Consider the following 57,671-nt stretch of genomic DNA (forward strand, 5'->3'; position numbering starts at 1 on the left):
AATTCGGGATAAGTCCTCTTCTAATCCTTTTGGTTGGTCATGGATACCTGAGTAACTCCTTACCCCGGAATTTTGAGGGGATACTCAGGTTGTAAGTAAAAAAATGACACTATCTCATTATTCGCATTTAGAAGTAAAGGGATAAAGTTATCTCTCTTAACGACTTGATAATTTTCGTCAGAATATACAGGATGTTTAAATATAGCTTTATATATAAAATTGTTAGTATATTTCTGAAGAAAATTTCCTATTCCCTCTTTAATCTGAGGTGTAACATTTACTTGTTGACCAGTCTTTTTATTAACTCCCTGTAGAAATGGAAGAAAATCATACAGACTAGAAGTGTGACTGTTTAAATTTTCAGGCCCGTGATATCTTATTGATACAAGATGATATTCAAATTCCTCTGGGGAGGAAGCAAATACAACAATTACTGACTCTTTTTGAAATATATCCTTTAGTTGCTGTACCAGAATATTTGCACAAGGCGGTCTTGGATCAAAAATTGTTGCAGGATAGCTGCTTAAGAAAATTGTTTGTTCGCTTGACTTTGACACCTTTTGATGATGAGACTCGTCATATTTAATTGGTTCTTGTTCTTGTAAATCCACGATTACAATATCGTACTCGTGAAGATTATCTGGAAAATCACAATTTAATAGACAGGGATGCGAAGTATAATAATCTGAATTTGGTACTTCAATCTGAGAACCTAATGTACCAGAAAAACATTGCAACCCTCTCTTCTGTAAAGCTTCAATTATTTCTGGAGCTAAATCAATGGCACAAATTTTTGGTTTTTCCTTTGTTTGAATATCAGGAATTTCCTCAGTCATATTTCACTTGATTAACTGTATTTGTACTCAATGTTAGCGAATTTACCAAAATTCTAGGTGCGGTGAGACACAACAACATTTTATACTGAGAAAATTAATTCATCCTATTGCAAACCAAAATAAATATTGTGTTGCTCATTTAATATGCTAGATTACCCACTATCTAACAACACGGGTAAAGTAAAAGTTTTGGTTTTTATTCAAATTCAAAAAGTACACGAGGAAGACCTGACTGTCTTTTCTGTTTTATTTTTTCTCTTTGATTATTTTAAACAGTAGGGTGCTGTTAGCGACAGCGTAACGCACCACCTGAGATTCAAGGCGCGTGTTAATCTATTCATTGCTAACAATGCATCTTCACCAATTTGATTCTGGGAATCGGAAACAATAAATTAATCAAATAAATTATTCAATATCATTATTTTTGCGGACGGTGTGTTACGGCGCGGTAATAAAGGTAATCTAAAAAATAAATTCTCTTGCGCGCCTAACACACCCTTGTATCAAATCAACCCAAATTGGCTTGCAAATCGGCTTTCGCTTTCTCCAAAGCTTGGGGTAACTTACTTGCATCCCTTCCCCCAGCTTGGGCTAAGTTGGGACGTCCACCACCTCCACCACCGCAGACTTTGGCGATAGCACCGATGAATTTACCTGCTTGCAATCCTTTTTTATTCACTTCAGGGGAAAATGCAGCAACTAAACTGACTTTTCCACCTTCTGGTGTGGAACCGAGTACCACAGCTGCACCTTTACCGATTTTCTGTTGTAAGCGTTCGGCTGCAGTTTTTAAGGATTCGGGGTCTACCCCTTCCATTTTGGCGACGAGGTATTTAAATTCAGCGACGGATTCAACTTTTTCTAGCAAGCTGTCGGATTTTGCGATCGCAAGTTGTCCTTTGAGGTTATCAACTTCTTTTTGGGCGTTTTTGAGTTCGGTTTGCAGAGTTGTAATTCTGTCGGGAATTTCTTCGGGTTTGACTTTAAATCTGTCACTTAAGTCTTTGACTACATTATCCCGCACGTTTAAGTAATCCAAGATTGCAGGTCCGGAGACTGCTTCAATTCTTCTCACACCGGAAGAAATTCCGGCTTCGGAAATAATCTTAAATACGCCGATTTCAGCGGTATTGCTGACATGGGTCCCACCGCATAGTTCCATTGATACGCCAGGAAAGTCAAGAACGCGGACTTCATCGCCGTATTTTTCCCCAAACATTGCAACTGCACCTTTGGCTTTTGCTTGGTCTATGGGCAGAATTTCAATTACAGCAGAATGTGCTTCGGCGATCCAGGTGTTGATAGTTTCTTCCACCTGTTCTAATTCTTCTAGTGTGACAGCACGAGGACAGTTAAAGTCGAAGCGTAAGCGGTCGAAATCTACTAAGGAACCGGCTTGGGATATTCCTTCATCAACAACTTTCTTTAATGCTGCTTGCAGTAGGTGGGTAGCGCTATGGTTTGCTTGAGCGCGACGACGACAACTCCGGTCAATTTGGGCGGTAATCTTATCTTCTACTCGCAGGGTTCCCCGTTCGATTTTACCAAAGTGAACGAAGAAATCCGATTCTTTTTTGACGTCGTTAATTCTAACTAACAAGTCTTCACCGGAAAAATAACCGCGATCGCCAATTTGTCCGCCGGATTCGGCATAAAATGGAGTCTGATCTAAAACGATTTGGACTTCCATCCCTGCTTCTGCTTCTTCTTGGGAAATTCCATTTACCAGCAAAGCTTCAATTTTGGAAGTTGCAGTTGCTTCGGTATAACCCAAAAATTCTGTGGGATGAATGTGTTCTGCAAGTTTATCGAGGGAACCTTGTACGGTTAAATCGATGGTTTCATGGGCGTTCTTAGCGCGATCAACTTGTTTTTGCATTTCCACGCCAAAACCATCAATATCTACGGTCAAACCTTGTTCGGCGGCGATTTCTTCGGTAAGTTCTAAGGGGAAACCAAAGGTATCGTAAAGTTTAAAGGCGTCTTCACCGCTAATAACAGTTGTGTTTGCTTGCTTTAATTTTTCAATCACTTCTGCAAGTAGTTTTTCACCCCGTTCCAATGTATCGAGGAAACGTGACTCTTCCCGTTTTAATTCAGCTTTAATTGCATTTTCTCGATTGCGTAGGTCGGGATAAGCATCTTCAGAAAGGGAAATCGCAGCTTCTGCGACTTGTAGAGTAAATTCCCCTTCAATTCCAATTAGTCTACCATGACGTACCACCCGCCTAATTAAGCGTCGTAATACGTAACCTCTACCGACATTAGAAGCACGGATACCGTCAGTAATCATGTGGACAACAGCACGGATGTGGTCGCCAATAACCTTTAATGAAGTTTTAGTTTTTTCATCGGATCCTGCGTAGTCAATTCCCGCAATTTCCCCTGCTTTTTTAATAATCGGAAAAATCAGATCGGTTTCATAGTTATTGGGAACGCCTTGGAGAATTTGCGCCATTCGTTCCAAACCCATCCCGGTATCAATGTTCTGGTTTGCAAGGGGTGCTAAATTACCATCTGCATCCCGGTTATACTGCATGAACACCAGGTTATAAAATTCAATAAACCGGCTATCATCATCCAAATCGATATTCTCATCGCCCAATTCTGGATGAAAATCGTAAAAAATTTCCGAACAAGGACCGCAAGGACCAGTGGGACCGGAAGCCCAAAAATTATCTTCGTTTAAGCGTAAAATTCTCGCCTCTGGAACGCCAATTTTATCCCGCCAAATCGCGTAGGCTTCATCATCTTCATAGAAAACACTGACAGCGAGGCGTTCTGGAGGTAACCCAAAAACTTCCGTGGATATTTCCCAACCCCAGGCGATCGCTTGTTCTTTAAAGTAATCCCCGAAACTGAAATTACCCAACATTTCAAAAAATGTGTGGTGTCGTTTAGTTACTCCAACATTTTCGATGTCGTTAGTCCGGATGCACTTTTGGGAAGTGGTCGCTCGTTGAAATTCGGCTTTGCGCTGTCCGAGAAATATGGGTTTAAAAGGTAGCATCCCCGCGATCGTCAGCAGTACTGTAGGATCTTCTGGTATCAGGGAAGCACTGGGAAGAAGTTGGTGTTCCCTTTGGGCGTAGAAGCTCAAAAATTTAGAGCGTATTTCGTTACCGCTTAGATGTTGGGGAGTTACAGACATTGGTCGTTACTTATGGTTTATTATCTCAATAATATGAAGAAATTATAATTTTAGTTATCCTTGACAAGGATTAGTGTCTCACAGTTAGCTTTCAGCGTAATTCGAACCTAACAGTTCTTATACTCAATTACTTGTGCAACGTAATACCTAGAGCAGAAGGGCGTCGGCAGATCAGCTGGTAACGGCTCCGGATCCGTAGGTAGAGCAGCTATAGGTAGCGCAGCTATAGTTATAGCGTCTAGCTGTGCTACCTACGATTAAGCCTTACGCTAGAGACAAAGCCTCGTGCTGCGCTAAAGTCGTTAGACGCGTCCAACCCATTACCCTGAGGCGCTTCATTACTCATTACTTATTACTTATTACTTATTACTTATTACTTATTACTCATTACTTACTACTCATTTCCCCTTGGGTAAATTTACTCTTGTGCAGCCACCCTATAGTGGCACAATTACTTAATTTTTATTGTACGGTCAGCCTTACCCTTTTAAAGGGAAAAAACTTTCCGTTCACTCTATCACAAGTCGATCGACAATATTAGTTATGGCATTAAAGTTACAAGTACCGGATATTAACTGTAATGGTTGTGCAAAAGCAATTACTACATCAATCCAAGTTATAGAACCCGATGCCAAAGTAGATGTAGATGTAGAAAATAAAATAGTGATAGTAGAATCAAAGACCTCCTCCGAATTTATCAAACAAGCAATAAATGCAGCCGGCTTTGAGATTATTTCCTAGTTGCAGTAAATCCCAAACACTTTTTGCCGCAGGAATATAGTTACTCACTAGGAAAATTATTGTCCAAACCTATCTCAAAAATTTTCCTAGTGGATAGGTTGGTACCTAATTGCTGTTGATAATAGCGTAGATTGTAATTTATCAGACAAAACATTAAGAAAAAATAAATAATTATCTTTAATAAAAAAATTACTAACAATCAAAACTATTTTTTGTTTTAATATTTTGACGACGACTAAACTATCAGTAAAAGTAAATTTCTGCCTATTTCTGCAGAAAACTTTTATTTGTTCTCGAAACTAAACGGAGATTTTGGCATCAGAAAGATGTAGAGTGCAGATTTAAAAACTGGGTATATATAATTTTTTCAATAAGTAATTAGGACTTACGTACTCATTACTTTAGCACTTAGCGCCTAGCGCAGCGTAACGGGTTGGACGCGTCTAACGACGAATGCACGCGTCTGACGACGTTAGCGCAGCAATGCCGTAAGGCTTAACCGCAAGGTAGCGCAGTTATAGCTATAGGCTAGAGCCTGAGGGGCACCTGCAGTGTTTGTACGCATCACGGAAGCTGCATCTCACGTCACGCCGCAGGCTCTAGCTATAGGTATTACGAGTCCCTTCGGGACTTATTTTCATTAGCGGATCCGTAAGGTAGCGGCTCCGGATCCGTAGGTAGCGCAGCTATAGGTAGCGCAGCTATAGCTATAGCGTGACCGCAAGGTCATTGGTCTGAAATACTGTTTTCTCGCGGAAACACTTTGCTAACCTATCGTCGCAATGACCGTATTTAGTTTATCCATGGTGTAAGTCTTGAAGTAATTTTAAGTAAATAACTTTGCTTATCTACTTGAAGAACAAAAATGTTTTCCAGAATTCACAAATATTTATATTAGTCTTGATAAATTTATTCAAGTACCATTACTGAGCTATGGATGGAACTTTATTTTTTAGCCCTGGTTTTTACTTATTTTCAAGATTCACATCATGAGAAAATGTACTGCTGTAAAGAAGCCAAAAGAACGACTACAGTAGGATTTCAATACAATAGAGCGTAAACACAGCAAATGTTAAAAGAGGTTTTACTTGTAACTGAGAGCAGAGATTTTTTATTTAAATATTTAGTATCAAATCTAACTAAAGTGTGATGACGATATTTTTAACTCAAGATATCTACAAATAATGCAAGCATTCAGATATTACTAAAGTCTAATGACAAAATTATTAAATTGAAATATCAGTCTCATTTGAATAAGTAAGCTAGGAAACACTCATTGCTTAGAAATTCATATAAGATTTTTTTTATGCTCAACGTATATCGGTTTTTACTGATAAGTAAATCTTTTTAAGTGTGCTAAATATGATGAAGAGCAAAACTGATTTTTATTAAATTCAGGGAATGGGAATGTTGTTAAAATCTTGGATTTGCGAAATATTACTCGTTTATATTAAATCATATGCTGATTCATGGCTCCATATGAAATATCAGATTGATGCTATAAAAATCCTTAAATATAAGTATTGAATAGAAAATACATACTATAAATGTTGGTAGCAATTAAACATATTAGTCCCTTGAAAATACTGTTTAGCTGTTTAAATCATATTTAATTTTCAGTATTTTTACTGTTTTAAATAAGTGCTATTTCGACAGAAATTATGTATCAGAAATAAAAATGTCAACAATACTCGTATAGATAAAAATTTTATTAGGAGAAAAATGAAAATACCTGCTGAACCTATAAAGAAAAGAATAAGATATCCGTTAATTCCCTAACCTTAAAAATACGGGCAAACCGAAAAATAACTGTGGATATCAGTGAAATTTACGAATTTTTAAACAGCCTAAGTTGAAGTAATCTGAGAAGCAAAAGTAATAAGATGAACATTTCCATTTTTGTCTTTGGAAATGACAAATTTATAGCTACACTCCCCAAAGAAATTCGTGACACAAACGTTTTCAGTATTGAAATGATTACCAATCTGAACGAGGCGGTGTCGCGGATCCAAAACTTTCCTCCAGACGTCATTCTTGTCCAAGCTAGTCAAGATGGAAGTATGGAATTATGCAACTGGTTAAAAGAACAGACAAAGCTATCGTGGATATATTGTATTTTGCTCGAAGACCGTCCTCGGTTGGTTGATGCTCGTACGGAACAGAGTCGTGAATGGGAGTTGGATGTAACTTGTACAGCCCTCAGACAAGGTGCTGATGCTTATATTTGGTACTCTTTAGAGGAACTCAGGAATTACCCCAACACAAAGAATGTCGAATCTGATATTAGCCATCGTTTATTGCTAGCACAGTTAACTGTAGGTTTCCGTAAAGCACAAAAATATCGAGATTTAATCCGTACCAATGACGTACTTTCCGCAATCGCTTTAGCTGATTCGTTAACGGATTTTAATAATCGTCGTGCTTTGGAATGGGAGTTACCCAAACATATAGACAAAGCACGAACTACTAAAAAACCTCTAAGTCTAATTATTTTAGATGTAGATTATTTTAAGAGAGTTAATGATAATCATGGGCATTTAGTAGGCGATCGATTATTGCAATTATTGTGTACTCGCTTGCGTTACAATCTCCGCTATCAAGATACTCCATTTCGTTATGGAGGTGAGGAGTTTGTCATTCTGTTAAGCGATACTACAAGTCAAGAAGCTTACACCGTTGCTCGTCGTCTAAATCATGTAGTTAGCGACCAACCGTTTGCAATTAATAGCAACTTAAAGATTGACATTACAATTAGTTTGGGAACGGCAAGTTTACGCGCTGAGGATGACCCTGAAGGTATTAATTTATTGGATCGTGCTGACCGATATTTATTACAAGCTAAATCAAATGGGCGTAACTGTGTAATTTCCTGTAATAACAGTAGTACTAGCAGCGTATCCAATTCTCATACTCCACACTTAAGAGTCGTATCGTCTTGACAATCTGCCGTCTCATGAGGGAGATTCTTATACCGATTTTGATGTTGCTACACTTAAAACGCGTCAAGCGAGCGTTTGTAAAAGGGAACGGGGAACATATTCAAAGAATTGATGTGTAGCGGTGTTTTTTGAAATTAGTTGGTATTATTTGGATGCTTTTAAACATTCGCTAACTGATTTTCTCTGATGCATTGCATCAACAAGGTTTTGATAGTTAGACAAATTGTCTTGAATTAAGGTTTTTGCTTGCAAGGTGTAAAAACGTAATTTTTGCTTGTTGTTGTTTGGGGAAAATCCTAAGGAATTGAGAATCGCATTTAGCTTACTTTTATCGTCCGCACCACCCTCGACTTCATCATAAACTAGTTTCTCAGCAGCAATCCCAGCCATTAGTACGGTACAGTAGCGATCCAACATTTGGGCGCTAATATGACCTGCTTCCACTTGCTGTGCTAGTTCTTCATCGTCAAAACTTACCCCACCTTGTCCTAACTGATTTTGTTGTAAAGCCTCCCAAGCACTTAGAGTATAACCTGTAACGGCAACTCCTAATAAAGAAGCAACAAGGAAATGTCCTGCTTCGTGGTGGACAATACGTTCTCTATACTTGGGAGAAAAGCGAGCTATTGAGTCTAATACTAAGTTTCCTCCTTTTCCTTCCCAGGCAAAGTTATCTATACTTGCAATTCCTAATACAGCAAAAGTTACGATCGCAGGAATTGTCTGTGAAATATTCAACAATGGTCCCAACAAGGTGGACATAGTCATTGCAAACACGGAGATAGCGATTAAGTTAATAGCTACTTGGCCCATTTTCAGATTTTATTAATTCAACTTAATATTTCTTAATTATGTAACAAGGTGAGCTTTTCAGAACATATCTTCAGAAATATTTTCCTTGCCATATGCACAAAATTCCCTTCATAGGCAAAATATGCTTTTAAATATCATTACTTTCAATACAGTTAGATAAAGCGTATTGCAGATTTGCTCGGAATTTATTTTTATCTTCCTATCGTAAAACTTCCCGAGCAATAGCATCACCTCACGTAGGATATTAGAAGAACACACAGTAAACTTAGCTAAAATCCACAAAATCAAACTCACACGTATCGCTACATAACCATGCTACTGCCATTCGTTTCCAAGGATATTTGTCAGAGTAATTATTAGAAATATTATTAGAAATTTATCTAAATGCTTTGCTTGTAAACCCAAATACATTTAAGTTACCACAACTACATTTGTTATCCCCGTAAATTAGGCAATATAGCTTATCTAATACTGAGTGACAATAAGTGCTATAATCTACAAGATATGCACAGTAAACTAATCAATTATTGTCTCATTTTGCGAACTTTTTGTAAGTAATATTACAGGAGACAAAACTATTTTTAATAGTTAAGAAACTATAAGTTTTTAGGAAAATGTAGTTTTAGTGTTGATTCCAGTATTAACGAAAAGCCAGTTTATAAACTATAGATGAAGATACGTGTAACTCAATTTCATTTAAATAAATATTATGATTTTCATTGCAAAATGTATCAGATGAATACAGAATTTTCAGTGTTTACGCAGTAATATTTTTATTATTTATTTGATAGAGTAATAAGAAATGAATTAACTGTAAGAAATTTTTGTAAAATAAAAAAATGTATTTAAAATTTAGAGAATTTTCTTTTAAAAGCCAAACTAAGTAAATAATTTGCTCCCATAAGTAGGTGATATTTCTCAATTATAAGTAACGATATATTTAACTTACCATCAAATTAGGAAAAAACATATTATCGATACTGCATAAAAAGCATAAATAAGAACTTTATTTTGATTCAATAGTACAGTTATGATACATTCAATCTTGACTTATATTGGCATATTAGTTTATTTGTTAATGGCTATTTGTTTTTTTAGAGAATGGCTAGATTTTTATCTTGCAGATAAAGACATGAATTCAAATGAGAGGTTTTTCTCTGGTATTGTCCTAGTATTAGGAAGTTTTTTATGGATTGTATTTGTTCCTTTGGCATATTTGGAACTTCTTAAATTCCATAAGAAAAATAAGAAAATCATCGAATTTATGATGGATAACAATAGTATTTACGAAAAGTGAAATTTGGAAGTGAAATTTGGATATAATTTTCAATTTTTATTTAAAATCAGGTGTTGCACCAAAAGTGAATGAAAATTTATTTATGTGGAGATTTTAGAGGCGTAACATTGTTGCGTCTCTATATTATGTGAATTTATAATAACCGTTAATTAACTCTTTTGGCCCTCTTGCTTCAGTATTGTACTGCGATGAACTAAAGTGCTTGTGATTTCAAAAAAGAATCATGCTTTAATTCCTAAATAAACAATCCCGATTTACGATGGATGAAATTAGAGTAATAATAAATCGCCTGAATAAAGGGCTTTCTGATGTAGTAGTGGGACAATCCACCCTGATACATCAGTTTTTGATTGGCTTGTTAGCAAATGGGCATATAATTTTGGAAGGAGTACCAGGAACGGGTAAAACTCTGCTAGTAAAGGTATTTGCGCAACTCATACAAGCTGATTTTCGACGCATTCAGTTAACCCCAGATGTTTTACCTGCGGATATCACCGGTACTAATATTTTTGATTTGAATAGTCGTAGTTTTACTTTAAAAAAGGGTCCAGTTTTTACAGAGGTATTACTCGCAGACGAAATTAACCGCACACCACCTAAAACCCAAGCAGCATTGCTCGAAGCAATGGAGGAAATGCAAGTCACGTTAGATGGGGAAAGTCTTCCATTACCTGAATTGTTTTCTGTGGTGGCGACACAAAATCCATTAGAATTTGAAGGAACTTATCCTTTACCAGAAGCACAATTAGATCGATTTTTATTTAAATTAACAGTAGAGTATCCGGATAAAGCAGCAGAAAAGCAGATGTTACTCAATCGTCAAGCAGGGTTTGCTGCACGACGTCTTGATATTTCCCAAATCCAGCCCATAGCTACAGTAGAAAAAATATTACAAGCAAGGCAAAAAGTTAAAGAAGTAAAAGTATCTGAAGCGATTATAGATTATTTGTTAGCTTTAGTTGAATTATCCCGTAAATATCCTGATTTAGCTTTGGGTGCATCGCCTCGCTGTGCTGCTGCATGGTTAGTAACATCTCAAGCTGCTGCATGGTTAGCAAATCGAGACTTTGTGACTCCGGATGATGTTAAAGCTGTGGGGATACCTTTGTTACGACATCGTCTTATTTTGAAACCAGAAGCAATGTTGGATGGTTTACATATCGATGAAGTAATTACGTCTATTCTCAATCAAGTACCAGTACCGAGGTAAGTATAGCGCAAGTCAGGAGTCACGAGTCACGAGTCACGAGTCAGAAGTCAGGAGTCAGGAGTCAGAAGTCACGAGTCAGGACAGACCGCGCTTACAGCGAGCAGGAGTCAGGAGTCAGAAGTCAGGAGTCAGGAGTCAGAAGTCAGGAGTCAGGAGTCAGAAGTCAGGAGTCAGAAGTCAGGACAGACCGCGCTTACAGCGAGCAGGAGTCAGGAGTCAGAAGTCAGGAGTCAGAAGTCAGGAGTCAGGGATTAAGAGTAATAAATTACTTATTACTTATTACTTATTACTTGTTACTTGTTACTTGTTACTCATTACCCCCCCATTAATTGTTATGTTACCTTCCAAAAAAGTTTATCTCTTACTATTACTGGCTGTTTTTATTGCGATCCCATTAGCTATCTTGTTTGGAGTTGGGGTGAGTATTAGCTTGATACTATTATTTGATGGAATTGTATTGGGTTTAATGGCGATCGATGGGTTAATGACACGACGCAATCGAGTTGATGTAACGAGAAAGTTAGAACCGCGACTGTCAATTGGTAGGGATAATCCAGTATTACTTAGTGTAAAATCTTCAAGTGCTAATGCCATCATTCAAGTTTGCGATCGCTACCCCAGTAACTTTAATGTTTCTAAACCAGTCTTACGTGCTGTTGTTCCAGCTAATAGTACGAAGGAATTAACTTATACAGTCCACCCTAAGGAGCGAGGAGAATTCAATTGGGGAGATATTCAAGTCAGACAACTTGGTGCTTGGGGATTTGCATGGGACGATTGGAAAATTCCTCAAACCTTGAAAACTAAAGTTTATCCCGATTTAGTTGGATTGCGATCGCTTTCGGTTCGTTTAACTTTGCAGTCTTCTGGAACGATACGTCAATTAAGACAAAAAGGTATAGGTACTGAGTTTGCAGAATTACGCAACTATCGAACGGGTGACGACCTAAGGTTAGTTGATTGGAAAGCTACTGCTCGTCGTTTGGGTGCAAATGGAAATGCAACTCCTTTGGTGCGGGTATTGGAACCAGAACACGAACAAACTTTACTAATATTGTTGGACCGAGGTCGACTAATGACTTCCCAAGTTTCTGGTTTACAACGCTTTGACTGGGGTTTAAATGCAACTTTGTCCTTAGCACTTGCAGGTTTAAATCGTGGCGATCGCGTGGGGGTGGGTGTATTTGACCGACAAATACATACATGGATTCCTCCGGAACGAGGACAACAACATTTAAATCGTTTAATTGACCGTCTGACACCAATTCAACCTGTTTTATTAGAGTCGGATTATTTAAGTGCTGTTACTAAGGTGGTACAACAGCAAACTCGACGTTGTTTAGTGGTGATTATTACGGATATTGTCGATGTGACTGCTTCAGGGGAGTTATTAACTGCTCTTTCCCGACTCGCACCGCGCTATCTTCCATTTTGTGTGACATTGCGCGATCGTAAAGTTGATGACCTAGCAAATACTTTTACAAAAAATATTACCGGAAGTTACGAGCGTGCTGTAGCTTTAGATTTATTAGCACAACGAAAAGTTGCATTTGCTCAACTCAAACAAAAAGGTGTATTGGTTCTTGATGCACCCGCAGATGGAATCACTGAACAGTTAGTAGATAGATATTTGTTGATTAAAGCACGCAATCAATTGTGAGATTATTTTTATTTCTAAGGATTTACAATATTAATTCCTAGAAGTATTTTCGTTATTAATTTTAGTTATTTCAGCCAGCCAAGTAAATAAAATAATCCCAAAAAAATCAGCGGCTAAATCGACTAAATCAAAACTGCGGTTTGGTGAAAATATTTGTAAACACTCTTCAATTAAAATAAAAATACTAATAATTATTGGTGTCAGAGGAAGAGAAAATTTTAGGGTGTTGAGACTTATTTTGACTTTGCGTTTGTTAAAAGCTAAGTGTCCCAAAAAAGCTGAGAATCCCATCAATAGAAAATGCAGAATAGTATCGTAGTAGGGGAAATGCTTAATTTCATTAGGGATAATTTTTAAATATGCTGAAATAGATATTGCTAAAATTATTCCAATGTAAATATAAAACGCAATCTTCCAAAAACGATGGGATTTCATCATTAAGTTATATTTAAGTATATTTATGTCAAGTCTGTTGTAACATTTTTTAGGTAATTGGTAATTGGTAATTGGTCATTGGTAATTGGTAATTGGTAATTGGTAATTGGTAATTGGTAATTGGTAATTGGTAATGAGTAAATTTTTGCTCCTGACTCCTGATTTCTGACTTCTGACTTCTGATTTCTGACTTCTGACTTCTAAATTAAGTTTCCAAATTAGCTTGTTCCAATAACCAAGGATCTACAGGTTGTCCATCCTTGCGTTTTAAGTCAATTTCAATTGCAATTATTTTCCCCGAACCCGGAGGTGCAGGTTTTTTATGGAAAGTAATTTCATAATCATGGGGATTTTGACCTTTTTCTTTTAACCAATCTTGCACTTTTGTTGTTGCAAAGAAAGATTGTCCTTGGTCAAACATTTGGGTAATTTGCATTTGCAATGAGTAAGGATTTAAACGACCCATCTTTCACCTTCTTTGTAAAGTAGTTTATAGTTAATTGGCTTTCTGACTCTAATTTACTATAATTATTTTTGTACGGCAGGGAGTGCCGGAATTAACGCTTGAGGAGCTAGTTGAGAGACTAGGATAACACAGATCCCGGATATGTTCTGTGTGCCCAAGAAACTTAAACTTTTGTTTAATGTACTCCACAATTTTATATGTGAAAAAAGGCAGACAAAATGTCTGCCTTCACAAATTTTTGTACAAAAGAATAGATAATAGGTTTGGATAAAGAGTGCATATTAGTGCATACCAACAAATTGTAAATTTTGGTATGAATTATTTTTTGGGAAGCTTCTAAACCTCTTAGCTGATATTTTGTCACATTCTTACCCTTGATAAGTAAGTATTCTGAGTCTCGAAAAATTGGTTACAGGCGATCGCAAGCCTTAATGTCTTCCTGAAAATTGAATTTGCATAAGTCCCAGGAAACCTCACTTAGTACTAAGAATAACGATCGGTAAGCATCAGGGTAATGCTCAAATCTTCATGAGTCTATTTATCATTTTTTATTTTTTGATAGATAAATAAGACCGCACGGAGAATTTTTCGTAAAACTGTTAACAAAAACTGAATCACTGGTATTGAGGCAAACCAAGTGTTTTTCTCACCTGAAGTTAAAAATAGTACTCTATTTACTTTATCTCTCACTTTCAATGTTCATAAAAATACAAAAATTAGCCGTGACAGTAGTCCAACGGCTTAATAAACAGATCGAGCGGAGAATATTCAAAACATCTCGCAGCTTAAAAAAGACGACTGCGATTACCGCTTTAGTAATGGTAATGATATTAGCTGGAAATTCTGTTTCAGCACAAATTTCCTCTATCAAACCCCTAGGTGAGATAGGGATTCCCAAACCAGATAATATTAATCGATTCATTAAAGATAAAACAGCTGCAATTGCTCTAGGGAAAACCCTATTTTGGGATATGCAACTTGGTAGTGATGGGGTTCAATCCTGTGCTAGTTGTCACTTCCATGCTGGGGCTGATAATAGGTCGAAAAACCAAATTAATCCAGGTCCGGGGAATAAATTTGATATTGCATCTGCACCAAATTATCAGTTAAAACCATCAGATTTCCCGTTTCATAAATTAGAGAATCCAAATGATGCTTCCTCTAAAGTGATATCTGATGTCAATGATGTTGCTGGTTCTCAAGGAGTGTCTCGAGCGAGATTCATTGATGTTCAACCCGGTAGTGACAAGGATAAAACTACTCCTGTTCGAGACGAAGTTTTCAATGTTGGTGGTGTTAACGTGCGTAGGGTAACAGATCGCGATACACCAACTGTCATCAATTCAGTCTTCAATTTTCGTAATTTTTGGGACGGACGAGCGCAAAATATTTTCAATGGAGTAAATCCTTCTGGTTTAAGAGACAGTAATGCTTTTGTTTTGGAAGCTCAAAACAGAAGACGACTTAGAGATGTTCGAGTCAGAATTAACAATTCATCTTTAGCTTCCCAAGCTGTGGGACCACCAGCAAGTTCTTTTGAACTGAGTGCAGAAGTGGAACCTATTATTTCGCCATCTACTGTGGAATTATCTGATTCAGAGGATCGAATTGAAGTACGAGATAGTCAAGGTCGAACTATTAATCGTGGTTCTGCAACAGAGGGAGTAGAAGCAGCACCAGATGTTGACGAACAGAGACGTTCTCGAAGACCTAGAAGACAAAGACCTCCCCGAAGACCCAGACGAAAATTTAGAAGCGTGGGGAGAAAACTAGGTAAGAAAATGCTTGCTGTTAATCCTCTTAATAAACAGGTCGTTGCTAGTGACGACAGCGTATTAGGCAGCTTCAGCAAATTTCCCCAGTCCGGGATTAACAAGTCCTACGAGGAAATGATTCAACAAGCTTTTCAACGACAATGGTGGGACTCGAATATTGTTGTCCGGGTCGATCCAAAAACTGGAAGGCGAAGATTTAGACGCAATCCGAGAAATAGACCGCTCTCAACTAATGAGTTTACCCTTGCAGAATATAATTTTGCTTTGTTTTTTGGGTTAGCGGTGCAAGAATATGAATCTACTCTAGTTTCTGACCAAACACCCTTCGATCAATTTCTCAGTGGGGATAAAAATGCTTTAACTCCAGAGCAGCAAAGAGGATGGGATATTTTTCAAAATAAGGGGTTATGTATCAGTTGTCATGTCGGTTCAGAATTGACTGCTGCTTCTGTTAGTAATGTAGCTCGTCAGCAACGGATTCTACGTCCACCCGCTCCTGCTCCTAATCCTGTGGTGGGAGATACTGGTTTTATTAATATTGGTGTTCGACCTGTTGCAGAAGACCTTGGAGTTGGAGGTAAAGACGAATTTGATAATCCTCTTTCAGAAGCAAGACTTGCTTTACAAGGTACATTTGAACGACTTTTGGGTGAAAAACCACCAATTATTCCCAAAAATGAACAAGATATCGCTGCAGATGGGGCTTTTAAAACCTCTGGACTTCGCAATGTGGAACTGACTGCTCCTTATTTCCATAATGGTGGTCAGTTGACCTTGGAACAGGTGATTGAATTCTATAACCGGGGTGGAGACTTTGGAAGAAATCTTCCTCCGCTTAATCTTTCTGCAGATGAGAAGAAATCACTGGTTGCTTTTATGAAGGGTTTGACTGATGAGCGAGTTAGATTGCAAAAAGCACCTTTCGACCATCCACAGCTATTTGTTCCTAATGGACATCCAAACGACGAACAAAATGTGATTCCAGATCCGGATATTCAGGGAGAGGATGGAACTAAACAAGCGAAAGATGACCTTCTGGAAATACCTGCTGTTGGTCGTGGTGGTGGTAAACCTTTACCAAACTTTTTAGGAGGTTAATTTTTTATTGGTAATTGGTAATTGATAATTGGTAATTGTTAACTGTAGCCCGTAAGGACGTGGCGTTAGCCATAAACTGTTAGCGCCTAGCGGTTAGCGTACCGGATCCGCAAGGTAGCGCAGCTATAGGTATTGCGTGCGCGACCTAGCGCAAGCGTACTGTAAGTATTGCGCATTAACTGTTAACTGTTAACTGATAACTGATTTTCCCATTAGCTATTACCCATTACCAATTGTCAAAATTATTTTTCTCCCCAGTCAGATGCAACTTCCAAAGCTGCTGCTACTACCCGATAATTCTCATCTTGTTGCAGTTTGGCAATTAAACCCCTAGCTTGCAAGTCCTGGGAATTTTGCAGTGCATAAGCCACTTTCCAGCGCGATCGCCAGTTTTCATCCCCTGCAAGTTGCGCCAATAAATCTAAGGCTCGATCTTTTACAGACGATTTTAGCAGTTGACCTAAAGCAGAAATACCTGTTTGTTTAACTGTTTCTGTTTCATCCTGGAGTGCAAGTGTTGCGACTGATAATAATATCTCATAGCAATCGGTTTCCACAAGCAGAGAAATAACCGTTTGACGAACTAACCAGTTGTTAGAAACTTCAAATAATTTTTGTAAGATTGGAATTGCGCGATCGCCAAACTCAAACAAAGAATTAGCAGCTTCCGCCAAAACATTGGGGTCTTTTTCTTGTTCTATAATCTGTTTGAGTGTTTGAAACGAAGCTTCGGTGGTATAGTTACCAAAACCCATTACAGCCAGACGGCGCAAGCCAAAATCTCTTTCTGAAACTAACCTTTGTAAAACTGGAACAGCAATCTCTGCAGGAAACTCTGCTAATTCATCCAAAGCTTCTTTGCGTTGGTTAAGTGTTTCTGCACGCAGGTTAATCTCAATTTGCTCAATGGGATCTTGGTTCATTTTGCTAGCTAAATTCGGAGTATAATAAGAGCGATTTAATGGTCGTCTAATTACCCAATATAGAGCTGCCTCTATCAAACTTTATCCCTTATGAAATGGGAATTATCAGAGACAAGGTAAGTGAGAACGAAAGAGAATTATGGGTAAATTAGAGAACACACCTTCGATCTCAAGCTCTAAAAATTAACATAGCAGAGATTGGCCATTGGGGATTAGGGATTGGGGATTAGGTAATGAGTAATGTTAGCGCCTAGCGGTAGCGTACCGGATCCGTAGGTAGCGCAGCTATAGGTATTGCGGGGCGCGACAGCGCACAGTAATGAGTAATGGGTAATGAGTATGGGTGATGGGTTATTTGTAACTTTTTACTGTTACTCCTGAATCCTGTACAGACGTAGCATGCTACGTCTTTACCACTTTTGAATTTTGACTTTTGACTTTTGACTTCTACCCAAACCCTCCTCCCCCTGGAGTTTCAATAATAAAAATATCTCCTGCTTCCATTTCGACTGTAGCTGTGGGGTCTAAGTCTTCTTGTTTTCCATTTTGACGCTGGATGCTGTTGTGTCCTATGAGTCCCGGTTCTCCACCGTTTAAGCCAAAGGGAGGGGTGTTTCTATGTCCGGAAAGAATGTTTGCTGTCATGGGTTCGAGGAACTTAATACGGCGAATAACGCCATTACCACCGGAATGCTTTCCTTTCCCACCGCTATTTGGACGCAAACTAAAGTTTTCTAGGAGTACGGGATATCTAGTTTCTAAAACTTCTGGGTCGGTTAAGCGTGAATTCGTCATGTGGGTTTGGACTGCGTCTGTACCGTCAAAGTCTGCACCTGCACCGGAACCACCACAGATTGTTTCATAGTACTGATATTTTTCATTCCCAAAGGTAAAGTTATTCATGGTTCCTTGGGATGCAGCCATAATTCCCAAAGCGCCGTATAAAGCATCGACAATTGCTTGTGAGGTTTCGACGTTACCTGCAACTACTGCTGCTGGGTAGGCTGGATTAAGCATGCAACCTTGGGGAATGATAATTTCTAAAGGTTTCAAACATCCAGCATTGAGGGGAATATTATCATTTACTAGGGTGCGAAAGACGTATAATACTGCTGCTTGGGTTACTGCTTTGGGGGTATTAAAGTTACTATTTAGTTGATTTGATGTATCTGTGAAATCAATTTTGGCGCTACGATTTTCTTTATTGATTATGACTTTAACTTGAATTTTGGCTCCGTTGTCCATTTCATAGCAAAATAAGCCATCTTTTAAAACATCAATTGCTTTTCTTACTGCTAATTCGGCATTATCTTGCACAAATTGCATGTAAGCTTGGACTGTTTCAAGTCCGTATTGTGCGACCATTTTATGGAGTTCTTGAACTCCCCTTTCATTGGCGGCGATTTGGGCTTTGAAGTCGGCGATATTTTGGTTGGGGTTACGAGCGGGATATTGATGATTTAAGAGTTTTTCCCTAACTAAAGTTTCTTGGAAATTCCCTTCTTCAACTAGGAGAAAATTATCAAATAAAATTCCTTCTTCTTCTACTGTGGTACTGTGGGGAGGCATAGAACCGGGAGTGATTCCGCCAATGTCTGCTTGGTGTCCGCGAGAAGCGAGGTAGAAGATGGGGGGATGGGAGATGGGGGAAGAAAATACTGGGGTAGTTACTGTGACGTCAGGAAGATGTGTTCCTCCGTTGTAGGGATTGTTGGATAAATATACGTTTCCTGGTTTGATGCTGTCGCCTTTGTCTTGAATTAAACTACGGACGCTTTCGCTCATTGACCCTAAGTGTACGGGTATATGGGGGGCGTTTGCTACTAGTAAACCGGAAGTGTCGAAGATTGCGCAGGAGAAATCTAGGCGTTCTTTTATGTTTACTGATGCTGCTGTGTTTTGCAGCACGATTCCCATTTGTTCGGCGATGAATTGATAGAGGTTTTTGAATATTTCTAGGCGAACGGGGTCGGGTTTTGATGTTATTTTCATTTTTTGTTTATAAATTAAAATAGTTTAGTCAATAGCTATTGTTGCCAAAATAGTACTCCAGAGACGTAGCATGCTACGTCTCTACAAATTTTGTGGATTTACCATTTAATTGAAATTGGTAGTTCTACGTTGACCTTCTGTGAATCCAAAATTTTTGAGAACTGCAGCTTCTGGTGCTAATGGTTCAACGCAAACAAAAATATGATCTAATTCAAGTTGCATATTCTCATCATCCCTCCAGATAATCAATTATCCGATTTATTGTAGGGTGCTGTTAGGCGCAAGCCGTAACGCACCGTTATCTATCCCCACATGGATCGCAAGCCGTAACGCTGTTGTCAAAGAAACCGTAGAACTTGAAGAAGGGCTGTCGCCCTCATATGATGAAAATTCCACGGGATAATTTATTATTTGAAGTCCCTTATGTTCCCCGACGAGAGCGAAGACCATCGGGTATATGATGGCGATCGCCTAATGTTTCTAACAAGGGACCATTGACGTCAAACTTAACCATACTTACTGACGCGACCAAAATATTTACCCGGTAGCGATAGCGTCCCAAATCGATTCCTAGTAAACTGCAAAGCATAATCCGAATCGTGGCTTTATGGGAAACTACTAAAACGTTACCTTGGGGATGTTTTTCTTGAATTTCAGCAATTACAGGCATAGAGCGGTTAGCAATATCTACCGCAGTTTCTCCACCTAGCGGTGCATTCCAAGCCGGTTCTGTCAACCATTTTACATAGCTTTGTGGGTAATTCTCTTGGGCAAAGGATTTACTGTGGGTTTCCCATTCGCCGTAACTACCTTCTCTAAGTCCGTCACGTAACTGCATATCCATACCAATAGCATCACAAAATGGCTTGGCAGTTGCAATTGTGCGCTTCATCGGGCTAACATAGACTGCTTCCCACTTCAATTTTTGGTAGACATTGGCAAAACTAGATGCCATCTGCATTCCTTCAGAGGTCAACTCCGCATCAGTTTCACCGCAGAAATTACCACTCTGACTAAAAGTCGTTTCTCCATGTCTGAGTAGATATAAATTGAGTGTCATAGCTTGTATGGCGATTAGGATAAAGGAGATTGTGCAAAAATAAAATATCATCAATCGCGTTCTCGAGTGTGTACCTTTGGTACAGACTGAGGTTGAACTTTTTAGGGAATGGCTAGTGACATTTTACCCGTGGTTGTATCAGTAGGATAGGACTTTTCTAACTCAATGTGTGTATTAACAGAAGCTGAGTTTCGGGGTGAAGCGGGACATTCATAAACAAATGGTATTAAGCAATACGCTCTAATATCAAATGATTGCGTTCGGTTAACTTTGCTTCCCATTCCGGCTCAACTACAATGGTGCTAATTTTTTCTACAATAATTGCAGAACCTTTAATAGCATCCCCCGGTTGCAAGTCTTCCCGTCGATAAACCGGAGTATCGTACCATCGATCCACACTAAACATCTTTACTATTTCAACTGGTGTAGGAATTTCATCTACTCCACGGGTACGACTAATTAAAGGTTCTGCGGGAGTATCCATTTTCTGAATCACTTCGACTGAGCCTGATTCTACTATTAATGCTTTTTCCGATTGCACGAAACCGTACCTTAATTTATGCTCTTTCTCAAAATCAAGACGCATCGTTTCCACATTTTCAACAAAATCAACGCTTAAAGTTGAACTTGTCCCCTCATACTTCAGATTAAGCTTTCTAATTATTTCCCGTTCGTATATCTCTGCGCTAACTTCCCCGTTACTCAATTCCTCCTTCCCTCGTTTCTCCAAAATTTTCATTAACTGCTGTAGCTCAGGAGCTAATTCTTTATCTAAAACCTTTTCTACTCCTGCTTCTCTCATCGCCCTGATATCTGCTAGACCCATTCCATAAGCAGAGAGAACCCCAGCATAAGGATGCAAAAATATCTTGGTCATTCCTAAAGTATCAGCTATTAAGCAAGTTACCTGCGCTCCAGCACCACCAAAACAGCAAAGGACGTATTGAGTGACATCATAACCCCGTTGCAAACTGATTTTTTTGATTGCATTTGCCATATTTTCGACTGCGATCGCAATAAATCCAGCTGCTACTTGTTCGGGTGTAGAAGTGTTTCCGGTTGTTGCTGCAATATCTTGAGCTAGTTGAGCAAATTTCTCAGTGACGATATCTTTATCTAAAGGTAAATTACCATCAACTCCAAAAACAGCTGGAAAATATTGGGGATGAATTTTTCCTAACATCACATTAGCATCGGTTACTGTTAATGGTCCCCCACGTCGGTAAGAAGCAGGTCCGGGATTTGAACCTGCAGATTCTGGTCCCACGCGATAACTAGAACCATCGAAAAATAAAATTGAACCGCCACCTGCTGCAATGGTATTAATTGCTAAGACGGGAACTCGCATCCGCGCTCCGGCGATTTCCGATTCTAGTTGACGTTCGTATTCTCCTTTGAAGTGGGCGACATCTGTACTGGTTCCACCCATATCAAAAGTGATTATCTTCTCAAAACCCGCCCTTTTACTAGTTTGTACTGCGCCGACAATCCCCCCAGCTGGACCGCTTAAAATACTATCTTTTCCTTGGAATTGTTCCGCTGCAACTAAACCCCCGTCAGACTTCATAAACATGAGTTTGACTCCGGGTAATTTACTAGCGACTTGGTTAACATAGCGACGCAGTATTGGAGTTAAGTATGCATCGACAACTGTTGTATCTCCCCTGCTAACCAATTTCATCAGAGGACTGACTTGATGGGACACAGATATCTGCGTAAATCCGATTTCTTGGGCGATTTGGGCTACCTGTTGTTCGTGGGAAGGATAGCGATCGCTATGCATGAAAACTATAGCACAACTACGAATTCCCCCATCGTAAACCGCTTGTAAGTTTTTCCTTACTCGTTCAACATTGAGTGGAATTAATTCATTACCTCGAGCATCATACCTTTGTTCGACCTCGATTACCTCCTCGTAAAGCATTGTAGGTAAAATTATTTGACGAGCAAAGATATCAGGACGATTTTGGTAACCAATTCGCAAAGCATCTTTGAAACCTTTGGTAATTAAAAGCGCAACCCGGTCTCCTTTTCTTTCTAAGAGTGCATTGGTTGCGACTGTAGTTCCCATTTTTACTACTTCAATTGCTGCGGTGGGAATGGCTTCGTTCCTTGAAAGTCCGAGAATATCGTGAATACCTTGAATCGCAGCATCTTGATATTGTTCGGGATTTTCTGAAAGTAATTTATAAACGATTACCCATTGTTGGTTAGGAAGAGGAACAATTAAAAAACGTTGGGGATGGGTTACAAGTCGATCGATAATCCCTTGGTCATTAGTAGCAGCAACAATATCTGTGAATGTTCCACCCCTATCAGCAAATACTTTTAACATTGTTTGATTAGTCATCATCTGACAGTAGACTAACAAGAGATTTGGGGTGTTGAGAACAGGGCAAACGTATCTAAAATTAACAAAAATAAATGGACAAAAACTTTGATTTATGCAATTGACGTAAAAATAAGATTTTTCGTTAGTCTCATTGTTTTAACCGTGTATGGAAGGTAAAAAATTTCAGACCATAGATTCTCAATTAATAGGATTTAATGCGGAAAAATACGGTTTTATTGAGAAAATGGCATTTTTATTGACAAGATGCGTTCGCCCTGGTGTTGAGAACTAATATTCAAGGCAAGCTAAAATTCAAGCATATAATCTTATTAAGTACGTTAGTAAGAAAAATCATAACTTGTTTGTAATAGCGCTTTAGCGCTAAAGCGCTACTACTAGAAAAATACAGATATTTTATATTTATTTACATAGTTTACTTTTTTCTCGCCTACTTACTTAAGATCGGATTAAATTATTTTTTAGTACTTGATCTTAAGCACAAATGCAATGGATCAAATAACTCATTACCGCACTTTAATCTGAAGTTCCTCTCAAGGAAAAAGCATTCAACTGAAGTAGATTGTTATACTAATTTTAGAGTTGCTTAAATTTGATTTAGTTATGCAGCTTAGGAGAAGTTCAAATGAGTATGGATGATAAAGCCTATGAGCTAGACATCCTGAAACAAGTAATCAGTACTTATCTAAATGATACTGTACCATTTACAGAGGAGGGGTTGAACTCTCTTACTTCCAAACGTGATGAGATTGTTTATAAGATTGCGACAAAAATTTATCACGAGAGTGGGCACAAGCTTGAATTCTCTTTTGCATGCGATACTATTAACTCTCACATCGAAGTATTGAAAACGCGTATCGCAAAGGAGAAAGCCATTGCTTACAAGCGTTTACAGTCTCAAAAAGCTGAGGAAGCTCTACAAAGCGTACAAGAAAATCAAAAAAGAGCACAAGCAGAAAAGCAAAAGCAAAATCGCTTGATTGAGTTGGCTAGAAAACTTAACGAGTCTAAAAGAGATACAAGCATGTCCGATCTCTTTTTTAAAGTCCAAAATATAATCAGCGAGCAGTTATCCGTAGATTTAGATGTAATTAAGTTAAATGCTCATATCTCAAATGATTTGGGAGCTGATGAACTTGATACTTTTGAGCTTGCGATGGCGTTGGAAGAAGAATTTGACATTGAAATACCAGATAATATATTGGGGTCGGTTAAGAGATATCCCCCGTCGTTTAGCAATAGTTTCGGTGATTCAGATCCTGTGGCTTGTACTGTTGGAGAACTCTTGGATTTCATTCACAATTCAATAAAGTAGCTTTGGTTAAGTAAAATTACTTGGGTTAATCAGCAACAACACGCTGCATTTAATTAGGGCTTGCTGAAGAAGTAATGGAAAAACAATATGAAGATTGGTTAGTTATTCGAACAAGAATTAAATATAAGTTTTTGTTGTCTTAGATGAGCTAAATCATAATTTTGAATAATTGTTTCATTGTCCATCCGCAATAAATTTTGGGCTGTAAGTTTCCGTAGCATCACGACAATAATCTAGAAGTGCGTTTAATTCTGCCATAACTTTCTTTGGATTTCGACCTTTAAGGAGAGCAAAAGATACCGCTTCATAGGGATCTCTTCCAGTTTTTCTCACAGTTTCAATTGCAGTTTTATTAGAAAATCCCCGTTGCGCGACTAACCATGCGGCTAAAACATGTCCCGTGCGTCCGATTCCCCCAGAGCAGTGAACTACTACTTTTTCATTTTGGCGATAATCGCAGTTCGGCAAAAACGGTAATATTTCTTGGGTTAACGTTTGGCGATCAGCGAGTTGAAAATCCTCAATCGGTGACCAGCAAACCCGGTCCGTTCCAAATTTCTGTCGGTAAATTCCAAGCAAATCTGAATAGCGATCGAGTTGAGTCTGGGAAAGTAAACAGCAAACATGTTTAATATTTTGACCTTGCATAAACTTAATCCACTCATTCACCCGGTCACTACTGTATCCAGGTCTTGCAGAACCAAACACAATAGTTTCCTTTGGGGAAGCTGCAGCAAATTTGTACATACTATTGAGTTATTGTGTGAAAAATATTAGCTGAAATTGGGGTTTTGATACCTATACAAAATATGTGGGATGTCAGCGTGCATAATATTTTTCTCAAATACAAACCCAATTTTTTGCATTACTCTTTCAGATTTTTTGTTCGTAACTAAGGTATAAGCAACCACGCTTGGATAAAAAAATTCATCAAATGCAATTGATAAGGCTTTTTCCCCTATTTCTACCGCCAAACCTTTTCCCCAAAATTCTGGCATCAGTGCGTAACCAAGTTCAACTTCTTTCCGATTATTTACGACGACCCTCCTGATACCACCACGTCCGACAAAGACTTCAGTTTCCTTATCACAGAATATCCATTGACCATGTCCATAATTTTCCCATTGTTCGCAATTATATTTCATTTTTGCTTTTACTTTTTCTTTGCTCAAAGTTCCTCCCAATGTCGCCATCACTTCTAAATTAGAAGTCATTTCAAGCAATAATTTCCAATGCTCATTGCATATTCTTTCACCTTTTAATCTATCGGTTTCAATTCGCTCAAATTGCATATTCTCAAACTTATTTGTGACTAAGACTATTATTCTTCCGGTCAAGTAGTCTTCTCATTATCTCCCTAGAAAATAATCAATATTATTCTAAAGATTTTTAACCAACCGCATAAGGGGAAAATTGGCGCTTAAAAGAGGAATGAAAACCCAAAACTATATCTGAATTCGGCACACCCATATTTACCAATCTTTTAGCTATAGATTCTTCTGTACCATTATATTGAATCCAAATTTTACCATCTTGAATATCAAAGTGCATTACAGGACCAAATACTCGTTTATCTCCTTGCCAACCAACATAGGCTAGTTGATAATGGTCATGTTCGGAATCAAATATTAACTCCGCTTTTACGGAATCAGTAGTAGTTGAAATTTGGGCGTGTTCTGTCAAGATTTCCTTGATAAATTGTCGATATTGTTCTATCTTATCCATTTCTTTATTTCCTCCAATTTAGGATCGTAAATCATTAATTTGACTTGGTAACGTTTCAGAGAACGTTGGATAAAAGAAAGCTGAAAAAAATCCTGATAAGTTTCAATGGGAATAGCTAAATAAACAATTCGCTCTGGTTCTTGCTCTTCTAGTGCTTGAAAATAATTAAGATATTGACCCAAAGCTGTATGAAATGCACTAATATCTGAATCTCCTATAAAGCTTTTTATTTCTACAGCAATTTTTTCGGAGTCTCGTTCTGCTGCGATCGCACTTTCTGCTGCTAAGTCAATTTGTAATTTGACTGCTTCACTTATGCGGATCGTAAGGGGATCGTGGGTTATCTTCCATCCATCTTTGATTAACGCACTTTTAACTTGTTGATGGAAAACGTCTTTTGCCATTTTGGATGCTCTTCATCCTGATTATGCTTTACTTTATTATTTAATATCAACTTCAAAAAACACTGCTATGTATCAATTTTTTGAATATGTTCGCTGTTACACTCAATTTAGTTTTTTTGGTAATGTAGTGATTGCACGAATCGGTTGCGGCTACTTCTTGGGCTGCGTCGAAATGACGTCAAACTTGCCTTTCATGCGCACGTACATGATGCACTCCTCTCCCCTTTCGCACGAGACCTGATGCACTGACTCTCCTTTGGAACTGAAATAACTTCCCGGCTCCATGGTCTTGACATCGATCTTGCCCGGAACCCGGTGCTTGGGTCGACCCTGGATCGCCACAGCACGAAATGTCGAGCCGTGGCTGCGTATTTTTCCAGTAAATTCAGCTGGTAGTTTGACAAGGGTCCCATTCAACTGATTGTCCTGCGGGTTACCCCAAAGAAAAGCTACCTTTGGTCCATCGGCTGAGGCTTGCATTCCGGGCTGATCGATCCAAACGATGTTCGATGCGTCCACGTTAATCGGCTTGTCTTTACTATAAAATGCCTCCTCAGGGGGAAGAACTCCAAATGCATCCTCAACTTCTATGTATGCTATGGTGTTACTACCTTTTGCTGCAGTAATGTGCACACCTCCGGCTGGCTGCGTCCAGAAAGAACCCGTCGGCATATACATTTCCTCGGCATTAGGATCGTCATTGTGGATGGTGCCACTAATGACCACTCCGCGGTAAATAGTATTGTGAATATGAGGTGGCGACTTGAAGCCGTCCACTGGCTTAAGGAGAAATCCTGATGGTCCAGGACCGGTGCGATCGCCCCAGAGAGTGCCAGCCATCGGGCTTTTGTCACCGCGGGCGGGGTTGAGCGGCTCCCAATTGACTTCGGACGTCAAGACAACCTTGAAGTTTGGCTCGGCTGCTGGTTTCGGAGCGCTACTACTGAATGCGACCTGCAAGCTAATGCAGGCAGATACGCCGAGTGCAAGTGCGAGTGATAGAAACGTTCTTATATTCATTCTTCACAAATGTAGTACGATATACTCGGTGATGGAGTGTTAATAACTGCAAATAATTATTTCAAATATCAGCGACGGATTTGAGAACATCAATATCAGCAGCGACGATTTTCTCTAAATTCTGGGAAATTTTCTCTATATTCCAGTCCCACCAAGCAATTTCTAGTAATGTTTTGATAACGTCGTCATTAAACCGTTTTCTGATTGCTTTGGCTGGATTTCCCCCAACAACAGTGTAGGGTGGAACATCACTTACAACTACTGATTTAGCAGCAACAATTGCTCCATCGCCAATTTTTATACCGGGCATAATTACCGACTCATAACCGATCCAAACATCGTTACCAACTACGGTATCACCTTTAAAAGGATATTCATGGGGTTGAGGGGTTACTTTTTCCCAACCATTACCAAAAATTTGAAAGGGATAGGTAGAGAATCCAGATATTTTATGATTAGCACCGTTCATGATAAATTTTACGCCTCTAGCTAAAGCGCAAAATTTGCCGATGATTAATTTGTCTTCGCTGAAGGGATAATGATAAAGAACGTTGCGCTCAAAGTTTTCTGAATCTTCGGGGTCGTCGTAATAAGTGTAATCACCAATAATAATCTTAGGATTAGATACAGTATTTTTGATGAAGCAGATTTGGGGAAATCCCTTCATTGGATGTTTGTCTGTGGGGTCTGCTCCGTACATAATTACAAGTCAAAAGTTAAAAGTTAAAAGTTAAACATGTCCTAACCTTATTACCTGTGCTACACCATTCGATAGTACCTTAGAGGCTCAAATGGTTATCGGTTATGGGTGAAATATAATCGTACGTCTAACACACCTTACAATAATTTTTTATTTATTTTTTGTTTACTTCATTCCTTATCAATCTCATCCGTTACTGGCAAATTTCTCGATCTTCGGGGGTAATATTCGGATTATTCTCGAGGTAATTTTTTATCGTCAAACATCCCTTTTCTAGAAGTTTATCCCGTTGCTCTGCAGAATTTTCGATAATTGATGCTAAATTCCACAATTTGATAGTGCGATCGCTACTTCCGGAAATCAAAATTTTACTGTTGGGACTAAAGTTAATTCCCCGGACGTTTCCGCTATGTCCGGTAATGGTTTTGAGTAAGTGACCTGTGGGATAATCCCAAATTTTGATCGTATCATCGTCACTTGCTGAAGCAAGCATTTTACCATCTGGGGAAAAATCGATGGTATTTATTAAACCTTGGTGTCCTTTGAGAGTTTTAATAATTTTACCGTTGCGATCCCAGAAAATAATGTTTTGGTCTTGTCCTGCGGAGGCGATAATATCGGTTTGGGGATGGAAAATTAATGACCAAACACTACTTTTATGACCTTTTAAGGTTTTCAGTAATTTTCCTTCTTTACTCCACAATTTAATAATTTTATCGGCTCCAGCCGAAGCAATCATATCTCCTTGGGGACTAAATTTAACTTGGGTTACCCAACCTGTATGTCCTTTCAGGGTATGTAATAGGCGACCTTCAACATCCCAAATTTTAACTGTACCGTCACCTGCTGCGGAAGCAAAGGTTTTACCGTCGGGGCTAAAGTTAATGTTAATAACCGGGTCTTGGTGTGCTGTTAAGGTTTTTAATTGGCTTTTACCATCATTTTTCTGGATTGCGATCGCACCGTTAGCTCTTCCAATCACAGATAATTTCCGATCTGGGCTGAAGGCAAAACTGCTAATATCAGGGATGGAAGATGTTAATGTTTGCAATAGTTTTCCTTGACGATTCCAAATTCTAGCGGTGCGATCGTCTCCGGTGGAGATGATTTGTTTGTTGTCTGGGGTAAAACTGACGTTGTTAACTTCACCTGTATGTCCCCGTAAGGTTCTTATCAGTAGGTTATCAATTTCCCAAATTCTGACTGTGTGGTCGTCGCTGACGGTAGCTAAAGTTTTACCGTTGGGATGCAAACTTAAGTTGTTAACTTCATGGGTATGTCCTTTTAAGGTTTCGATTAAAGAACCTTTTAAATCCCATAATTTAATGGTTTTATCGGCGCTCACAGAAATTATTGCTTGACCGTCGGGGGTAAAAATTGCATTGCTGACACCACCTTGATGTCCTGTAATTGTTGTTAGCAGTTGACCTGCAAGATTCCATATTTTAATAGTTTTGTCGTTACTGCTCGATACAATATTTTTACTGTTAGGACTAAAGTTAACACTAATGACTCCGCTGGTATGTCCTGTAAATGTTTGCAGTAATTTACCGTTTAAATCCCACAGTTTAACGGTTCCATCATCACTAGCAGATGCAATGGTTTTACCGTCTGGTGAAAATATTGCTGCGTTTACTCCTTGGGTATGTCCGGATATAGTCTCAAGCAAAATTCCATCTCGATTCCAAATTTTGATGGTGCGGTCACTGCTTGCAGAAATCAGGGTTTTATTATCGGAAGAAAATTGAATGCTATTTACTGTTTTCTGGTGACCTGTAAATGTTTGCAATAATTTACCGTTAATATCCCACAATTTAATGGTTCCATCGGCACCCGCAGAGGCTACGATTTTACCATCTGGGGAAAAAGTAATATTAATTGTGGCAACATCGTCAGCAACAAAGCTACGAATTAACTTACCGTTACTTTGCCATAATTTGATAGTTCTATCGGCACCAGAAGAAGCGATAATTTGACCATCTGGGGAAAAACTTACCCCACTAACCCAAGATTCATGTCCTTCTAAACGATTGCGTTCTTGAAGATAAGCTAGTGCTCTACTTAAATTATTTTCGCTGGTTTGACGTAATTTTTCTGGAATAAAACTCAGTTCTTGCTGATGTTGATTAGCTTTGACGCTGGTTAATAATGCTTCTAAGGACTTATCTGAGAGTACAAAGTTTTCCGACAAAGAATTTAAAGCTGTAATTTCTTGGAGACGAATTTTTTGGGATTGTTGGTAAGCGACACCACCAAATATACAAGCAACTATTCCCAATGTCCCGATCGCACCTGCGGTAATTTTGACGATTCTTTGACGACGCTGGATTTGTAATTGTTGCGATCGTCGAGCTTCTAAACAGGTTTCGATAAATTCCTGAATATCACCGGATAATTCATCGGTATATTTGATGTAAATTTCTTCTGCTTCTGCTAAACGTACCCCTTGTAATAAAAAATCAGGTTGCTGAGAATTATTTTTCCATAATTGGGCTGCTTGTTCGATTTGTCTTTGTAAACGCAACCGCGATCGATTTTCTTCTAACCACCATTTTAGGGTTGACCAGCGACGAATTAATACTTCGTGGGCGACTTCTACTGTTACCTGCTGTTTTATATCCTGTAAAGACGTTGCATGCAACGTCTCTACATTTTTATCATGTTGTGTTTCTGCATCTGGATCCTGGTGGATTTCTAGATTTTTATCATGTTGTGTCTCTACATCTGGATCCTGGTGGATTTCTGTATTTTCACTGCTATCGCTTTGTGGAGCTGTACCGCGACTTTCACCGATGAAACCGTTATTTTCCAGATTCACCACAATTAATTTAGCTGCGGTCAATGTCTGTAGGGTCTTTTCGACTAGTTTGGGTGGATATTTTTTCGCTTTCAAATCTGATTTTAAGACCCGTCTCCTGGTGTCTTCGGTTCCTTCTCCTAGTTGGGTTAATGTTAAAAAGATCCATTTTGCACAAGCTTGTCCTTCTGGGTCTAAACTGTCATATACTGCTTGAGCTTTACGTTCTAAGGCTCCAGAAATTCCACCAACTTGTTTTTGATAAGCTGATAAAGTAAGTTTTCCGTTACTGCGATATTCCCACAATTGTTCTAAAACAAATTCTAATAGGGGTAAATCGCCAGCTGAATGTTGCAAATCTTGCAATAAAACTTCTACTAATTCCGGTTCCACTTGCAAACCAACTTGTTCTGCGGGTTTAACAATTACCTGACGGTAATCATCTTCATGCATTTGCGGCGGAACCAAAATATGAGATTGTTGTAGTAATGTTGCTAACTTGGGTATTTCTAAACCCGCAGCCATAAAGTCTGCTCGTAATGTTACTACTAACTTAAATTTGTCAGCAGCATATTCCAACGCTCCCAATAATAGTTCTAAAAACTTCTCCCGTTCTAGGTCTGCTGTTAAAGTAAATAATTCTTCAAACTGATCTACGACCAGAACTACCATTGGTTCGGGACGACTGCGTAACCAATAAACAAAACTTTCTACTCCAAGGTATTGGATTCCTTCCAGTAAAAGATGTGGTGGAGATATAGAATTTTTTTCCTCTTGGAGTACCCGTGCTAAATTTTCTAAGGGTTTGATACCGGGAATTAAAGTTCTAACCCACCAATTTTCACTATTTGGAATTTGTTTTCCTAAGCGTAATTGGGCGATTAATCCAGCACGAGCAACTGAAGATTTACCACTTCCGGATGCTCCAACTACTGCTAAAAATGATTGTTGGTTTAATTGATTAATGATTTTTTGGGTAAGGGTTTCTCGTCCAAAGAAATATTGAGCGTCGGTTTCTGTAAATGCTCTTAAACCTTTATAGGGACAAATTCCTAAATCAAAACCTTCTGATTCTTCCCATCCCGATAAATCCCTACTTGCGGGGATAATTTCAATTACTCCCCTAACTCCAGATAACCAAATATGTAAAGGTAAGGAATTAACCAGAGATATTTGCAGCTGAGCGATCCAAGCTGCTACAGATAAACCATTGGGGTCTGATGTTGCACTTAAAGTATCTAATAAAGTTCGAGCAAACTGTTCTGGGTCATCTTTTTTGGAAGCAGCAGCAATTAAACATTGTCCTTGGAGTGGGGTTAACTCTAAATCTTCTACCCAATTCTTTAAATCTTCTGCTTCGGGACAGTCCAAAAGGATAATTTGTTGTCTGAAGGGGGAATGTCTTAGTTGTTGTCTTAACCAAGAACGACTTAGAGTTATATTATTTTCTCGATCTCCTAACAATAATACTGTTTCTCCATCAGGAGTTTGGATTATTTTTCCCCGTAAATATAGTAATACTGTTTCTCCTGCTTCTAATTGCCTAGATCTTAATTTATAATTGTTTTCGATCCGATTGTGTTCTACTTGATTTATTTGTAAATAATCTTGAATAGATTCGCGGAAATCTGCTGCATTATCTCCATTACAGGTTAAATAATGTAATTCAAAATCAGCGATACCACTAAGTAACTTGGTGAGGGATAATATACTTTTACTTCCAGGTAAACCATCGACAATTACTGCTTGTCGTTGACGATTTTTTTTTACTTCTGATTGTTTGTAACCAAGAATTAACTCTCCCACACCTTCAACTATTCTTTTGGGAGTTTGTAAGGAATATTCCGAAAATAGTTCGGTTTCACCTTTTCCTCTTTTTTGTTGATTAATCAGCCGTAGAAATTGATTTGTTTTATCAATATATTGTAATGTTCGATGATAAACATATCGATAAAGTGTATCAATATCAATTGCTCCTTGAATATCTGCAGCTTCCCCTTGCAATCCTCGAATTAAATAATATGTAAAGACACCATGTCCTAACTCGGGAAATTCCCAAGACTGTTGTCCGCGATCGCAGGAAAGTAAAGCATAAAAACCTTTACTTTTTTCTGCACGTCGTCGTAATACTTGGATAAACTGCGGTGTGGGATTCGATTGGGATATCAAGTTGATGCTACCGCTATGACAAGCATCTAACCAGACTAACTGCTGATGAGCCGCACTACTAGTTAATGATTGTAATAATTTTTCTAAGGGTAAACCCGTTGTTAATAAATTATCTTTTTTAGTATCTGTCAAACATAAAATTGCTTGATTTGTTTCCAGGTCAAGAATTCCATGGCCGGAAAAATAGAATAGGATGGTATCCTGGGGTTGAACTAAGGCGGTAATTTTTTCCAGACAAGCAACTGTATTACCGAGAGTAGGTTTCTCCGGAGCGGAATCGTGATAGATATTAACTTCCTTGGCTGTAAATCTACCTTCAGTAGCAGCTAAGGCTTCAGCTAAACCCTGACAATCAACTGCGGAATAACTTAGTTTTGGTAATTTCTCATCCTGGTATGCATTTACTCCCACCAACAGTATCCAAAGTTTACCTTGGTCTGTGCGCGAGGTGTGAGTCGAAGAACTGGTTGCAATACCGAGTGGTGACATTTTACTTCATAAATGAACGATAATTTTCACATAAAATTGGTAATAAGTTCCAATCAATTAAAGATGTAATCGTAGGGTGTGTTGGGACGTAAGTCTGTAACGCACCGTCTTATATTTATTAATTTACGGACTACGAGTCCTTTGTAGATATAACGATTTTCTCCAATAAAGTATGTTATTTTGCTGTATTATCTACCAAAAGGAATAGGTATCCACAAAGCATAGCAAAATGCGTTTGGATATGGCGTCTGAGCCTAACTACCTTTATTTCGTATTTTCATCTTTGTATGGTGTTTTTACGGATAAAAAAGACAGGTTTTAAGTTGTCACACTTGACTATAAAAAATATCGCTATTTGATTGACATATTTATTCGCATAGATGTGGACGAATTTAAAATTGTCACACCTGGATAAATTTGATGATTACATATTGAAATTTCGGAACTAATGAATATATTCTTTTGTCATCAAAGTCTGAAGAATAATTTTGCATTACAACATTTTAAAGTTATGTGTTTCGATAATTTACTATTTGCTATTTTTACTGAAAGTCTTGCTCCATATGGATTTGAAAACCAGTAAAGAGTTATTTGTGCCAAAAAAATAGTAAGTATGGATAATTTTCAGAAATACGGTTTCCCGACCCTGAAGTATAAAATATCCTACAAAAAATGCACCGCTGCATAAAAAAGTAGAACTACACCTATAGAGCTAATGAAAGGTTACTTCACAGTTATACATCAGTAGTTACTGAGTATATACAAACAAGTATTTACCTTAGTTTTATCTATCTATTATTTTTTACTTATTAATCGGATTGCAGACATGGAGTCGGCATTCGATCAGTTCGTCAAAGATTAAATTTTTCAAACATTTATTGCAAGGATTAGGGAAAAACAATGACAAACTCAAACACAAACAAAAATAAAAACACAAACCACAAAGATTTACAATCTGAAATTCAACAATTAGGATTTAAAGGTCAACGTAAACCATCTGAACCACCATCCAACCCTCCAAACCCATAAAAAACCGAGAATGGTGCGAATTCACAAGTAATGAGGAATGTTAACTAATTCAAGCTTCACGAGCACTTAGATTCAATTTTAAAGAATTTTGATTTATCATTACTCATTATTTCTTTACTTTAGGAATATCAGAACAAACACCTTTTTCATCTTTTAATTCAGAGTTAGTCTTTAGATAATTCTTCAGCAAACCGCAACTGCGAACTAAAAGACGATCTAAATCTAAAGTTTGCAGTTGTTTGCTGTCTAAACTCCAAATTCTAACCTCACCATTGGAACCGCTAGAAGCAATAGTTTTACTGTCAGGACTAAAACTTACGTCATATATGGAAATTTCATGTCCCGTAATGGTTTTAAGTTTTCTACCCTGGGGATTCCATATTCCTATAGTGCGATCGTTACTTGCTGAAGCAATCAATTTACTGTCAGGACTAAAAGTTACACTAAAAATTGAATTTGTATGTCCCCTCAAGGTTTCCAATAAACTACCTTTCTCCACTTCCCAAAGTTTGATAGTTTGATCCAAGCTTGCAGATGCAAGAATTTTACCGTCAGGACTGAAGCTTACTGCATTAACTGCACTTTTATGTCCTTTGAGAGTTCTGAGTAATACCACTTCTAATTTTTGAGGTAATTTTTCTTCTTGAAGACCTATTGTAGGAACATTTATCTGCCAAATTTTAATGGTCTTATCTCTGCTCGCTGTTGCAAAGATATTACGATTGGGACTGAAAGTTATTCCCAAAACTTCATCTTCATGTCTTTTAATGATGTCAAGTAAAGATAGTTTGTCCGTATTCCAAATTTTTACAGTTTTATCAGCACTAGCTGAAGCAAAAATCTTACCATCTGGGCTAAAACTCAGACTATTAACTTGATGTCTGTGTCCTTCCAGGTTCTTTATTCCATAACCTTCGCGAGTTTGCCAAAGTTTCACAGTTTTGTCACCACCAGCAGATGCTAAAACCTCACCATCTGGACTAAAACTCATAGTATAAACGCCAAAAAAATGACCAAATCTCGAAGAATTACTATAACCTGGTAAAGTTTTGTGCAGATTTCCCTTTGGTAAATTCCAAACCTTGATATCATTATCTTCACCTGCAGAAGCTATGAGATTTCCTTGAGGATGAAATTTTACACTGTAGATCGCACCACCATGTCCTCGTAAAGTTTTTAGCAGATTATTCTGGCGATGCCAAATCCTTAAAGTTTTATCTGCACCTGCAGAGACTAAAGTTTGATTGTCTCGATTTAAAGCTACGCTGTAGACGCCATTATTGTGTCCTTTGAAGGTTTCTACTAAACTTAAATTTCCATTCTCGGGATTCCAAAGTTTAATTGTGCCATCAATGCTGCTTGAAGCTAAAGTTTTACCATCAACGCTAAATTTTACACTTAAGACTGCAGCCCTATGTGCTCCGGAAGTTGTTTCGAGTAAAGTCCCATCTTCACCCCATAACTTAATGGTTTTGTCCGCGCTTCCTGAAGCTAGAACCTGATTTTTCGGACTAAAAGCTACACTGTAAACTTCAGCTTTATGCTCAAGGCTTCTAAGCAAGCTAGCATCACTAATTTGCCAAAGTTTGATAGTTTTATCTTTACTTGCTGAAGCCAGGATTTTACCATCGGCACTTAAAGCTAGGCTATTGATTCTATTATCATGTCCTTTAAGAATATCTAATAAGCTACCGTCACTCACTCGCCAAATTCTAATTGTTGGATCTTGTCCCGCTCCAGATGAAGCAATTTTATCACCTGTCGGAAACCACACTAAACTCCAGACTTCAGCTGAATGTCCTTTCAAAGTCCTGATATTTTTTCCGTCGCTAGTTCTCCACAATTTGACAGTTTTATCAAAACTAGCAGTTGCGATCGTCTTACCATCAGGGCTAAAACTAACACTGTTAACAGCGTCTTCGTGTCCTTCTAAAGTTTTTAACAATCCACCATCGGCACTCCAAAGCTTGACTGTTCCATCGTCACTAGCTGAAGCAATTATCTGATTGTCAGGACTATAGGTAACATTGGTAATTGTATCAGTGTGTCCCTCAAAGCGATTACGTTCTTGAATTGATAAAGCTTGTTGTAGTGTATTTTCTGTTTTTGTCCGGATATTTTTTGGTACAGCAATTATTTTTTTCAGCCGTTCTCCAGCTTTAACGCTAGTAATTAATGCTTCTAATTGCTGATTCGACATTAAATTTGCCTGGGAAGAAAAATTTAAAGCTTCAACTTCTCGTAACTGAGCTTTTCTACTCGTCCAATAAGTTAAACCAGCAAAACCACAAGCTGTTATCCCCAATATTGTCATTCCGATCGCAACCCTGCGGGCTTTTTTTAGTCTGTTTTTTGCTTGCTGCTGTAGTCGTTTTCTTTCTTCTAAACAAGCTTCGATAAATCTTTGGACATCAAGGGATAATTCTGAGGTGTACTTAATATAAATATCTTCTGCTTCTGCTAATCGCACTCCCTGTAACAAAAAATCATCTTGTTTGTTATTATCTTTCCACAGATGGGCTGCTTGTTCGATTTGACGTTGCGATCGCAATCTACTGCGGTTTTCTTCTAACCACCATCGCAAGGTTGACCAGTGACGTATTAAAATTTCATGGGCTACTTCTACGGTTATTTCCTGTTTCATATCCCGTAGAGACGTTCCATGGAACGTCTCTACATTTAAATTATGGTGTGTTCCTTTATTATTTTGTTTAATATTATTTTGTTTAATATTTTGCGCTTCTAAATTACTTCCTCGACTCGCACCAAGGGTATTTTGGTCTTCTTCTAAATTTACAACGATTAATTTGGCATCTGTTAATGCTTTTAAAGTTGTTTCTACTAATGCTGCGGGATATTTTTCAACTATTAATTCTGATTTGAAAACCCTTCTGCGAGTATCTTCTGTACCTTCACCTAATTGGGTGAGGGAAAGAAAAATCCATTGAGCGCATTCCTTGGCTTGGGGTTCTAATCTATCGTAAACTCCTTGACAGGAACGTTCTAATGCTCCTTGAATTCCGCCGAGTTTTTTTTGATAAGCTTGTAAAGTTAATTTTCCGTTAACTCGATTTTGCCATAGTTGTTCCAAAACGAATTCTAACAGAGGTAAATCACCTGCAGAGCGATCCAATTCCCGCAACAAAACTTCTACAAGTTCCGGTTCAATGTTTAAACCTACCTGTTGCGCTGGTTGAGTAATTACGCGACGATAATCTTCTTCTGTTAGGTTGGGGGGAACTAATACACTGGAATTCTGTAATAATTCTGCTAATACTGAATTTTCCAAACAGGAAGTAATAAAGTCTGCTCGTAAAGTAATAACTAATTTGAAGCGATCGCTAGCATATTCAATCGCTCCTAGTAATAAATTTAAAAACTGTTCTGTTTCTGTAGGTGCAGCTAGAGAAAATAATTCTTCAAATTGGTCTATCACCAAAACTACCATTGGTTCGGGTCGATTACGCAACCAATAAACAAATCCTTCTACCCCGAGATACTGCATTCCTTCCAGCAGAAGATTGGGGGATTGAGATTTAAGCTCGCGCTCCAATACGAATCCTGCAAATGCTTGTGCTAAAGCTGTTAAAGGGTTTACACCAGGACGCAAATATTTAATTAACCATTGCTCGCTATTGGGTATTTGTTTTCCTTGTTGCAATGCAGGAATTAAACCTGCTCTGACAACTGAAGATTTTCCGCTTCCAGATGCACCCACCACCCCCAGAAAGGCAGATCTGTTAATTTGATTAATTAATTGTTGAGTTAAAGCTTCTCTACCATAAAAATATTGATGGTCGAGTTCGGAGAAAGCATTTAACCCCATATAAGGACAAAATCCTAAATCTAAAGCAGATGGGGTTTTATTTTTATTTCCATCACTAGTTGCAGGAATAAATTCAATAATTCCTTGGGTTCCTGTAAGCCATACTTGTAGAGGATTTTCACTACCCGCTAGTTCTAATTGCAGTTTTGCGATCGCTCCAGCAGCAGATAAACCTGTGGGTAAGGTATTTGTTAAAGTTTTGACTACGCTTCGAGCAAAGCGTTCTGGTTCTGAAACCGGAGAAACATAACCAATTAAACACTGTCCTTGCTGGGAATCCATCTGTAAAATTTCAACCCATTCCTGCAGACATCCACGCAAATTCTGTACAGACGTTCCATCATGAATATTTTGCACAGACGCGCCATCATATATCTTTTTTAGAGACGTTGCAGAGCCTGCGGCGTCGGCGTTAAGCCTCTGCAAAGTATCTACATGGGTTTTTAAACAATCCAGAATTACAATCTGCTTACTATGACAATCGCGCAAGATTTGCTTTAACCAGGAACACTCAAGACGAATCTTTTCTCCTAACAGCAGACATCCCCCAGCTTCATTTTTCTCAATTTTCCCCTGGAGATACAGCAAAGTTGTATCTGTTTGTGGTGCTTGCAAATGACGCTTAATTGCGCTTCGAATTTCCGCTGGAGAGGTTTTCGCTGCTTGGAGATATTCAACCTCAAATTCCCCTTTCTTCCCAATTAACTTACTAATATCCAAAGCTGTCTGGGAAGCTGAGATTCCTTCAATAACTAAAGCAATACGTCGAGAGACATTTTCAATAAGTTTACTTTGACTTTTTCCAAAAACTAGTTCCCCAACTCCTTCTACGATTCGCTTTGGTGTTTGTAGGGTATATTCATGAAATAAATGAGTTTCACCTTTACTTTTTTTCTGTTGATTGATCAATCGTAATTGTTGATTTTTCTTATCTATATATTGCAGCGTTTTGTGGTATACATATCGATACAAACTATCTGCACAAATCAGACCCTGGGAATCAGCAGCTTCACCCTGCAAACCTTGCATTAAGTAGTAAGTGAATACTCCATGACCTAATTCACTAAATTCCCAAGATTGTTGATTTGTATCGCAGGAAAGTAATGCATAAAATCCTTTACTACGAGCGGCTTGTTGTTGTAATACCTCTACTAGTGTTCGTGTGGGATTAATTAGGGTTTCAGTTGTTGCTCCCCTCAGTGTCATTCCACCACTATGACAAGCATCAAGCCACACTAATTGATTTTGAGCTGCACAATTTGCTAATAAATGTAAAAGTTCTTTTATGCCAAAAGCCGTATCTACTAGGTTTGATTTTTGGGTTTGTGACAAACATAAAAATGCTTGTTGAGTTGAGGATTCTACTACACCATGTCCTGAAAAGTAAAATAGAACGGTATCTGTTGATTTAGCTTGTTGAGAAATGATTTTGATTGACTTACGCACATTTTCTAAACAAGGACCGTGGGGTGCTAAATCGTGATAAATCTTTATCTCTTTATGATTAAATTCTCCTGTAAGATTTGTAAGGGAATTTGCTAAACCCTGACAATCTATTGCTGGGTAATTAAGGTTGGGTAGTTGCTCATCCTGATAGTTATTTACTCCCACTAGTAACAGCCAAAGTGTACCTCGGTTATTTGATGAGGTAGAGTTAATAGTAGAAGAACTTGTTGCTATACCTAATGGTGACATTTAATTTGAATTGTGCAGCCTGGTTTTTATGTTTTGCCGGATACTTTTTATCTAAGACGTAGATTTATAAATTAAGAGCTAGGAACTAAATTAAGAGCTAGGAACTAAATTAAGAGCTAGGAACTAAATTAAGAGCTAGGAACTAAATTAAGAGCTAGGAACTAAATGTTGATAATTTTTACGGATTTTCCTGGGAAATCATAGGATTTGCTTTTTCTTTTTATATTACAGCAATATTTTTTATCTGGTAATATAATATATTGTTGCGTTAATAATACATGTTAAACAATACATGCTGAACAATATTGCAGTTTTGGATTATGAGTATTGGTGAGATAACTTAGAATGGAAGAAAATAAAATTGATATTTTATGGACTTTGTATTTCATTTTTATGAAATCATATAGCTCAAACTATAGATATAAAAATAGGACTTATGCAACCGGTATATTCTAGAGTTTGTAGTCAGGGATTTTTCCCGCTCATTAGGGTACTAAAGTACCTACTAAAAGCTCAAATTTAGTCTTTTATTGTGACAATTGCATAAGTCCTGTTTTTTGACATGGGAGCTTTTAATTGAACTTTTATTTAATTATCTTGACAATTTAAACTTCCAATAGTTCTTTGTCATTGTTAGCCATTGCTATATAATTCGGGTCGTAAAAATCTTTCTAGCTTTTCCTGTCAAGAAAAGAAGAAAAGAGGTTTTTTTGATGTCAGGAATGGAGCTAAAAAAGATTGATGACGTTGAATATTACTAGAGTTATCCATCGTTATCACTGCGGGAGTAGATTTTTTTTGCGAACCGAAACATATGTATAGCTGCTTGTAGTAAAGTTTGGAACAAAGATTCTTATTGATTCTTGCTATTGTTCTTTAGATCGGCTTGCGTATTTTTATGCATCCTAGAAACAGTATTGTTAAAATTTTTTCTACTTTCTTACAATTTGATGCTGATTCTTTTAGCGGTTGGGCAACTGATGCTAGACTGCGTCGAAGTATACAAAATTGTATCGATAAAAATTCTCAGATTATAAATAGAAGTGACGAATTAGCCGAACAAGAAAATTTTTGGGCGAACTATTGGTATAAAATTTGGCTGAAAAAATCTGCAAGATTAGCACAATCCCATCTGAGTGCGTATTTACAAGAAACTTGTTACTGGATTGCTCATAAAACGGTTCAAAGTTTTGCTAGTAACCAATATAAACTTTCAGATTGCTTTCAAGTTGCGATCGCGAGTATTGATAAAGTGCTCAAGGGGTTTAATCCCGAGCGAAGTTCTGGTTTTAAAGCTTATGCGAAAGCGATTTTTAGTAGTGCGATTCGCGATACCCTACGTCAACGTCACGAAGTTGATATATGTTCTACTTGGGGATTACTGCGTAAAGTTAGTCAAAAACGTTTATCAGAGTCTTTAATCAATTCTGGTTTGTCACCAGAGGTAGTTAATAATTATATTATTGCTTGGAATAGTTTTAAAAAGTTATATGTTCCCCAACCGGGTAAACCTACCCGTCAGTTACAAAAACCAGATCCAGAAACTTTGAAAGCGATCGCTGAGAATTACAATTTACAGGTTCAATCTTTACAGGTTCAATCTTTACAGGTTCAATCTTTACAGACTCAAGCTTCACAGATCCAATCTCAGATCGACCCCCAAACTCTGGAAAATTGGTTGTTAAGGTCTGCTGTATCAGTTCGTAACTATCTTTATCCCAACATAACTTCCGCTAATACACCTACCGGTGAAGGAGATACAACTGAATACCTGGACTATATTCGAGATGAAAAGGATTCATTCATCAGTCAGATGATTGATAAAGAAGAAGAAGAAAACCGTAAATCTCAACAATCGGAAGTTAGTGGGGTTTTAAAAGCTGCTATTGAAAGTTTAAATCAGCAAACACAAGAAATATTAGTACTGTATTATTCCCAAGGATTAACCCAACAGCAAATTGCTCAAGAATTGCAAATTAAACAATACACTATCTCTCGCCGACTAACAAAAGCAAAGGAGGTATTAATACGTTCTTTAAGTCAATGGAGTCAAGAAAATTTGCATATTTCCGTTAATTCAGATCTATTGAAGACTAACAGTACAGTAATTGAGGAGTGGTTAGAACAACATTATCAGCAATCTCGTAATTAAATACTTATGGGAAAATTTGCATTGAAAAAAAATTGGGAAAATCTTGAAGAGATAATTGGAAACAATTATTTGAGAGAGGTATTCTGACTGACTAAGTTTCACTCGAAATTTTCCCTAAAATTCGGTTAAATCAAACATTTGGTTAAAATATTTTGTTAAAACATTCAACTAATATGTAGTGATGAATTTTCCCTAATATTTAGGAATCTTTCGCTGATTTTGCGATAACCATGCCTGTCTACGTTGCGCTTTGCTTAACTTTATACTTTTTGTTTTGTATGTTGTATGTGCATGAGTGATTATAGTCACATTATGCAAGGTAACATAAATTAAACTGGATTCCTATATGTCTAAAGTTCAGTTAAATGTGGATTTTAGAGAATTTAGATCGATTTTATATCAGCTTTATATCAGCAAAAAAATAAACATTTTCTGCTGGGGAAAAAATTTCCCTTGCGCATACTGAATAAGGGTTAAAACATCCCCGGGAGTACTAAAAATGATTACTAACTTAAATTTATTTAATTTTGCTCGCACGACGGAATTGATACTAGAAATACCGGAAAAGGTTAAAAATCCTGCAGATTTTACGAGTGGATTTTTTTCCAATCCTAATTCATGTTATCAAGCCTATATCAATAAGCTTTGCCTTGCAGCTGTATTACCTTGGATTCGGGAGGATATCAGCGTAAATGCAAAACCTTGTCCAAATACCAAAGCTTTGTCTAGTTTTTGGGAGGTGGTAAATGGAAGTGCGGTCGATCTATTGGACGGAACCAAGTTAATATTAGTTCCCACGGAAGCGATAGATTCTGAAGAAATACGCGTACCCCAAGAATGGATTGATATTCCTTCCTGGGTTGGGGATTATTATTTGGGTATCCAAGTTGAACCTGAAGCTAATTATGTCAGGGTTTGGGGCTATTGTACCCATGCTCAACTTAAAGATTGTGGTACTTACGATCCCAGCAGTCGTACTTATGCTGTAGATGATAAACAAATCATTGATGATATTAGTGCTTTGGCTACAGCTATAGAATTTTGTAGTGAGGAAAATACCCGTACAACGGTTGCTCCCGTACCTCATATGTCCGTACAACACGCACAAAATCTGATTGAGCGGTTGGGAGATTCTCAAATAATTGAACCCAGATTAGAAGTTCCATTTTCCATTTGGTCGGGATTAGTGGAACATGGTGGGTGGAGAAAAAGCTTGTACCATAGGCGTTTGGGCTGTCCCGAACCATACAGTGTTATGCGATGGTTGCAGGAGGGAATGTCTCAATTTGTGGAACAAATTGGTTGGCAAAGTTTTAATCTGGAACTAAGTGCAGCAACTGCGAGAAATATTGAAGAAACACCCGTACAAGTAGCATTTTCTCGTCAGTTAATAATTGCTGGTCAATCCTATGAATTGTGTGTGACCCCGAAAGGTGAATATACGGAAAATATCTGGCGTTTTGAGCTTCGTAATAATAACGTTGGTGCAGTAATTCCTGGTGGTTTTAAGTTAAGGTTACTCAGCGAAGATTTACAACCGTTTCCTAATAATGAAGATATCGCAACTACTGCTGTGGAACAATTATTTGTGGAAGTTGCTTTGGAAACCGGTGAAGGTATTGTGTGGGAAATTGAACCTTTACCTGAAAATTACGATTGCGAAATCCTGCGATTTTAACTTCAATTTCTATTTTCAGTTAGACTCTCAATGCTAAACCAATTTCAAAAAAATAATGCTACATGTGAGTTCTCTGTTTCCTGTTTTCTGCTCCCTGTTCTCTTTTATCGCGCTACGAAGGCACCTTGGGACATATATTAACCCGCTTAAGCCATATACACTAGGCTTTTTACTTTTAATTTTTTACTCGCGCGTAGCGCTATATATCGCAGCAATCTTAAAATAAATTGGTATTAATTAAAATTTCAATGTTAATTAAATTCTTGCTTTGAATTAAATATTTACTTGAAATTAAATATTTATCTAGAGTTTAATTCTCCCATTGATATGAATTTTTACTTTATATTTGGATTTGTATGTTTGGCTTTGATATATATATTTCGGTGGATACTTTTCTTATGCATCCACCTTAAGCTTAGGAAGCCATGAAACAAACGAGTCAACAACAAATGCGTGTATGGGGGATGTCATGTCATCTCTCGGCTGTAGGTGCATGGGTATTGATTATTTATTTGGTAATTATAGGTATTCCGTTATTTCTACCACTAAATATTATTGCCCCTTTAATTGTTTGGAAATATAAAAGAGCGCAATATCCTTGGATTGATTTTCAAGGTAAGGAATCGATAAATTTCCAAATGTCTTTGACTTTATATACTTTAATTTTTATTATTATTTCTTTGTGTATAGTTTTTATAACTGGTGGGTTAGCATTAATTAGTAATTCTATTATTTTATTAAAATTAGTACTAGATAGTTTATTAACGGGTTTATTTTTGTTAACTTTATTTGCTTTATTACTACAATTATTTGTCGTCAATTTTGCGGCGATGAAAGCTTATAAGGGGGAACATTATCGTTATCCTTTTACGATTAGGTTTTTGAGGTGAGGGTTGGGGATTGGCGATTGGGCATTGGGCATGGGGGATGGGGCATTGGTAAATTCTTACTTTTGACTTATGTCCTACGGACACGCTATAGCTAGAGCCTGCGGCGACGGCGGAGCCTCTAGCTGCGCTACCTACGGAGCCGCTACCTTACGGATCCGCTAATGACTTTTTACTGGCTTGTTCCTTGTCTCCGGCAAGGAACACAGTATTGGAGGCTCCGCCTCCGGTATAATTAAGAAGCGGAGGCTCTTGTTACCGGTTCCTAGGCTGAGCCTTGGAACAAAGTACACCCCTTACTCCTTACTTCTTACTCCTTCCTTCTTCCTTTAAACTTATCGCTTTTGCTTTTGACTCCGGATTAAAATCTAATTTCGGATTCCATTTTTTTGCTTGACGAAACTTCTCCACCGCATCTTCAAAATCACCATTTTTCGCTAAATCCTCACCTTGTCTTATAAAATTAGAAGCAACTGCGGCTAGTACTTGCGGAGTTTGACAAACCTTAAGCTCTTCAAGTTTATCTGGATAACTAACTAAATAACCTTCAAGCCTATTACAACCCCGCGTTAGTAAATTATCAAAATCCCAATTCCACAACTTCACTGTTTTATCCCATGAAGCGGAAGCAATAGTTTTTCCATCCGGGCTAAATCCCACGTGATAAACCGAGTTTTGATGTCCAGTTAAGGTGTGGAGTAATTTACCATTTGTGGACCACAACTTCACTGTTTTATCCCCTGAAGCGGAAGCAATAGTTTTTCCATCCGGGCTAAATCCCACCTGATAAACCCAGTCTTGATGTCCAGTTAAGGTGTGTTGTTCTAATTCAACAGAGTCATGAATAGCATTATGTAGGGCGATTTTAATTTGCTGTTGAGTATCTGTTGGTATCCGTGTCCTCCACCAGCTTTTTGCTAATAACTCATTACCTTTAATAGCTTCAATCAATGCATCTTCATAGTTTTTCAAGCCAAAAAGGTATTCCGATCTAGTGCTCAAACTATTAATTTCGCTGGCGATCGCGCTTGTTTTCGCTTCTACCCAATTCCAACCAGCAAACCCAGTAGCTAATGAAGCTGCTAGCAAACCACCAGAAAGCCATTTGATTGCGCGTTTTTGCAACCGTGTTTTTTCCTGTTGTTGACTAACTTTTTCTTGTTCTTTGCGATCGCGCTCTTGTAAACTCTCCCGAATAAACTTACTTTGAGAATCGCTCAAATACTCCCGATATTTCTCATCATTGAACCAACCTTCTGCTTCACCTAAATTTCCACCACTTAACAAATATTCCGAATCCCGCCCCTTATCTTCCCATTTAACTACTGTAAACTGTAAACGTTCTTGCCAAACCCGGAACTGACGATTACTTTTGATCCATTCCCGGAGCATTCCCCATTCTCGAATCAGCGCTTCATGGATAATTTCTACCGTCTTCTCTTGAGTGGTTTCATCCCAACCCGTTACCAGCAAACGTTGATTTGCGAAAAATTCTACCCAATCCCAATTTTCTTTCCCCACTTCAGCACGGGTTGCTTTGCGCTTGGTATCTTCCGTACCTTCCCCTGGACTAACCAACTGAATAAATATCCGTTCAGCTTTTTCTTTATTGCGAGCAGATAAGGGACTTAATATTGAATCTGCATATTTTGCTAAAGCTTGTTTTAAACCACCAATTTCTTTATAAGCTTGGTGGTTAAGATACCATTTATCGTGTTTTTCCCACAGTTGGAATAAGGTAAACTCTAATAAAGGTAAACTTCCCGCTTGATTTCCAAGTTCGTCAATTAATTTATCTGTTAAACCCGGTTCTAACTCCACCTTCATCTTTGCTGCTGGTTGTTCGATCGCAGCACGCAATTCTGATTGATTCATGGGAGAGGAATTATAAATTCCCTGCTGTAAAAGATCGCTAAAATCACGGTTAGAAATCGCGTGTCCATAAAAATCAGCCCGTAGAGTCAGTACTAAACTAAAATTTGGTGCGGATTTGACCGCGTGGAGCAATAAATTTAAGAAGGGTTGCTGTTGTGATTCCGGGGTTAAGGTGTAAAGTTCTTCAAATTGATCTGCGATTAATATAAACCTTTGGGATGATGTTTGTCCTTTATACATCCCCGCAACAGAATTATCATCCCCCGTAGAGACGTTGCATGCAACGTCTCTACATGATTGTGATGCATTTGTAGATGATTTTGGGGGAATTTCGCTAGAAGCAACAATATTTTCAATTAACCGACATAAAGCTTGCTTGTCATGAAGCAAGTTTATTTGTGTAGGAATTGCGCACTCGTTACTAGTTTCTAATGGTTGGGGATTGCTTCCTTGCGTCGCAATGACAGATGGGTTGGGATTGCTTTGTTGATTCGCAATGACAGGTGGATTGAGATTGTTTCCTTTCGTCCCAATAACGGTTGTGTTGGAATTGTTTCCCCTTATCCCAATGACAGGTGGATTGAGATTGTTTCCCCTTGTCCCAATAACAGGTGGGTTGGGATTGCTTTCTTGCGTCCCAATGACAGATTGAATATGGGAACTCAAAGCAACAGCTAAAGCATCAAAAGGATTATTCCCCGGACGAAAAGACACAATTTGTATACCATCTTCCCGTAACCGAGGAACCAACCCCGCAAACACCACCGAAGATTTTCCGCTTCCAGAAGCACCAACCACCGGAACCAAAGGTTTACTTTTTGCTGCTTCGAATAAATCTGCAATAAACTTCTCTCTTCCAAAAAAGTATTCTGCATCTTCTTCTTGGAATGCAGATAATCCCTTATAAGGAGAATGAGGAAGTTTACCTGTGAGTCCTCCTAAATCTTTCCAAGTCGGAGGTGGAACGCTAGTATTTTTACAGATTATTGGTAACCAGTTTAATCCTGGTATTTGCTTTTCCCTTTCTTCTTGAGATGTTAATTCTACAAGCTTAAGTCTTGCATTTCGCACCGAGGTAAATAAAGATTCCCCCTGAGCATAAGAACTAAGAAAATATTCAATAAACCCGATCGCGGTTTTATCTGGTACCGGTTCGCGCCAAACTATGATGTAGGGTAAATGCAAATCTGCTAATTGTTTTGCTAAACCCAAACCGTCACAGGAATTAAATATTGCTAACTTTAAACCTTTTTTAACAGCTTCCCCTAAGGTATTTCTGATTTCCTGCAAACTTAAATTATCAGTAGAATTAATTTGCAGCGATCCAACAGTCCCATCTTCAAAAGTTTCGCTATGACCGCTATAAAATAAGATATTGCAAGGTTCATCCCATAACTTGCTAAAATCTTGGCGTTGTGGTTGCTCCAGATTAATTAACTCTGCTCCGCGCTTCTCTAGCTTTGCAATTAATTCTTTATCCCTTTTAACGTTTATATCCTTACTATCACCAAAAATACTTGTAATTCTAACCCTTCTAAATATCCCATCATCCTTAACTTTTGGCGCAGGGGAATTGGATTCACTCAAACACAAAATAACTTCTAGACCCGAACATTCTTGAAAATAATCCCATTCCCGCCAAGGCAAACGATGTAAAATATCCTTCGTTTGCTGCAATGTAATATTTTGAGTATGAATCTCCAACAAAATTTGAGAATTTGGATCTAACTCCAATCGTGCTTCCAATTTGGACTTTACTTTTTCCAACCACTGATTAACCTCAGTGCGTAACTCTGAAGCATAGCGTTCTGCTTTTTGCAGCAGCGCTTCGCTATCGCACTCTTGCTTAGACTTTTCAAATTCCTGCTTTTGCTTCTCAGGTGACCAATTAGTCGCTATATTTTTATTGAAACCTCTGGTGATATTCTCATGTTCTAGATCTAAACTTGTAGCGACAGATCTAGGAATTAAAATTCTAATTCCAAGATTTTTAAATAAATTAATATATTTTTTTTGCCAATTTTGATATGACTTACGAATTTCAGGTGCAGGAGGTAATTGAATTTCTATTTCTTGAGAGTGCTGACTACCAACTTTACTTGTGAATATAGAGATTTCAGGAAATCCATTAGTAAAGTCACCATCGCCAAACTTTAAACTTACCAGTACCTGCATGAATACCGTTCCTAACTCTCACAAACTACCTTGGTGTTTTTGACCCTTTGATATAAATACATTTGCTGTTTTTTGTTTTACATAATTCTATTATTCATTCCTTGTTATTCGAGTTAAAGATTTATCTTTTGAAATAAAATATTTTAGAAAATAAATCTGCAGACAGATGAATTAAATTTAGAATGCATTAATGGACTAACAAGCAAAAATAGATATTCAATAACTCACAACTATTTATAGGTACGAAGAGAATTTACTGATGCAAGATAAACACGATCAAAACCAACGCGATCAAGACTAAACACGATCAAGACTAAATAATAAGGGCGCAATGCCTTGCACCCCTACCAAATTATTATTAGTAATAATATTTTTCCAATTGCAATGCACTTTTTAATTGCAACTAAAAATTGTATATCACAAAATTGTTTTAGCGTGATATACTAATTTTATTCATACAAACCCATCCCCGTATTTAATGCTTTCACGGGGCTTTTTCTTGTCAGATCACATATTTGAGCAAGTCTTTTAGTTGATAACAAAATCCTGCAAAAACATGCGATCGCATCATACACAAGAAATTTTATGAGTTATGAATTATTAAAATCATAACTTTTTCTATTTGCTGCTAGCGAATAAAGATGTTCGTAAATGCTTCAAGATGAATGCATTACCACTATACTTATGATGACAAATCTAATGATAAATCTCACGTATAGCGTTAACCTTAAACCTAGCGCACTTTTAGTGTAGCACAATAATCAAAGTCAAAAGTACTTAAACCCCATATGGCGCTGTCGCGTCACGCAATACCTAGAGCCTGCGGCGACGGCAGATCCAAAGGTAACGTAGTTATAGCCTCTAGCTGCGCTACCTTGCGGATCCGGTACGCTTACGCTAGGCGCTAACGCTAATCCCCAGTCAAAAATCAATCGCTATATGGGTAACGCCACGCCCCAAAGGACTACAATTATCAGTTGTAACCGATAAAATTACTCCTAACTCCTGACTTCTTACTCATTACTCCTGACTCCTGACTCCTGACTCCTGACTCCTGACTTCTTACTCATTACTCATTACTCATTACTTATTACTTATTACTCATTACTCCTGACTCCCTACCCCTCACCCATCCCGCTTAACTTCTGAAACATTGTTAAACCAACCTTTGCGCCAGAAGAAGATAATCAAACTCGAAGCTACAATAATCATAATTGCCCAACAAACAGGATAACCCCAATACCAATTCAGTTCTGGCATATTAAATGGTGAAGCCTGGGGATTAAAGTTCATTCCATACACCCCAGCAATAAAGGTTAAGGGAATAAAAATTGTGGAGATCACAGTTAACAACTTCATGATTTCGTTCATTTTGTTGCTCAGAGCAGATAGGTACACATCCATCAAACCTGTTGTTAATTCCCTGTATGTCTCCACTACGTCGATAATCTGGACAGTATGGTCGTAACAATCTCGTAGATAAACGATTACGTCTTCACTTAATAAAGGACTTTTGTCTCTGATTAAAGCATTAATTGCATCCCGTTGGGGCCATATTGCACGACGCAATGTAAGTAAATCTCGTTTAACTTGATAGATTTTCCCTAAGGTTTGTTCGTTGGGTTTATGTACTACTTCATCTTCTAAATCTTCAATTCGTTCGCCAAAATCTTCTAATACTGGGAAAAAACCATCAATGATTGCATCCCACAACGCATATGCTAAAAAATCCGGTCCCCGTTGACGAATTGAACCTTTGTTTCCCCTTAGGCGATCGCGAACCGGATTGAAACAGTCCATGCTTGATTCTTCTTGCAATGTGAGTAAATAATGTTCACCCAAAATCAAGCTCACTTGTTCGCTACGAAATCCTTTTCCATCTGAATCGGGTATAACCATTCTGGTAATAATTACCAACTGATTTTTGTAGTCTTCTATTTTGGGACGCTGGGGAATGTTGACTACATCTTCTAAAACTAGTTGATGTAAGTTAAAAACTTGACCTAACTTTATTAATATATCCTCGCTGCCTAAGCCCCTAACATCTACCCAAGATACTGATTCTGTATCCAAGTAATACACGCATTGCTCTGGTGATATTTGCTGCACTCGGACAGCATTTTCTTGGTTGTAATCAATTAAAACTAACTCTGATGGTGCTGCATCTGGATCGATGTCTAGGGTTCCTGGGACGCTACCAGGTTCGCCATAATAGTAGGGAAATAAATCTTCTTCTAATTTTTCCTCGTTTTGTGGTGGTTTATTTGGTAGCTGTAATCGTTTTTCGTTCACTTAAATTGTCCCAAACTACTAATTTTTGTTAACTTTTGTTTGTTTATAATTTCGACTCCTTGCAATTCAAAGCTTATTTATCGAACTCTATTTTAAACTTATTGGGTATTTGGGAAAAATTCTAGAGACGCATCATATTTGCAGTCATCATGAAGGTAAATAAATTTGACTTCAGTCACTACTATACTTACGCTGAACTGGTAGATTACCTTACTCAGATGGCGGAGGATTATCCGAAGTTAATCGATTTACAAGTACTGGGTAAGAGTTATGCTGGACGGGATATTTGGCTTGTTACCCTCACTAATCAAGTAACTGGAAGTCCCCTTACTAAACCGGGTTACTGGATTGACGCTAATACCCATGCTGCGGAAGTCACTGGCTCGGCTGTTGCTTGCTATACTATCTATTACCTATTGACCCAATACCACCGAGATCCTCAAGCAACTAATCTTCTCGATAATTATACTGTCTATGTATTACCCCGTTTGGCAATTGATGGGGCGGAAAAATACCTAACTACTCCTTACTGGTTGCGTTCTAGTGTCCGTCCTTATCCCTACCCTGAAAAGCAAGATGGGCTCCATTGGGAAGATATTAATGGAGATGGATTAATCTTATTGATGCGAATTCAGGATGAATGTGGTGCTTGGAAGGTCTCGGAAGAAGACCCGCGTTTAATGGTCGATCGCGAACCGGAAGAATTTGGTGGTACTTACTATACTTTACTACCGGAGGGATTCATTCATAATTATGATGGTAAGAATATCAAGGTAGCTCCCCGGTTAGAAGGTATGGATTTTAACCGCAATTACCCCTACCTCTGGATGCCAGAAGGGGTGCAAAAAGGTGCAGGAGATTTGCCTTTGTCTGAGTCAGAAACCCGTTCTGAAGCTGAGTTTTGGCAGTCCCATCGTAATATTAATGGTTTTATTAGTTACCACACTCACTGTGCTTTAATTTTGCGTCCCTATAGTACCCACCCCGACGAGCATTTCCCGGTTGAGGATTTGGAAATTTATAAATTGATTGGGGAAAAAGGAAGCAAACTAACTGGTTATGAATGCGTTTCTGTATACCACGACTTTCGTCGTCATCCTCAACAAGTAACTAACGGGGGAATGGATGACTATGGTTACGACCACTTCGGCTGGTTCGGTTTTACCATCGAACTGTGGGATGCACCGACCGCAGCTGGGGTAAATAAAGGAAAACACATTGACTGGAGTCGCCGACATCCGGTAGCAGATGACCTAAAATTGTTGCAGTGGAACGATCAAAAGCTTGCGGGTAAAGGGTTTATCAACTGGGAGCCTTTTAATCATCCTCAATTAGGAGAAGTGGAAATTGGCGGTTGGGACGACAAACTGGTATGGGATAACGCACCACCGGAATATTTACCCGATATATGCAATCGACAATGTCGTTTTGCGATTGCTCATGCTTTAATGTCTCCCCGTTTGGTGTTGGGTCGTGCTGATGCGATCTACCAAGGAAGTGATATTTATCATGTCATGATTCAATTGGAAAACCAAGGTTTTTTACCGACCTACACTAGTCAAAAAGCTTTAGAACGAGGAGCAGTGAAACCGATTGAAGTTAATCTATCTTTACCTTCTGGGGTGAGTCTAGTTAGCGGTCAACTCAAACAAAATATTAACCATCTGGAAGGACGTTCTAACAAGGTGACAAAGCTTTGGGCTAAGCAGGGTACTGACTACCGTTGTCATGTCGAGTGGGTAATTAAGGGAGCATCGGGTAGTGAAATTGAGATTACTGCTGTGGGGGAGCGATCGGGAATGGTTTCTTGTCGTTTGCGGCTTGAACCATCTAAGGTGAAGTTATAAAACACTTATAAAACACTTGGGAAGTATGAAACTCAGACCTTTTCAGAACCGTTAATTAAACCTTGAGAAATAAAGAAAGTTACTACTCACTGTTATTATATGGGGTTGTTGTCAAGCATAAAATTAGTCGATTGAAATTATGAATAATCCTATTTTGTTTTATTACAATGACGGAAAAGGTAGAGCAGAGCTTTCACGTCTTATCTTTATTTATGGTGATATTTCTTTTGAAGATAAAGGAATTTCTTTTCAGGAATACTTTCAGATGCGGGACAGTGGACAATTACCGTTTGAACAGCTGCCTATTTTACAAGTTGACGGGACAACGATAAGTCAATCATGTGCTATTGCTCGCTATGCTGCCAAAAAAGCTGGCTTATATCCTAATGATAATGTACAAGCAGCTCAAACAGATATGATAGTTGATGCCTGGAGAGACATACTAGATATTTTTTATGGGTGTTATGTAGATCGAGTTGTGGATAATGGTCGGTTAGTCATGAAAATGAGGGAACCAAAAGTGAAGCTAGAGAAACTCAATGAGTTTTTCGACACAACTTGGTCAATGCATTTGAGAAGATTTGAGAAAATGATTTCATCTTCCTCTAATTCTCCATTTCTTGTGGGAGACTCTTTGACTTGGGCTGATTTAGCATTGTTCGATCTTCTATGTACTTTTGATGAAAATGCTAACTTATGGAAGACTGAATCTACATTTTTCTATATACCAGATCCCTATGGACCTTATCGACCTTCTGCCGAAATACTTAAATTACCATTAGTTAATGAGTTGTCAAAAATAATCAAACAAACACCAAGTATTAAGACTTGGCTTACTTCTCATCCATATTGAAAAATTAGTGACAGATTTTTGTGAAATCAATATTATTGCTGTGGAGAAGTGATCGAGCACAGTTTTTTGCTGTTAGAGCCTTGATTTACCTGGTACCTAAGCACATATACTTTCAATGATATTCGGTTTGCCATAGTACTTACCTTTGATTATTAATTTATACTCTCGGCAGCTTGCATTGTAAGCTTAAAACCCCAAAATTATTTCAAAATAAAACTGAGTTATTGTAGTTTGTCCCGACTTTGTCACTTTTTATTTTGTAATGTATATATTAAGTGGTCGAAAACTTAGTTTTGAGATTTAAAGTGTACGAAATAAAGATTATTGATTGAATACAAGATAGGTTTGGAGAACTAGCATCTTAATCTCTCTAAATTTGTTTGATTCTAAGCTTGTGATTCTCAAAATCTATGCTACTCAAATCTAAGATTTATCCAGTTGTTATGTTGGCAAAACCAAAATCAAAGGTAATTGTTTCTAATCATTTGGGATTGTTACTACTTCGCATAGATATACTACCTAATGTCATAGTCTCTCAGATCCTACAAACAACTGTTAAGTTTAAGGTTTTCATGAGTGTAATTACTTGATTACAATGTTATTTTTCAGACTAGTTAACCTATATTTATGCTTCTAGATAGATCTAAGGCTTGTATCTAATTGATTTTTTACTGAATTACACTCGAAGGTAAATACATTTACGGAATTATTAATTTTTTTGGTGTTGACAAGGAGATTGAAAAATGGCGGTAAATATTCGAGAAGTCAAAGAAGCGGGAATATCGCAGCGAGCCGTAGATTATATATATAACGTTATAGATCCAGAGCAAAAGAAGTCTGTTATAGAGGACGAAACCTTTAAAGATACCATCAACGCCATCAAAGCAACAGATTCAGTACCAAAAAATGCAATCGAAATAACAAGAGCAGATAATAATTCGATTTCTCAAATTGAAAATGGCAAAGGAAAAACCTTTGTTCTGCGAGGAAATCTCAATTTTGGTCGAACCCTCAATATACCCAGCGATACTACCATTTATGTTGATGGTACCATTACCAGAAATGGTAACCACAGTGCGGATTCCTACGATGATGAAAATACAGGAAATTCTGTAGATGCTGTATTTCGAGTAGATGACAAATCTAACGTTAAACTTATTGGTGTTAATAATGCCAAATTACGTAGTAATCAGCGAGGTACAGGTGTCTATATAGAAGGCTCTGACAACGTCGAAGTACGCGGTTTTGATATCGGTAATGTGTGGGAAGGTGTGGTATCTCACTGGGGTAATAGTGATGTAAAAATTCTCAACAACTACATTCACGATACTGGTAAGCGTGCCATTTGGAGTTTAGGTTCAGAGCGGACTCAAGCTGCTCATAATTTTATTGAGAACGCTGGTGGAGATGGTTTTGATTGGGATGCATACTCAACAGGTAGCCTTGCTTATGAAAATGTAGTTGTCGGTTGGCGACGTTGGGCTGGGTTTGTAGAAGAGGGAGCACAGAACAGCTACTTTGCGAAAAACATCGGGGTTATGGCAGAGTTTGAGTATAAGCATCCCGATCCTAACAAGATACCCGATAAGGGATATACGATGGGTTGGGCGGATAATGGTACTACAGCAAAGATTTCCCGTCTAACTCAGAATAATTACTTCATTGGTAATTCGATGTTTAAACCTTCAAGCTACAACCGAAAAGCCAGTGGTGGGGGTTATTTCGCCAAAAGAAATCAAAAAGGTAAGGGACAAACATATTTCTGGGGTAATACTGGGAATGTAGGATTTGCAAACAATGGTAATGGTAATATCCCTGATACAAACGAAAATCCTAAAGATACTTGGTACAAAGCGAATATAGAGCCCACCGTTGCTCCCGGACAAAGTACCCTTGACAAATTTGAAGCTTTATTTCCTACAGTTCCTGGGAGTGTACCTGGAAATAATGGAGGTCAAACTCCTACTAATCCTAAACCTCCTACCGGTAGCAACCCTATGGTAATTCAAGCAGAAGATATGCAACTCGGGGGAGAATATCGAGTTGAGAAAATTGGTGCTGCTTCTGGAGGAGAAGTTATAAGCTTACGCGGTGGAAATAATAATGATAGCGGTACCGCAAGCTTTAACTTTACAGGAGGCACAGGAATATATAACGTCAAAATTAACTACTTCGATGAAAATGATGGCGTTGCTCAATTAAAACTAAACAAAGGAAATCAGCAGCTAACATCTTTTAAGTTGGACAAGCAACTAGGCAGTCCTGCTGCCAACCAACAAACCATGACTTCTATGGAAATTAAAAATGTTTCCATATCATCTGGCGATCGCTTCCAAATTGAAGGAATCGAACAAGGTTCTCCTCAAACTGCAGAGCATGCAAGAGTTGATTCTGTCGAATTTATTCGTACTGCTACAAATCCTAAACCTCTCAAACCTGTGTTCCTTGAAGCAGAGGATATGCAGCTTGGGGGAGAATATCGAGTTGAAAAAATTGGTGCTGCGTCTGGAGGAGAAGTTATAAGCTTACGCGGTGGAAATAATAATGATAGCGGTACCGCAAGCTTTGATTTTACAGGAAGTACGGGTACCTACGACCTCAAGATTAATTATTTTGATGAGAACGATGGTGTCGGTCAACTGAAAATAGACCAAGGAAGCGATCGACTAATATCTTTCCAGCTAAATAAGGATTTAGGTAGTCCCTTGGCTAACGAACAAACCATGACATCCATGGAAATTTCAGATATTTTTGTATCTAAAGGTGATAATTTCCGGATTGAAGGAATCGAACAAGGTTTACTCAATACTGCCGAACATGTGAGAATTGATTCCATTCAATTTATCCCCACTGATTCTAGTTCTACTCTCATTTGAGAATGAACCGAAAAATATCCTGATCGCAGTTAGTGAGAAAAATAAATTTAAACTAGCCTAATACCAATTTGGAAAAATAATCAGACAGATAGATTTCTTAGGAGACGTTCCAATGATTTATCGAATTGGTATTAGCTCCAGTTTTGGCTATAAGTGTATAACTCCCTATCTAACTAATCTCTATAGTTTTCTGATTATGCTCTACAGCAAATTTGGTAAGACCATCATTGTTGATTGTGCAGAAAACTTAATTGTTTTGGAAGTTAATACTAGAACCTATCCCACTATTCTAAAAATGCTTATTTGTGTGAGTGAAATTTGCCTGAAAAGCTTTATTTCTTCATTTTTAGCTTTTAAAACATTTAAGCTTTTTAGCAAAAATCTTACTAGTGGGATAAGTTCCAAAATCCATAAAGTTTAAAACATGGATTAAATAATACTACTGCTTGCAGCTAAGGTCTGGTCTACTGCTCCGATCGCGACATCATTTAGCTCCACATTACTCAAAGTCAGTGCCGTATTATCAGAATTACTACCATTAAAGCCAAGTTCGATCGAACTTCCTGGCGCAAGAGATCCATTCCAGTCAGCATTACTAATTTCATAACGGTTCCCTTCGTGGCTCAGAATCTCAGCACCCCAGATGTTTTTCATTTCAAAAGGAGCATCAAATTCTAGCTTCCAACCATTGATAGCCTTATCACCGGTATTAGTAATTTCCAGATTTCCCGTAAAGCCATTTTTCCATTCACTTTTCACGGAAAAATCTACATCACCAATGAGCGGGTCGTGACCTGTGTCATCGCCATTACCGCCACCATTATCGCCGCTACTACTACCCCCTGATGAATCAGTTGTTGGTGTTGAATTTGGTTGTGAGTATCCAGTATGGTTGTTATCGAGTGCGTAAAAAGTAGCTTGAGCATAGTCCTTTGAATCGCCCGTATTATTTTGGTTGTACACGCCTGCTTTAAAGTACATGTACTGATTTTTGCTATCAAAACCGCTATCGGTCATATCCACTTCCTGAACAACATCCGGTTTTCCAGGACGCATAATGCTGACTGTCAGTGTATTTCCTTGTGTCTTAACTTTGTAGCTAAACTTCTCATCAAGGGAAA

General features: G+C 38.1%; 34 protein-coding genes (1 of these 34 running past the window's edge). 13 read left to right on the forward strand and 21 right to left on the reverse strand.

Annotated features, from left to right (window positions below; translation table 11 throughout):
- Positions 1–59 precede the first annotated feature (59 nt).
- Complete coding sequence (locus BC008_RS38395) at positions 60–836, reverse strand: hypothetical protein (RefSeq protein ID WP_027846539.1); 777 nt, start codon at positions 834–836, stop codon at positions 60–62.
- A gap of 508 nt (positions 837–1,344) precedes the next feature.
- Complete coding sequence (gene alaS, locus BC008_RS38400; RefSeq protein WP_027846538.1) at positions 1,345–3,987, reverse strand: alanine--tRNA ligase; 2,643 nt, start codon at positions 3,985–3,987, stop codon at positions 1,345–1,347.
- A gap of 543 nt (positions 3,988–4,530) precedes the next feature.
- On the opposite strand from alaS, the gene BC008_RS38405 reads away from it, so the two are divergent.
- Together BC008_RS38405 and BC008_RS38410 are read left to right on the forward strand one after the other, a co-directional pair.
- On the forward strand, positions 4,531–4,728 hold the full coding sequence (locus BC008_RS38405; RefSeq protein ID WP_027846111.1) for a heavy-metal-associated domain-containing protein: 198 nt from the start codon (positions 4,531–4,533) through the stop codon (positions 4,726–4,728).
- A 1,883-nt stretch (positions 4,729–6,611) separates the two neighbouring features.
- The gene (locus tag BC008_RS38410; RefSeq protein WP_027846110.1) at positions 6,612–7,667 is read left to right on the forward strand and encodes a GGDEF domain-containing protein; all 1,056 of its coding nucleotides are present in this window, start codon (positions 6,612–6,614) and stop codon (positions 7,665–7,667) included.
- Between the two features lie 144 nt (positions 7,668–7,811).
- Here the strand turns inward: BC008_RS38410 and BC008_RS38415 are convergent, their stop codons facing one another.
- Positions 7,812–8,480, reverse strand: a complete 669-nt coding sequence (locus tag BC008_RS38415; RefSeq protein WP_027846109.1) for a hypothetical protein — start codon at positions 8,478–8,480, stop codon at positions 7,812–7,814.
- A gap of 1,556 nt (positions 8,481–10,036) precedes the next feature.
- On the opposite strand from BC008_RS38415, the gene BC008_RS38425 reads away from it, so the two are divergent.
- Together BC008_RS38425 and BC008_RS38430 are read left to right on the forward strand one after the other, a co-directional pair.
- On the forward strand, positions 10,037–10,987 hold the full coding sequence (locus BC008_RS38425) for an AAA family ATPase (protein ID WP_027846107.1): 951 nt from the start codon (positions 10,037–10,039) through the stop codon (positions 10,985–10,987).
- 334 nt (positions 10,988–11,321) lie between these two features.
- Positions 11,322–12,647 carry a DUF58 domain-containing protein gene (locus BC008_RS38430; RefSeq protein ID WP_027846968.1) on the forward strand — a complete coding sequence of 442 codons (1,326 nt, stop codon included), beginning with the start codon at positions 11,322–11,324 and terminating at the stop codon, positions 12,645–12,647.
- Between the two features lie 30 nt (positions 12,648–12,677).
- On the opposite strand, the gene BC008_RS38435 is transcribed toward BC008_RS38430, so the two are convergent.
- Positions 12,678–13,085, reverse strand: coding sequence for a VanZ family protein (locus BC008_RS38435; RefSeq protein WP_321170106.1), 408 nt, complete (start codon positions 13,083–13,085; stop codon positions 12,678–12,680).
- A 202-nt stretch (positions 13,086–13,287) separates the two neighbouring features.
- The gene (locus BC008_RS38440; RefSeq protein WP_027846633.1) at positions 13,288–13,548 is read right to left on the reverse strand and encodes a hypothetical protein; all 261 of its coding nucleotides are present in this window, start codon (positions 13,546–13,548) and stop codon (positions 13,288–13,290) included.
- Positions 13,549–14,270: 722 nt separating this feature from the next.
- Here BC008_RS38440 and BC008_RS38445 point away from each other — a divergent pair.
- Positions 14,271–16,421 (forward strand): cytochrome-c peroxidase, encoded by a 2,151-nt coding sequence (locus tag BC008_RS38445; RefSeq protein ID WP_321170107.1) that lies wholly within the window; start codon positions 14,271–14,273, stop codon positions 16,419–16,421.
- A 242-nt stretch (positions 16,422–16,663) separates the two neighbouring features.
- On the opposite strand, the gene BC008_RS38450 is transcribed toward BC008_RS38445, so the two are convergent.
- The 5 genes from BC008_RS38450 to BC008_RS38465 form a co-directional block, all read right to left on the reverse strand.
- The gene (locus BC008_RS38450; protein WP_027846632.1) at positions 16,664–17,344 is read right to left on the reverse strand and encodes a HEAT repeat domain-containing protein; all 681 of its coding nucleotides are present in this window, start codon (positions 17,342–17,344) and stop codon (positions 16,664–16,666) included.
- 447 nt (positions 17,345–17,791) lie between these two features.
- On the reverse strand, positions 17,792–19,336 hold the full coding sequence (locus tag BC008_RS38455; RefSeq protein WP_027846404.1) for a hydantoinase B/oxoprolinase family protein: 1,545 nt from the start codon (positions 19,334–19,336) through the stop codon (positions 17,792–17,794).
- Between the two features lie 258 nt (positions 19,337–19,594).
- Positions 19,595–19,732 carry a hypothetical protein gene (locus BC008_RS50045; RefSeq protein ID WP_161938214.1) on the reverse strand — a complete coding sequence of 46 codons (138 nt, stop codon included), beginning with the start codon at positions 19,730–19,732 and terminating at the stop codon, positions 19,595–19,597.
- A gap of 25 nt (positions 19,733–19,757) precedes the next feature.
- Positions 19,758–20,396, reverse strand: coding sequence for a histidine phosphatase family protein (locus tag BC008_RS38460; protein WP_027846405.1), 639 nt, complete (start codon positions 20,394–20,396; stop codon positions 19,758–19,760).
- Between the two features lie 226 nt (positions 20,397–20,622).
- Complete coding sequence (locus tag BC008_RS38465; protein WP_027846406.1) at positions 20,623–22,731, reverse strand: hydantoinase/oxoprolinase family protein; 2,109 nt, start codon at positions 22,729–22,731, stop codon at positions 20,623–20,625.
- A 1,039-nt stretch (positions 22,732–23,770) separates the two neighbouring features.
- Between BC008_RS38465 and BC008_RS52855 the strand changes: the two genes are divergently transcribed.
- Positions 23,771–24,061, forward strand: a complete 291-nt coding sequence (locus tag BC008_RS52855; protein ID WP_082650731.1) for an acyl carrier protein — start codon at positions 23,771–23,773, stop codon at positions 24,059–24,061.
- A 174-nt stretch (positions 24,062–24,235) separates the two neighbouring features.
- Here the strand turns inward: BC008_RS52855 and BC008_RS38475 are convergent, their stop codons facing one another.
- From BC008_RS38475 to BC008_RS38505, 7 genes are all read right to left on the reverse strand, one after another.
- Positions 24,236–24,808: a protein-tyrosine phosphatase family protein gene (locus tag BC008_RS38475; RefSeq protein ID WP_027844315.1), complete on the reverse strand. Its 573-nt coding sequence runs from the start codon at positions 24,806–24,808 to the stop codon at positions 24,236–24,238.
- A 26-nt stretch (positions 24,809–24,834) separates the two neighbouring features.
- A complete protein-coding gene (locus BC008_RS38480; RefSeq protein WP_027844316.1) occupies positions 24,835–25,353 on the reverse strand; it encodes a GNAT family N-acetyltransferase in 519 nt (172 codons plus the stop codon).
- Between the two features lie 97 nt (positions 25,354–25,450).
- Complete coding sequence (locus BC008_RS38485) at positions 25,451–25,786, reverse strand: XisI protein (protein WP_027844317.1); 336 nt, start codon at positions 25,784–25,786, stop codon at positions 25,451–25,453.
- Positions 25,774–26,190, reverse strand: a complete 417-nt coding sequence (locus BC008_RS38490) for a XisH family protein (protein WP_027844318.1) — start codon at positions 26,188–26,190, stop codon at positions 25,774–25,776. Before BC008_RS38490 ends, BC008_RS38485 begins: the two co-directional genes overlap by 13 nt.
- A 150-nt stretch (positions 26,191–26,340) precedes the next feature.
- Positions 26,341–27,210 (reverse strand): DUF4437 domain-containing protein, encoded by an 870-nt coding sequence (locus BC008_RS38495; protein ID WP_036266221.1) that lies wholly within the window; start codon positions 27,208–27,210, stop codon positions 26,341–26,343.
- Between the two features lie 61 nt (positions 27,211–27,271).
- Entirely contained in the window at positions 27,272–27,910 is a 639-nt protein-coding gene (locus tag BC008_RS38500; RefSeq protein WP_027844320.1) for a Vat family streptogramin A O-acetyltransferase, read from the reverse strand.
- Between the two features lie 193 nt (positions 27,911–28,103).
- Positions 28,104–33,365: an nSTAND1 domain-containing NTPase gene (locus BC008_RS38505; protein ID WP_027844321.1), complete on the reverse strand. Its 5,262-nt coding sequence runs from the start codon at positions 33,363–33,365 to the stop codon at positions 28,104–28,106.
- A 900-nt stretch (positions 33,366–34,265) separates the two neighbouring features.
- Between BC008_RS38505 and BC008_RS52360 the strand changes: the two genes are divergently transcribed.
- Positions 34,266–34,394: a hypothetical protein gene (locus tag BC008_RS52360; protein ID WP_268768280.1), complete on the forward strand. Its 129-nt coding sequence runs from the start codon at positions 34,266–34,268 to the stop codon at positions 34,392–34,394.
- A 106-nt stretch (positions 34,395–34,500) separates the two neighbouring features.
- Here the strand turns inward: BC008_RS52360 and BC008_RS38510 are convergent, their stop codons facing one another.
- Positions 34,501–39,915: an nSTAND1 domain-containing NTPase gene (locus BC008_RS38510; protein WP_027844322.1), complete on the reverse strand. Its 5,415-nt coding sequence runs from the start codon at positions 39,913–39,915 to the stop codon at positions 34,501–34,503.
- 898 nt (positions 39,916–40,813) lie between these two features.
- On the opposite strand from BC008_RS38510, the gene BC008_RS38515 reads away from it, so the two are divergent.
- From BC008_RS38515 to BC008_RS38525, 3 genes are all read left to right on the forward strand, one after another.
- Positions 40,814–42,067, forward strand: a complete 1,254-nt coding sequence (locus BC008_RS38515) for a sigma-70 family RNA polymerase sigma factor (RefSeq protein ID WP_027846424.1) — start codon at positions 40,814–40,816, stop codon at positions 42,065–42,067.
- Positions 42,068–42,566: 499 nt separating this feature from the next.
- Entirely contained in the window at positions 42,567–43,745 is a 1,179-nt protein-coding gene (locus BC008_RS38520; RefSeq protein WP_027846423.1) for a DUF1822 family protein, read from the forward strand.
- Between the two features lie 425 nt (positions 43,746–44,170).
- A complete protein-coding gene (locus BC008_RS38525; protein ID WP_027846422.1) occupies positions 44,171–44,635 on the forward strand; it encodes a DUF4870 domain-containing protein in 465 nt (154 codons plus the stop codon).
- 300 nt (positions 44,636–44,935) lie between these two features.
- Here the strand turns inward: BC008_RS38525 and BC008_RS38530 are convergent, their stop codons facing one another.
- A complete protein-coding gene (locus BC008_RS38530; RefSeq protein WP_058184539.1) occupies positions 44,936–48,682 on the reverse strand; it encodes an nSTAND1 domain-containing NTPase in 3,747 nt (1,248 codons plus the stop codon).
- Positions 48,683–49,807: 1,125 nt separating this feature from the next.
- Complete coding sequence (corA, locus tag BC008_RS38535; RefSeq protein ID WP_027845593.1) at positions 49,808–50,974, reverse strand: magnesium/cobalt transporter CorA; 1,167 nt, start codon at positions 50,972–50,974, stop codon at positions 49,808–49,810.
- 149 nt (positions 50,975–51,123) lie between these two features.
- Here corA and BC008_RS38540 point away from each other — a divergent pair, with 149 nt between their 5' ends.
- The 3 genes from BC008_RS38540 (at position 51,124) to BC008_RS38555 (ending at position 56,550) form a co-directional block, all read left to right on the forward strand.
- Positions 51,124–52,821 (forward strand): M14 family metallopeptidase, encoded by a 1,698-nt coding sequence (locus BC008_RS38540; protein WP_027845594.1) that lies wholly within the window; start codon positions 51,124–51,126, stop codon positions 52,819–52,821.
- Positions 52,822–52,960: 139 nt separating this feature from the next.
- Positions 52,961–53,674 carry a glutathione S-transferase family protein gene (locus BC008_RS38545; protein WP_027845595.1) on the forward strand — a complete coding sequence of 238 codons (714 nt, stop codon included), beginning with the start codon at positions 52,961–52,963 and terminating at the stop codon, positions 53,672–53,674.
- Positions 53,675–54,417: 743 nt separating this feature from the next.
- Entirely contained in the window at positions 54,418–56,550 is a 2,133-nt protein-coding gene (locus BC008_RS38555) for a right-handed parallel beta-helix repeat-containing protein (protein ID WP_027845596.1), read from the forward strand.
- A 429-nt stretch (positions 56,551–56,979) separates the two neighbouring features.
- On the opposite strand, the gene BC008_RS47845 is transcribed toward BC008_RS38555, so the two are convergent.
- Positions 56,980–57,671 carry the final stretch of a polysaccharide lyase family 7 protein gene (locus BC008_RS47845; protein WP_082650730.1) on the reverse strand. Its footprint extends 1,597 nt past the window's final position, so the window shows 692 of its 2,289 coding nt (coding positions 1,598–2,289); its start codon lies beyond the right edge, outside the window; the stop codon is at positions 56,980–56,982.

It is taken from the genome of Mastigocoleus testarum BC008 (genome assembly GCF_001456025.1).
Classification (GTDB): domain Bacteria; phylum Cyanobacteriota; class Cyanobacteriia; order Cyanobacteriales; family Nostocaceae; genus Mastigocoleus; species Mastigocoleus testarum.

Coding starts and splice junctions, on each gene's coding strand:
- BC008_RS38395 (WP_027846539.1), bottom strand. CDS start 836: ATGACTGAGGAAATTCCTGATATTCAAACAAAGGAAAAACCAAAAATT.
- alaS (WP_027846538.1), bottom strand. CDS start 3,987: ATGTCTGTAACTCCCCAACATCTAAGCGGTAACGAAATACGCTCTAAA.
- BC008_RS38405 (WP_027846111.1), top strand. CDS start 4,531: ATGGCATTAAAGTTACAAGTACCGGATATTAACTGTAATGGTTGTGCA.
- BC008_RS38410 (WP_027846110.1), top strand. CDS start 6,612: ATGAACATTTCCATTTTTGTCTTTGGAAATGACAAATTTATAGCTACA.
- BC008_RS38415 (WP_027846109.1), bottom strand. CDS start 8,480: ATGGGCCAAGTAGCTATTAACTTAATCGCTATCTCCGTGTTTGCAATG.
- BC008_RS38425 (WP_027846107.1), top strand. CDS start 10,037: ATGGATGAAATTAGAGTAATAATAAATCGCCTGAATAAAGGGCTTTCT.
- BC008_RS38430 (WP_027846968.1), top strand. CDS start 11,322: ATGTTACCTTCCAAAAAAGTTTATCTCTTACTATTACTGGCTGTTTTT.
- BC008_RS38435 (WP_321170106.1), bottom strand. CDS start 13,085: ATGATGAAATCCCATCGTTTTTGGAAGATTGCGTTTTATATTTACATT.
- BC008_RS38440 (WP_027846633.1), bottom strand. CDS start 13,548: ATGGGTCGTTTAAATCCTTACTCATTGCAAATGCAAATTACCCAAATG.
- BC008_RS38450 (WP_027846632.1), bottom strand. CDS start 17,344: ATGAACCAAGATCCCATTGAGCAAATTGAGATTAACCTGCGTGCAGAA.
- BC008_RS38455 (WP_027846404.1), bottom strand. CDS start 19,336: ATGAAAATAACATCAAAACCCGACCCCGTTCGCCTAGAAATATTCAAA.
- BC008_RS38460 (WP_027846405.1), bottom strand. CDS start 20,396: ATGACACTCAATTTATATCTACTCAGACATGGAGAAACGACTTTTAGT.
- BC008_RS38465 (WP_027846406.1), bottom strand. CDS start 22,731: ATGTTAAAAGTATTTGCTGATAGGGGTGGAACATTCACAGATATTGTT.
- BC008_RS52855 (WP_082650731.1), top strand. CDS start 23,771: ATGTCCGATCTCTTTTTTAAAGTCCAAAATATAATCAGCGAGCAGTTA.
- BC008_RS38475 (WP_027844315.1), bottom strand. CDS start 24,808: ATGTACAAATTTGCTGCAGCTTCCCCAAAGGAAACTATTGTGTTTGGT.
- BC008_RS38480 (WP_027844316.1), bottom strand. CDS start 25,353: ATGCAATTTGAGCGAATTGAAACCGATAGATTAAAAGGTGAAAGAATA.
- BC008_RS38485 (WP_027844317.1), bottom strand. CDS start 25,786: ATGGATAAGATAGAACAATATCGACAATTTATCAAGGAAATCTTGACA.
- BC008_RS38490 (WP_027844318.1), bottom strand. CDS start 26,190: ATGGCAAAAGACGTTTTCCATCAACAAGTTAAAAGTGCGTTAATCAAA.
- BC008_RS38495 (WP_036266221.1), bottom strand. CDS start 27,210: ATGAATATAAGAACGTTTCTATCACTCGCACTTGCACTCGGCGTATCT.
- BC008_RS38500 (WP_027844320.1), bottom strand. CDS start 27,910: ATGTACGGAGCAGACCCCACAGACAAACATCCAATGAAGGGATTTCCC.
- BC008_RS38505 (WP_027844321.1), bottom strand. CDS start 33,365: ATGTCACCACTCGGTATTGCAACCAGTTCTTCGACTCACACCTCGCGC.
- BC008_RS52360 (WP_268768280.1), top strand. CDS start 34,266: ATGACAAACTCAAACACAAACAAAAATAAAAACACAAACCACAAAGAT.
- BC008_RS38510 (WP_027844322.1), bottom strand. CDS start 39,915: ATGTCACCATTAGGTATAGCAACAAGTTCTTCTACTATTAACTCTACC.
- BC008_RS38515 (WP_027846424.1), top strand. CDS start 40,814: ATGCATCCTAGAAACAGTATTGTTAAAATTTTTTCTACTTTCTTACAA.
- BC008_RS38520 (WP_027846423.1), top strand. CDS start 42,567: ATGATTACTAACTTAAATTTATTTAATTTTGCTCGCACGACGGAATTG.
- BC008_RS38525 (WP_027846422.1), top strand. CDS start 44,171: ATGAAACAAACGAGTCAACAACAAATGCGTGTATGGGGGATGTCATGT.
- BC008_RS38530 (WP_058184539.1), bottom strand. CDS start 48,682: ATGCAGGTACTGGTAAGTTTAAAGTTTGGCGATGGTGACTTTACTAAT.
- BC008_RS38540 (WP_027845594.1), top strand. CDS start 51,124: ATGAAGGTAAATAAATTTGACTTCAGTCACTACTATACTTACGCTGAA.
- BC008_RS38545 (WP_027845595.1), top strand. CDS start 52,961: ATGAATAATCCTATTTTGTTTTATTACAATGACGGAAAAGGTAGAGCA.
- BC008_RS38555 (WP_027845596.1), top strand. CDS start 54,418: ATGGCGGTAAATATTCGAGAAGTCAAAGAAGCGGGAATATCGCAGCGA.